Genomic DNA, 56237 nt, shown 5'->3' with positions numbered 1-56237 from the left:
CGTCCTCCGGCGGCGCTGGCGGGACGATCCCATAATGGGAATCGTAGGGCGGGGGCAGCCGCCTCAGGGTCTCGCGGATCATGTGGCTGAGATCGCTACGCTTCATGGGAACCCATACTAAGATGCCGGACTTCCGTTTATATTTTGGTTTTTTGAAAAAAGCCATAACGTGGCGAGATTTCAGGGACCCTTGTTTTGGTTTTCAAGGAATTGACGGTTCCAACTCGGCTCCAATGTTCACGGTATGATCCAGTGAGATAGCTTCCGATAGACCCGGGAGCTGGCGTATGTCGCCCCGAACAGATGGAAAAGCCGGCTGCGGCCGCCGCAATCGGCAGAAGCGTTCCAATATCGCCCGCGGCCGGGCCGAGGTGATCCGATTGCTTCGGAGTAGTGTGGCAGGCGATTTTCGACGATGCTGGCACCTACACTGGGGCCCCCGCCAACCCCGCCCGAGCGCCGCGCCTCTGCGACATCAACCGGCACCTGCTGCGCGTCGGCTGCCATCGACGTGGTCGCACGGTCGACATTCAGAAAGCCCATTCGCGAACGAGGGCCAACAGCCGTCTTCTTCGTGACGGCCGCTCAGCCGAGCGCAGGCATCGTCGAGGAGCCGCTGGCCGACCTCCTGCCAGACCGACTCGGGACCGTACAGTCGTAGCGCTAGCGCCGGCGCCCGCCGGTCCTTCGTCCGAATCCTGGATGTCCCGATGGCGCCATTACATCATCTGCCCCTCTCTCGGGAGGCCCTCAATAGCGAGTTCGGGAAGGCCGGAGATGATGCATATCCTTATCGACCTCAATATTGAACCAAAATGGCGGATCCAATTATCGCCAACAGGATCGCTCTTGATCTCGGACGCGCCCTACCTGCCATTCGACAGATAAGGCTCCGTTTAAAGCGCCTTGAGAAGACGGCGGGAGTTTTGCTGTGGACATGGACGCCGCTGGTCTGATCGAGACCGTCGACCTCCCGACAGCACACGTCCCGGTCGCTCTAGCATCGCCACCGGCAATGGAAAGCTATTCCACAAGAGAGACATCTCATGCGCGCCAAGGTTGGCAATGTTCCCCTAAATTTGACTTACTCTCCCCCCTCGTAGAAGAGCTCCAGCGGCAGACCGACCAGCGACTTTCCGATCCAGTCGCGCGCGATGACATTGGAGGGCCCCATCGCGATCGCTGCACGGGCGTCGCGATAGGCGCGCTCGATCGGACCGCGGTGATAGCCGTAGCCGCCCGTCACCGTCAGCGCCGTCGCCGCGACCTTGTTGGCGACCTCGGCGGCATGCACCTTGAACTCGGTCAGCGGGATCAGGATTTCGCTTTGCGGCTTGCCGGCACGCCAGAGCGCGTCGAGCTTGCCCGCGAGTTCGTTGCGCCACGGCCGCAGCGTCTCGACCAGCACCTTGGCTGCGCCGAGCTCCTGGCGGATTGCCTGATAGTCCGACAGGCTCTTGTTCCTGTCCTTGTGCACGAAGCTCGTGGTGTGGGCGATCGCAGCGTTCAACGCGCCGCGTGCGACGCCTTCCCAGACCGCGCCGAGCCCGATCAGATAGACCGGGGACACGCCGTCATAGATGATCTCCTTGCCCTGCCCTTCGGCACCGAGCCGGTCGCGTTGCGGCACATGCACATTGCTGTAGCGGATCGCCCCGGAATGGTTGGCCCGCACGCCGAGCGCATCCCAGGGCCGGGACTCGATCCCCTCCGCCTTGCCGTCGACGATGAAGAAGATGATGTCGGCCTGATCCTTGGCGCCCGGTGTGCGCGTCTGCACCACGTAATAGTCGGCCTGGCCCGAGCTCGTGGTGAACGACTTCTCCGCGTTGACGCGATAGTCGTCACCGTCGCGCGAGGCTTCGGACAGATTGTACCACCAGTGCCCGCCGGTGGCGCGTTCGCTGGTCGAATAGGTGCCGAGCAGACTGCCATTATTCGCCTTCAGCCAGCGCTCCTTCTGGTCGGCGTTACCGAACAGATTGATGGTCTGCGCCGCACCGACATGCATGACATAGACCAGGCCGGTGGAGGCATCGGCCTGCCCGATCCGGTAGGCGGCTTCCGCGAAGTCCAGATGGCTGAGGCCGAGCCCGCCGAACTGCGGCTCGTTCAGCACACCGGTCCAGCCGGCCTCCGCCAGCGCGCGAAGATTCTCGCGCGGAAAGCGGCTCTCGCGGTCGTTGCGGTCGGCATTCACCTTCACCGTCGCGTCGATGGCGGCATCGAGCCTGGCATAAACGTCGTCGTCGATCTTGCGTGCGAGATTGTCGTTGGCCATGGTCAGTTTCTCCGGGTTGCAATCATGCGACAGCTTCGCGCGGCTGCCTCCGGCCCTGATCGCCCTGCGACGATCCGCCGAGATAATGGGTCTTGATGTCGGCGCGCTGCCGCAGTTCGGCCGCGCGGCCGGCCAGCACGCTGCGCCCGTTCTCGAGCACGACCGCGTGGTCGGCAAAGCGCAGCGCCACGGTCGAATTCTGCTCGGCGACCAGGATCGACAGTCCCTGCTCGCTGTTGAGCTGCTGGAGCGCGCGAAAGATTGCCTCGACGACCAGTGGCGCGAGGCCCATCGACGGTTCGTCGAGCAGCAGAAGCCGCGGGCGCGACATCAGGGCCCGGCCGATCGCCGTCATCTGCTGCTCGCCGCCCGAGGTCAGTCCGGCGAACGTGCGGCGATGCTGCTTCAGGCGCGGAAACAGCCGATAGATGCGATCCAGGTCTGCAACGATCTCCGCCCGGCGCGCATCGCGCCCCATGGCGCCAGTGATGAGGTTTTCCTCCACCGTCAGCGAGGCAAAGCAATGCCGCCCCTCGAGCACGGGCACGAGCCCGGCGCGCACCAGCGTCGCTGCCGAGGTGCCGGCGATTTCACGGCCATCGAACACGATCCGCCCGGCGGTGATCTGGCCGCGGCGGGCAGTGAGCAGCGCCGAGATGGCCTGCAACGTGGTCGACTTGCCGGCGCCGTTGGCGCCGAGCACGGCGACGATCTCGGCGCGCCGTACGGCAAGCGACACGTCGCTGACTGCCGCGATCGCGTGGTTGTAAGTCGCGGCCAGGCCTTCGACCGAGAGCAGCGGTTCACTCATCTGTTGATCCATAGTCTTGAGGGACGCGGGAGCCGGATAGCTCCCGCGCCTGAAGGCGTCAGTTGCTGACCGCCTCGTCGCCGGCGGTCCGCACCTTGATGCCGTGCTCCTTGGCATAAGCGGCGGCCGACTTCTCGATGATCGGACGCAGGAAGGCCCAGTCCGGTGCGATCCAGCCGGAGACCACCTTCCATTTGCCGCCGTCCCACTGCTGGAAGGTGACGCGGCCGTCGCCTTCGTGATTGTCCCAGGTGACGTTGATCGAGTGGAACAAATCCTTGGCGCCGAGCGCTTCGACCCGCGCCGGATCGAGCTGAAGGTGCTCGAAGCCCCAGCGCACTTCGTCACCGGTCAGGGTGCGCTGGCCGAACTTCTTCTGCGCGATCCTGATCGCCTCGACATTGAGGATGCCGTTTACGATTCCCAGATTGTGGTAGACGCTGCCGATCCGCTTCTTGTCGTCGAGATTGCCCTTGCCGGCGCCGTAGACCGTCTTGATCACCTCCTGCAGCACCGGATATTGCTCGCCGGATGCCTGCGTCGTGATCGCGATATAACCCTTGGCGGCGTCGCCGGCCGGAATCACGTCTTCCTCGGAATTGGACCAGACGTTGCCGATGATGTGGTCGGCGGGGAACCCGACCTTCTGCGCGGTCTTCAACGCCACCGGGTTCATCACGCCCCAGCCGCGCAGTACCACGTAATCGGGCTTCGCCCGGCGGATCGACAGCCATTGCGATTGCTGCTCGTTGCCGGGGTGCGGGACCTCGATCTGCTCCAGGCTGAACTGATACTTGTCGGCCAGCAACTTGTAGATCGGGATGGTCTCCTTGCCGTAAGGCGAGCCGTGGTAGAGCACGACTAGCTTCTTGCCCTTCAGCTTGTCCACCCCGCCCTCGCGACTCGCGATGTAGTTCACGATGCCCGAGGTCTCGCTGTAGGGATTGAGCAGCAACGGGAAGACGTAGGGAAACACGCGACCGTCGGTCGAATCGGTGCGGCCGTGATTGATGGTGATGAGCGGCACCTTGTCCTTGGTGATGCGGTCGATCATGGCATAGGCGATGCCGACCGACAGCGGATTCCACGCGGCAACCCCGGGCCGCCCCTTCAGCCGCTCATAGACCTCGACGCCACGCTCGACTTCGTACTGGGTCTCGCCCTCGTCCCAGGTCAGCTTGACGCCGTTGACGCCGCCGTCGCGGATGTTGATCAGGTTAAGATAGTCGATGAACCCGCCGAAGAAGCCGGTGCCGCCGGCCGCATAGGGGCCGACCCGGTAGCTTTGGAGGGGAAAAAACTGCTCGTCGGCCCGCGCGGCAGGTACCCCCGCCAGCACCGAGGCGACCGCCGCGGCGAAGACAAATTTCAGATATCTCGATTTAATCATCTTGAACTCTCCAGTGGTGCGAAATGTCATGTGTTGCTGATGGCGGCCGGCCGCGTGACGGCGCGCCAAAGCCGGTCCCACAGCGCGATCAGGCCGCGCGGTTCGGCAATCAGGAAGGCGATGATGAGCGCGCCGACGACGATGCGCTGGCTCATCTCCAGCACGCCCGAATCGAACACGCCGCCAAGCAAGGCCGCGCCGGCGCGCGACAGGATTAGCGGAAACACCACGATGAAGGCGGCGCCGAGAAACGCGCCGCGCAGCGAGGCCAGCCCGCCGATGATGATGATGAACAGGATCTGGAACGAGCGGTCGAGATTGAAGCCGGCCGGCTCGACGGTGCGCAGATAGGCGAAGGCCCACAGCACGCCGGCGATACCGATCAGGAACGAGGAGACGCCGAAAGCGAGCAGCTTGGTGCGTAACAGCGGCACCCCGATCACCTTGGCCGCGATCTCATGGTCGCGCACCGCGATGAAGTTACGGCCGCTCTGCGAGCGCAACAGCCGCAGCGTCAGGAACGTCGCGACGACGACGACGCTCAGCGAGAACAGGTAGCGCCCCGCCGGGCTGGTGAAGGCGAAGCCGGCCACGCTGAGCACCGGGGCGTCGATCACGCCGGACGGATTGTCGTTGGAGAACCAGCCGAACTTGGTGAGCGCCCATTGCACGAAGAACTGCGCGGCGAGCGTCGAGACCGCAAGGTAGAAGCCGCGCAGCCGCAGGCTCGGCAGCCCGAACACGATACCGATCGCGGCTGCGATCAGGCCAGCGAGCACCAGATCAACAAGCAGCGGCAGCTGCGGCAGCCGAAGGTGAAGGTTGTAGGTCGCATAGGCGCCGACCGCGAGGAACGCGGCGGAGCCCAGCGAGACCTGCCCGGCATAGCCGGTGAGCACGTTGAGCCCGACGGCGGCGAGCGCCAGCGCCAGGAACGGCGTCAGCACGGCATCCAACAGGTAATCCGAGCCGGCGAACGGAATGACGCCAAAGACGATGACCGCTGCGGCGATGATTGCGATGGTCCCAATGCCGGGCGGGAGCCGTCCTGCTGATGATGCGTTGCTCATCGCCTAGACCCTCTCGACCAGCTTCTGCCCGAACAGCCCCGACGGCCGCACCAAGAGCAGCACCAGCGCCACGACATAGGCGGCCCAGGCCTCGATGCCGCCGCCGAACAGCGGCCCGACATAAACTTCGGCGAGCTTCTCGATGGCGCCGATCAGAAGTCCGCCGATGATCGCGCCGGCGATCGAATCGAAGCCGCCGAGCACCAGCACCGGCAGCGCCTTCAGCACCACCAGCGACAGCGAGAACTGCACGCCGAGCCGCGCGCCCCACAGCAGCCCGGCGACCAGCGCGACGATGCCGGAGGCGGTCCACACGCTGGCCCAGACCCGCGGCAGCCGCAGGCCGACGGCCAGCGCCGCGAACGGATCATCGGCGACCGCGCGGAACGACAGCCCGGTGCGGGTGTAGCGGAAGAACAGCGCGAACAGCGCCACCAGGCTGCCCGCGACCGCCGCGGCGAACAGGTCGAACCGGCTGATGAAGACGCCTGCGATGTCGAGCGGCACGTCGCTGATCCCGAGGTCGAGGCCGTGAACCTGGGTGCCCCACAACAGCTGCGCTACGCCTTCGATCACATAGGACAGCCCGAGCGTCGCCATGAACAGCGTGATCGGCGGCTGGTTGACCAGCGGCCGCAGCACCGCGCGCTCGACGCTGACGCCGAGCACGACCATGGTGGCGAGCGTGATCAGGAACGCGAGGGGAAACGGGACGCCGCGCTCGATCAGGCTGACGAAGGTCAACGCCGCGAACAGCAGCATCGCGCCTTGCGCGAAGTTGAGGACGCCCGAGGTCTTGTAGATCAGCACGAAGCCGATCGCGACCAGCGAATACATCACCCCCGACAGCAGGCCGCCGACCAAAACCTCGATCAGGAACTGATAATCGAACATCAGACCGCGAGCTCCGTGACGTCCTGATGCGCGACGCCGAGATAGGCGTCGATCACGGCCTGGTCGGCCCTCACCTCGCCGGGCGAGCCGTCGGCGATCTTGCGACCGTTGTCGAGCACCGCGATCCGATCAGAGAGCCCCATCACGACGCCGATGTCGTGCTCGATCAGCACGATGGTGGCGCCATAGCTGTCGCGCGCATTGCGAACGTGCTCGGACAACTCGAGTTTCTCGCTCAACGTGACGCCGGCGAACGGCTCGTCCAGCAGCAGCAGCGTCGGTCGCGCCACCAGCGCACGCGCCAGCTCGACCCGCTTCTGCAAGCCATAGGGCAAGGTTCCGGCGGCGCGCTCACGGACGTCGCCGAGATGCAGGAAGCCGATGACGTCCTCGGCGGCGGCGCGATTCTCCGCCTCGATCCGGCGCGCCAGCGGCGAGCCGATGATCTGGCGCAGGAAGCCGGCGCGGACACGATGCGCGAGCCCCATCAGTACATTGTCGAACACCGACAGACCCTTGAAGATCGCGAGGTTCTGGAAGGTGCGCGCGACGCCGTGCGCCGCAAGCTCAGCGGTCGACACCTGGGCGAAGCCGCGCTCGCCGAACCAGACCTGACCGCGGTCGGGCCGGTAGAGCCCGCTGATGACGTTGAGCAGCGAGCTCTTGCCGGCGCCATTGGGCCCGATCACGGCACGGATTTCACCCGGCTCCACCGCAAGATCGACGTCGCGCAATGCGGCGACGCCACCGAAGGTCAACGCGATGTCGCTCAGCGCCAGCACCGGCCGCGCCACACGATCCGCGGCCGGCGCCGCCAGCCGATCGTGAGCATTGACGGTCACCGTTTGCCGCGCCTTGCCTTCCGCTGGAGCCGCCTCCAGCGCAAGGACGCCGACATTTGTCCCCATCGCCGTCACGTCGCGCGACCCCCATCACTCGGCTGCTTGGGCGTGCGCAGTGGCCTTCGCCTCCAGCGCACGGACCAGCGGAATGACGCGGCGGCCGAAATATTCGACCTCCTCCTGGAAGTGCAGGAAGCCGAGCAGCACGAGATCGACGCCAACCTCCTTCAGCGCGACGATGCGCTGGGCGATCTGTTCCGGCGTGCCGATCAGATTGGTCTTGAAGCCGTCATTGTACTGGACGAGATCCTCGAAGCTGGATTGCGCCCAATTGCCCTGACCTTCAGGCGAGGCCTTGCCAGCGTTCTTCACCTCATGCCCGAACGCGTTGACCGCCTCCGGATCGGCCTTGACGATGATCTCGTCGAGCACGGCGCGCGCCTCGGCCTCGCTGTCACGCGCGATGGCAAAAGCGTTGACGCCGATCTTGACCGAGTGATTGTTGGCGTGCGCCTTCGCCCTGATGTCGTCGACCTGCTTCTTGATTTCCGCCACCGAATTGCCGTTGGTAAAGTACCAGTCCGACACCCGCGAGGCCATGTCGCGTGCGGCGCGCGAACTGCCGCCTTGGAAGATCTCGGGCAATGGATGCGCCGGCTTCGGCTTCAGCGTGTAGTCCGAGAAGCGGTAGAAATCGCCGCGGAACGTGAAATTGTCCTGGGTCCAGATTCCGCGCAGCGCGCGGATGAATTCTTCGGAGCGGCGGTAGCGCTCGTCGTGGTCGAGCCAGGGCTCGCCGATCGCGGCGAACTCGCCGCGGAACCAGCCGCTGACGATGTTGACGGCGACGCGCCCCTCGGTCAGCTGACTGATGGTCGCGATCTGCTTGGCCGCGACCGCCGGATTCCAGGGGCCGGGCAGCAGCGCCGCGATCACTTTCAGCTTTGTGGTCGCGGCGAGCAAGGCGTGGCTGAAGGCGACCGGCTCATGCTGGAACTCGGCGCCGTATCCGGCGGTGAAACGGATCTGACTCAGTGCATAGTCGAACCCTGCCTGTTCCGCGATCTGCGCAAGACGGCGGTTATAGTCGATGTCCCATCCGGTTCGCTGCTCGATCTTGCTGATCACGAGGCCACCGGAAACATTTGGAACCCAGTAAGCGAATTTGACCTGATCATGACTGGTCGTCATTTGAATTACCTCAAACGTTGGACGTGAAGGGGTGAGGAAGGCAGCACAAAGCGTTCGCGCGGGCGCCCATCCAGCGGGTTACAGCGCGGCTCATGCGAGCTGCCGGCAGATTTGAACTAGGGGAAGGGTGGCCGATCAGTATCCGTGATACGCGCCGGCACACGCTCGCTGCGTTAACAACACACCGTTCGACACGATGTCAGCGGCGCGGCGCGACTTCGAGATCGATCAAATGGGCCATTGCAAGTCATCCGCATTCCCCTCGCAGGCAGCATCGGCGAACGATCAATAGTCTCAGAGAAAGCAGAGACGAGCGAGTCCAAGGCAATCTCTTTTTCAGCCAGTCCGGGAAAGCGGTATTCTTTTGTTGATGCAAAATGCGTCGTTTGATGCTGAGCGGTCGATTTTCTTCGGATTGAACGCGCCGCTAAACACCGAGCGACGCTTATAGCGCGCTGGCAATGCGTCTAGCCCCGAGCCTTGCTGCTCCATTCGGTAAGGCGAACATGCATGCGCGAAGAGATGAGGTGCCGAATATCGCGGACCAATGTGGGTTTTGCGCGCCTCCCGGAAGTGTCGGCAAGTTTTTCCCAGCGACTCATAATTGCCCGACGAAGCCAAAGGCAATTCTCTGTCGAAGCCAATATCAATTACCGCATGGTAGGCCCGAGTGGCCGTCCGGTTAGAGATGCGAGCAATAATCGAGATGGCTTTTTTTGTTTTTGGGTTTCTGCGTGGCAACCGAAGCCACGGTATCAAAAGCGATATGGCAATATGTGTTTTTGTGCCTTAAGCTGGATCGGTAATGCTCAGGAGGTTGCCAGCATGGATGGTGCAGACTCGATGTCTGATTTGGTCGATTTCGCGTTCGAGCTCGCCGGAAGCGCAGGTGCTCACGCCACCGAATTGTTTCGACGGCCGATAGACATCAACACGAAGGATGACGAGAGCCCCGTTACGGAGGCAGATCGGCGTGTCGAGAAAGCCATCAGAAAGGCGATTTCCGCTCGATTTCCAGAGCATTCGATTTTCGGTGAAGAATACGGGATCCAAGGTGATCTCGATTCGCCTACGTGGGTGGTCGATCCCATAGATGGCACGCGCAGCTTCATTTCCGGGTCTCCGCTTTGGGGAACGCTGGTCGCGCTCGCTATCCAAGGGCGTTCACAGATTGGCGTCGTCGAGATGCCCGCATTGCGGGAACGCTGGACGGGCGCAACCGGCCTGGGTAGCTGGTTTGTCAACTCGAGCGGCATTCGCACAAAATGCCAAGTTCGCGACTGCCGGCGCCTCGCCGACGCGAACTTCTACACCACGTCGCCCCTCTATTTTGCAGAATCAGAACGCGATCAAATCCTGGGCATCAGCCAAACTGCCCGGATGTGTCGCTTCGGCGGCGATTGCTATAATTATGGGTTGCTTGCATCGGGACACATCGACCTCGTCATCGAGACGCGGATGGAGCCTTACGATTTCATGGCGCTGGTGCCGGTGATCGAAGAAGCCGGCGGCATTGTCACCGACTGGGAGGGCAAGCCGCTCACGATTACCTCCGGCAAGCGGGTCATCGCTGCAAGCACGGCAGAACTTCACGCCGAAGTTCTGCCGTTGCTCTAGAAACGATAGAAGCGCGGCTGAGTCGGTCAGTTACGTGGACGGATGGGCGCCAGCATCATGTCGGTTGGACGCATCGAGCCTATTGTCGTATCGCGCTATGGCCCGAAGCCGACGATAGAAACTGCTAAGATACTGGGGAGCATCTATGTGGCAAGAGGAACGACGGCGTCACATTCGATCGATGTTGGCAACGTTCGGCACGCTAAGCGTTGATCGGCTGACGGAAGATTTTGGAGTGTCTCTCGAAACGATACGCCGCGATCTCATGGAAATGAAAGAAAGCGGAGAACCCCGCCGGGTCCGCGGCGGAGTCGTTCCGTTTGCCAAGGACAAGGAGGCTCCCTGCCAATTGCGCACTGCCGTACGTAGCCGCGAGAAAAGAGCGATTGCCAGGGCAGCGGCAGCAATGGTCGAGGCCGGTCAGACGATCCTTCTCGACGCGGGAAGCACGACAACCACCCTGGCCCAACGCTCAGCTCAGATGGAAGGGCTCATTGTCGTCACCAATTCTCTGAATGCCGCCAAGTGCTCAACTTCCGCGGGTGATTGCACGCAGCGCGGAAACAGAGGTGTGATCCTGGGTGGGGACGGACGATCCGCCCGCAACGCTCGGGGCGATTACCGTCAATGAGATAGCACTCGCTACCGAGAAGATTTAGCGATGGTCTCTCCGTTCGGTCTCGATGCGACCGCGGGTGCGATGAGCTACATCCCGACGAAATAGAGACAGCGAGAGCGATGTTTGATCATGCGCGGAAGCGCGTTATTCTCGCCGACTATTCCAAAGTGGGTGTCGTTAGCCGGGTTTTATATTGCGCGCTGGTAGACGCAGACTGCGTGATCGTCGACGTCAGGGCCCGTCAGAACGCCATGTTTCCGCAACTGTGCTCAGTCAATCCGAACGTAGTTGTCGCTTAGGGACTGCGGCGCATCGAGAGGCACGTGAGGCATTTCCTCCATCCCCAACATACCTAGATTCCAAATTTGTAAAAACTTAGCGACCGCTTGCGGCTCGCGCCATTGTGCCGCCATCGAATTGCTCAGAAGTGAGCGGAGCGCGTGTCCGATGTAGCGGAGCGCCGTGCTGCCTTCGCGATACAGCCGCGCACCCGGATCGCTCGTGGACACGTGCGTGTGGTTGCTGGCGATTGTCCGCGGAAGTCGCTGCCGCCCTCGTCATCGCCGTCCTTCTTGAAACTCTTCTGCCCGGCTCAGGCCTAGATCAACGTGCCATCCACACTGAAATGTTCGCCCGACAACCAGCCCCGGTCATTGGCGATCTCCACCGCTTTGTTGAACAGCGCGATCACCGCATCGTGTTCGATCAATCGCTCGCAGTTCTTGCAACCTTGGCCGGCGCCGTTTGCCGACCCAGCACGAGGTCCAGATGGCCGTCCTTAAGCCGGCTCAGGGCGCCGTGTCGCTCATGTTCGCTCCGTCGGTCGCATCGGGCGACGGCGTTGCGCCGGATCGGACCGACGGCAGTGCGTGCACGCCATCGCCTCCCGCGCGTTCAAGCCGGCGCACGCTAGCCTCCCCCCGCGGCGTCGCTGCGGTAGCGGCTGGTCGAGGTCTGGTAGTACTGGGCGTGGATGGCCGCCATGGCCTCGATCAACGCTCCCCACGGCGCGGGAAAGCGTTCTTCCGCCATCAGCCGATACAACATGCGCGTATGGCCGGCCAGCTCGTCGTTAAGGAACTCCACGACAGGCATAGCCGGATAGCGCTGCAGCAGCAGGATCGCCGCGTTGCCGGCCTCGCCGGCCAACCTGTCCTTGTCCCGTCCATGCAGATCGTTCTGCAGGCGCCCTATCGCGGAGATGAGCCGCAGGACCTGGCGAAACGCCGGACGCGCGCGCAAGGTCGCCATGTCCAGCCCCCACAGCAACGACAGGCAACAGAACACGTTCGTGTAGGCGATCGAATCGATGCCGTTGTGCAGGTACTCGGCGTAGGACCAACGTTCCGCGTCTGCCGTCTGCGCCTGTCCGGCGCGCAGCGCCGCGCAGTAGCGCCGGGTATCGTCGAGAAGCTGAGCATAGTCGCGACGATCGTAGGCAAGCGCAGCCAGCGAAGCGCGCAGCACAGCGCAGCCCTCGAATCCGGGGAGCGCGCACGGCTCGCCCTGTCCCAGCGCCTGCTCCACCGCGGCGAGTTGTTCCGGCGCGATCAGGCCAAGGTCGTTGCAATCGTCGAGCCAGAACAGCAGCGCCAATTCGCGATAGAACGCCACGATCAGCGTTTCGTCCTGCGGATCGCGGCCGGTTCGGGCGCTGATTTCGCGCAGGCTCGGGTGGATGCGCTGCAGGATGTACTGGCCGCCCCTGACGGCTTCCATGGCATGCTCGTCGGCGAACCCGGTCAGGGAACGCCCCCACTCCAGCACCTGCTGCAGCGCGCCTTCGGGCTGGATCATGGCTCCGCTCCTGCTCCCTCGGCCAGGACCCGCCGCTCCCAACGAAGCGCCAGCCACAACCCGGCGAGTTCGGCCACACGCACGACCCGGGTGGGGCAATACAGTTCCTTGCCGATCCACAGCGGCGTTTGCGGCAATGCATGCGCCGCATGGCGGGCGAGCATCCAGTCCAGCGCACGTGCGACCGCGTGCGCGATGCGCCAGCGCCCTGTCGGCTCTTCGCTCCCGTCCATCACGCGCAACGCGAACAGCGCATAGGCGGTTTCCTCGAATGTGGACGCGCGACCGGCGCCCCAGCCGCCGTCGTCACGCTGCGCCTGTAGCAGCGCCGCAAGCGTGCGCTCGTCGCGCCACTGCGGCTCGCCTTGCGCCAGCGCAGCGAGCGCATGCGCAGTGGGATACAGCCACGAAACGTGCCATTTTTCGTTGTCCCATAGACCTTGCAGGTTGCGATTGGCCTCGACGTAGGCGCTGGTGCCGGCGGCGGGCTTTCCCAACAGCCGCAAGGCATGCAGGGCATGGATGTTGGTCGACACCGAGGCATTGCGCTCGCCGGGGAAGGTGGCGAACAGCTCGCCGATTTCGAAATGGCGCAACGCATCGACCGCCGGGTCACGGCCAGCAAGTCGCAGGACGCACAACGCAACCGCGGTGTCGTCCGCATCGGCCGCGAAGTGCAAGGCCGGGCCCAGACCGCGCCCGCTCAGACGCGCGTCAAGCTGCGCGACGATCACGCGCACCGCCTCGGCGAGCGCGGGATGCGCGAACAGCCCGGCCAGATGCAGGGTGTACAGCGACCAGCATGGCTCGAACACATTGATCGGCCAGACGTTGGGAACGACCCCTTCGATGCCGCTGCGCGTCGCCCGCGATGCCGTCTGCAAATACGCGTCGGCGCGCCCGACCTGCGGCGTGCTCCTCTGTGTCACGGCGTGCGCGCGCCACGCGGCGGTGGCCGCCGGACTGATGCCGATGCTGCCGTCCTCATCCGGGAGTGCGGTGGTCGGCGACGTCCCCCAGGCTTCCCAGGAGTGCAGCAACGGATGGCCGCTCGGCAACGTCGTCACCGCCGCTAGCTTGACCAGGCGCGTTTGCCGCAACGGCAACAGCGCCGGGTGGCGCGGAAACGCCATGCCGCCCAGCAAGGATACGGCCTCGCCGCAACACTGCGGCAGGATCAGCTCCGCGGCGATCGGCGCGTCTTCCGGGACCGCATGCGCGTAGGGATCGGGCTGGCGCTGGAGGAACCGGGTTGCGGCCTGGACTGCGTCGGCAGCGCCGGGAAGAGGATAGGCCCGCTGCAATGCCAGCAATGCCGCCCACGTAGGCGCATGGCGGAACAGCGGGAAGTCCGCGCTTCCCCATCCGCCATCGGCCTGTTGCTGCGCCATGAGCCACGCGTATGCATCCTGCCGACCGGTGACGTTGCCATGGAACCGCAGAGCTCGCGCCGTGTCGTAGACGGACGGACCGACGCTGCCGCCATCGCTCATCTCGCTCAGCAGGCGACGCAATTCGGAGAGGATCTGTTCGGACAGCGCGTTCACGCGGGATGCTCCTTCAGACGGATGGGCAAACGTCGCGCGCATGTCGCCGCAGGGCGTCGCTTAGGCAGTGCCGGACGGCCGCCCTGCTCCGGCGCGGCGACCACCCCAATGCTGGCGCCGGCCCGCCGCATAGGCTTGCGGGCAGCGCGCCCGCGTGCGCCGCGGCCGTGCCGGGCAACCGCTGCGATCGGCGCCGGAGACTTCGCACATAGTGCAGCATGCACCGCTGCCGCCGGCCGATCGCAGCGGCACAGGAGCGTCTCCAAGCGGACGGGCACGCTCATGCGCATGGCGCGTGCTTGAACAGATACGCGTTGGCCCGCTGCAGGATTTGCGCCAACCGTTCTGCACGCGGCCCCAGCGGCGCGATGGCCTCCCCGGCATCGCGCAACAGATCCAGCGCGAACTGGCGCGCTGCCTGCAGTCCCATGATCGACGCGCAGGTCGGCTTCTGCGCCGCCGCGTCCTTGCCGGGGGTCTTGCCCAGCGTCGCGGTATCCGCTGTCACGTCGAGAATGTCGTCGATCACCTGCAACGCCAGGCCGAAACAGGCGCTGTAGCGATCGAGCGCACAGTACAGCGCAGCGTGCGCGGCATCCTCCGCGATGGCGCATAGCGCGCCCATGCGAACGGACGCACGCACTAGCGCTCCGCTCTTCATCCGGTACATCGCCACGATCCTGTCCAGCTCCACGTGCTTTCCGACCAGCGACAGATCGATGGCCTGCCCGCCTGCGGCCCCCTCGGCGGACACCGCCTGCGCCAGTTCGCGCACGAGCGCGATACGGTAGTCGCCCGGCGCATCCAGGCTCGCCAGGGTCAGGAAGGCGTGCGCCTGCAGCGCATCTCCGACCAGGATCGCAGTAGCTTCGCCGAACTTGACGTGCACGGTCGGTAGGCCGCGACGAAGCACGTCGTCGTCCATCGCGGGCAGATCGTCGTGGACCAGGGTACAAGCGTGCATCATCTCGATGGCGGCGCCGACGTCGTCGAGCATGTGCGCCGGCGTGTCGGACAGTGCGCCGGCCGCCAGGCAGAGCAAGGCACGGGTGCGCTTCCCGCCATGCAAGGTGGCGTAGCGCATCGCCGTCATCAGCTCGGTCTCACCGTCACGTTCGGCGCAGAGAAGGCGCGCAAGCACCTGTTCGACCCGCTTTGCGCCTTCCTGCATCCAGATCTCGGGCAGCAGCCCGCCGGATGCGCCGCGCGCCTGTCCGCCCAATCCGCCGAGCGCGGAATCACCAGTCCTGTCGTCCTGTGGCGTGGAACCGGTCTGCATGTTGTTCATGTCCTTGTTCCTGACAGGCGAGCCGCCGAGGTGTCGTCCGCGTCGCACCGTGCGCGCGCGGCGAGTGCAGCAATGCCGCGCGTCGCCGGCACCGCTGCCTCGCCACAGGGGCATGCGGTGCCAGCTCATGAGAATCCGATGCGGATAGTCATGGACGGATGTGCGGTCGGGTAATAGCGCCGGCCTTTTTCGACGCTGCTCAGCAACCGCGGCCGCACCCCCGCCTCGTGCATGGTCAGCGCCAAGGCGATGCAGAACTGCACCAGTTCCAGCCATGCCAGGTGGTAGCCCATGCAGACGTGTGGGCCGGTACCGAATTGCAGCATGTCCACCGGACGGATCGGCTCGGTGCGTTGCAGCCACCGCGCCAGCCGAAACTGATCAGGTGCGTCATGCAGCAGCGCCGAGGTCGAGAAATGCAGCAGCGGGATGCACAGATCGGTGCCCGCGGGAATGCGCCGTTGGCCGAGTCGCAATTCACGCACTGCGCGACGCACTAGGAGGGGCGTCGGCGGATGCACGCGCAGCGTTTCGCGGAACAGCGCCTCGGCGACCGGACACTGCGCCAGGTCCGCGTGCCGGGTCGGCACCGCGCCCACGCGTTGCGCCTCCTCGACCAGGGCGTCCCACAGCCCAGGCTGCCGCGCCAGCTCGATCACCATCCAGGCCATTGTCGAGGCGGTGGTGTCGTGCCCACCAAGCAGCAGCAAGCGGATATTGGCGACCAGGACGTCATCGGTAAGCGCATCGTCGCTGCGATCGAAGTCGCTCACCATGTCGTTGATTAACCCGGTGCGCGAGACATGTTCGCGCGCGGCGCGGACGAACTCGCGCAACCGCGCATCGATCCAATCGCGGGCGGCGCGACCGCGCCGCAAGGGCAGCCCGGGCAGGTCGACCGGGGGCGCGACGATCAAGTGCAACAGTTGCCGGTACTTGCGATGCCATCCCGGCAGGTCCTGCGCGGGGATTCCCATGAGACTGAAGATGAGCTTGAGCATCAGATCGCCGGTTTCACGCAGGATGGTTACGTCGCCGCGGTCGCGCCACCTCTGCACGCGCGCCCGGATGACGGGCGCGAACAGCTCGCCGATGCCGGCCTGGGTCAGCCCCTTGGGCAGGAGCGCCGCCTGGATCGCATCGCGCGCCTGCCGGTGCGCGATGCCGTCCTGGGCGACCAACGTTCCGCCAAACAATTCGGGCGCGATGTCTTCGATCAGCGCCGATGACACGTCCTTGTGCCGGAGCAGTGCGAGAGCATCCGGGTCCAGACTAGTCATCAAGTGTCCGGCAGGGCCGAAATCCAGCCAGAATTGGCTGCCCAGCGTCCGTTCCGCGCGCCGCAGCAGGCGCGGCAGGTCGCAGACGACGGCGGGAAGATGCCCGACCAAGGGGAAAGCACCCGGCACGACCGGGATGTCGTGCCGCAGGCGATGCCGACGGTTCAGCGGGTTGAGCAGCATGTCCATCAGCAGCGCCGCGACGCGTCCGCTTCGGCGGTCTTGCCGGAAGGCCGCGCGGCGCGGCTGTTGCCACCATCGGCGTACGTCGGCACATGCGCCAGCATGCCGCCGTCGATGCACACGACTTGGCCAGTAATGAACGCAGCATCGTCGGAGAGCAGGAACGCCACCAGCGCGGCCACGTCTTCGGGGCGGCCGACGCGCGGCAGAAGCTGGTGCCGGCGCAGATGCCCTTGCATGCACTCGTCCAGCTTGGCAAGGAGACGATCGGTCATGATGAGACCCGGCGCAACCGCGTTGCAGCGGATCTGCGCATGACCGTACTGGGTGGCGAGCGAGGCGGACAGCATGTTCATCGCCGCCTTCGACGCGGCGTAGGACGTCTGCGCGGTGTCACCGCTGAGCCCCTGGCACGACGACATGTTGACGATCGCGCCACCACTGCGGGCGATCATCCGTGGGATGGCCTGCCGGCAGCAGAGCAACGTGCCGCGCAGATTGGTCGCCATTGTCTGATCCCAGACCGCCAGGTCCAGGTCGAGGATCGCGCGGTCGCGCGGAGTCAGGTGCATGGCGCTCGCGTTGTTCACCAGCAGGTCGACCCCACCGAAGTGCCGCTCCGCCGTTTCGAATAGCGCAGCCACCGCCTGCGCATCGGCGATGTCTGTGGCCAAGGCCAGCGCGTGGTCCGCTTCGGATGCAATTTGCGCGGTGCAGGCGATAGCCGCCGAGCCATCAATGTCGGCGACCACCACCCTGCCTCCCTCGCGCGCGATAGCGAGGGCGCATGCCTTGCCGATGCCGGCGCCGGCACCGGTCACCACGGCCACCTTGCCTTCAAACCGTCCCATGGTGTCCTCCTGGATGGCGTTGGTCTCTTGCGGCATGCCGCTCGGCCTCCGGTGGAGAAGGCGGAGGGTCGGCGCTGCCGCGCTCGTCATCGCCAGCGTCGCTTTCGATGACCCGAATGGCGGCGACTGGGCACTGGCTCGCCGCGAGCCTCACGGCGGCGTGCAGCGCCTGCGGGACCGTCGCCACGCACACTTCGGCCACGCCGTCCGATTCGCGCTGGCGAAAGGTGCCCGGCAGCGTCAGCACGCACTGCCCGCTGGTTCCGCACAGATCCTGGTCGACCACGACGCGCATCTCAGCTCCGCTGCGCATGCATCCGCACCGGCAGCGCGCGGAACGTCCGAAGGAATGCGGAGGGCTCCCGGGTCGGCTGCCCGGCCAATGCCAGCGTGGGGAAACGGGCCTGGATCCGCGGCAGGCTCTCGGCCAACTGCACCCGGGCCAGTTGCGCACCGAGGCAGAAGTGAATGCCGTGGCCGAAGCTCAGCATGATCTGCCCGTCGGTCGACATACCTGGACTGGTGCCGTAGAACCGCGCCGGATCGAAGCGATCGGGATCGGCGAAGGCGTCCGGGTCGCGATTGCCGGACGCGATCAGCACGCGCACGTCCGCGTTCTTCGGGATCACCACGCCGCCCAATTCGATGTCGCGCTGGGCGATACGCGGAATGGAGCTGAACATCGCGGGCGCGTCGCAGCGCAGGACTTCTTCGACGAACGCCTTCACCCCCACGGCGTCTCCCTGCAGCCAGTGCCTCTGTTGGGGATACGCCAACATCGCCAGGACCGCATGGTCGATGGTGGCAGCAGTGGTGGCGAAGCCGCCCAGCAGCATGCCCCACAACATGCTGATCAACTCCGCATCCGACAGCGTGCCGGCATCATCGTCGTGTGCGCCGACCAGCATCGACACGATGTCGTAGCTGGGATCGGTGCGCTTGCGCTGTATGAGGCCGCCGAAGTAGGCCTTCACTCTGGCACTGGCCGCGTCCGCCGCGGCGAGCTGGGGATCGCTGGCGTGCGGGCTCAGGCCTTCCAGAATGGCGCCGATGCCGGCGGCGAGTCCGAACATGTCGTCCTGGGGCATGCCAAACAGTTTGGCGAAGACCAGCATCGGCAAGGCCAGCGCGAATTCCCGATGCAGGTCCACGGCCTCCCCGCGCTCCAGTGCGGGCGCCATGCCGTCCAGGCGCGCGGCGACGATGCGCGCGATGCTCGGCCGCAGGTCGTCGATTTGGCGCATGGTGAAATCGCGCGAGATCAGCCGGCGCAGACGCGTGTGCGCCGGTGGGTTCTTCATCGCTAGCGTGGACGCCAGCAGATTGAGCGACAGGCTGGTCGCCGCATGCGGGAAATAGCGCGCCAGTTCGCCTGGCGCCGGTCCCAGAAACGCATCGCCCGTGGCCTTGAGCGCCCAGTAAATGTCGGCGTGACGGCTCAACAGAAAGAGGCCCGACGCCGCGCGATGCACCGGATCGTGCTCGCGCAACCACCGCATGAACGGATACGGGTCGTGGATGCACGCCGGCGACGCCAGTTCGGCGAAGGCGTCCCGGTATGCTGCCCTAGTTTCTTGCACGTCCATCCTGATTACCTGTCGGCGGCTTGATCTGAGCGGCGCGCCCCAGCGCGTCGGCAAATTGCGGAGAAGATCGCGATCCGCGGCGCGGTCCGCGCATCACCAGAGCACCGGGAACTCCTCGAAGCCGCCAGTAATGATCTCCTTGCGCAACTTCAGTTCTTCAGGCGCCACGGCCAGACGCAGCGCGGGAAAGCGCTGGAAGATCGAACCGAACACCGCCTTGAGTTCCAGCCTGGCCAGCGCCCCGCCGATGCAGGAGTGCGGCCCGTAGGAGAACGCCAGGTGCGGCTCTCCCTGGCGTTCGATATCGAAGATTTCCGGGTCATCGAAATGGCGCGGATCGAACGACGTCGCCGGCAGGCCGACGAGCACTTTGCTCTCCGCGGGAATATCCACGCCCGCGATGGTCACGTCGGTCCTCGGATAGCGCATGATGCCGTCCCAGCCCGCGCCCGGCGGGTACATGCGCAGGATTTCCTCCACCGCCTTGTCCACCAGGGATGGATCGCCGACCAGGCGTTCACGCTGTTGCGGATGGCGGAACATCGCCAGCAGGCCGAATTCGATCTGCGCGACGGTGCTCTCGTGCCCCGCCACCAGCATGCCCGCCGCCAGGCCGATCGCCTCTTCCTCGGTCGCCTTGCCCTGGTCGACCGCCGCGAGCAGATCCGTCAGCAGGTTGTCGCCCGGATCCTGGCGCTTATCCCGCATCTTGCCACGCATGTAGGCGCGCAGTTCTTCCCAGGCCCGGCGCGACGCACTGCGCGGGCCGCTTTCATGCTGGTGCGTCATCACCTCGTCGGACAGCCGGGCGAAAAAGGCGCGATCCTCGTAGAGCACGCCCATTAGCGCGCTGATGACCATGGCCGGAAGCGGAAAGGAGAGGTGGCGCCTCAGGTCGGCGGGCTGAGGCTGGGCCGCCAGCGCCTCGAACAACTGCGCGGCGATCGCCTCGACTTCCTGCGCGAGCAGCTTCACCCGGCGGTTGCTGAAGGCCGGCGCCACGATCGTGCGTAACCGGGCATGCTCGCCCCCCTCGTGCGAGACCAGCCAGCCCGGCGAACCGAGAATCACCGAATCCGGGGTGAATGCCGCTGGCGGCATTCCCGCGGGCCGGAACGCCGCGTCGGACAGCACCTCCTTGGCCTCGTCATAGCCTGTCACCCACCAGCCTTCGTGTCCGGACGGGAAGCGCACGCGGTGGATCGGACAGTTGGCGCGTAGCGCCAACATCTCGGGCGAGGGCTCGATGTGATCGACGCGCCACATCGGCAGCGTCGGCAAGGATTGTTCGGACATGGTGGCACTTCACTCTCTAAGCGATGGAAGGGCGGAAGGTGACCCGTAGGCGGCGCAGGCAGCAAATGCGTAAGACGGCAGGTAGACGACATCCTCCGCGGCGATAGTCACCGCCAGATCCCCCATCCGCACGAGCGGCGCGAGGAAGGCGCATCGCAATTCCAGGCGTGCCAGCGCAGCTCTCAGGCAGAAATGCGGCCCCTACCCCAACGAGAGGTGCGGGTTGTGCCGCCGCATGACATCGAACCTGTCGGCATCGCCATAAACCGGCTGACCGTAGGGATCGGTGAAGGAGGTGGAGGTACCCGCCACCGACTTGTCCGCCCAATATAGCCTCCGGACCAGTCGCACACTTCCCGCGGCAGTTTCACTGGCTTCCAAAAGAAGAACTCTAGATCGCATCCAACCCTTCCCTGCATTTTCTCGTCCACAACCGAGCGCCAAGTTATTGCTACAGCAAACCGTCGGAACGGACGAAACGCGAACAGCGACGCGCGCCGTGTCCCGAAGACCATCGCACTGCGATTGGTGATGATGCCGTAAACAGAGCAAATCGCGTGCCGAGGTGAATTCGCAGGCTCAGCAGGCACTTCGTAGCGGCGCGTATGTCAGGTTTCTGGCATTGAGGCTCAATGCCGACAACCGGCGCAGCAAATTCCCGACAAAGGCCTGCTCTCGCGCTGAATGTGCGGGGCGGGCCTAACGTCGTGTACGCCGAGAAGAGATTTTCGAACCTCGCATCACATATAGATTGCCCGACGGAAGCACACCAATCCCCACTTCGGTGGCGACCGGGTGCTATTTGAGTCAAGGATTCGAATGCTACTCGCCTGGACCCTTCATATGTAGATGATAGAACACGGACATTGGAAGACGACGACATTCACCGCTGGATTGCGCTCCGACGGTCTGATCGCGCTGCCGCGGTCACGCGATCCACGAAGTCGAGAAACTCGACCCGGCGACGTCGTTTCGAATGCGTCGCAAGGATCCGTCGCACGGCCTCGCTGGCAATCGGCGCCTCTCCAGATTTCGCCAGGTCGAAGAACTTTCGGCGGCCATGGCTCCAACAGGCCGCTTCAAGGATCGGAGCCGGCTTCCTTTGGGCTTTGTAGAGCTGGTTATATCCATCGAAGGCATCGGCCTGCATGAGGCCCACATAGCCGGCAAGATGGCTTTGCGGATGCTCTCCAGCCCGGTTGCGTGAGTAGTAGAACAGGGCCGCCGGCGGATCCGTGCCGCCAAACGGCCGGTCATCGCGAACATAATGAGATGGACGGTCCCCGCCCTGATAAGCTCGAAAGAGCACCCAGAAGGAGGACAAGCTATGGCTATGATGACAATTGGGCTCGATATCTCGAAGAGCTGGTTTCAAATCCATTGGATTACGGCGGATGGAGAAATCGTCCGCAAGAAGCTCGCCCGCGGGAAGGTTCTCGATTTCTTTTCACGGCTTCCAAGTTGTCTCGTTGGTCTTGAGGCTTGCGGCAGCGCACATCATTGGGCTCGTGAACTGATGAAGCTTGGACACAAAGCACGTCTTATGCGGGCCCGCTACGTACGAGCCTACGTGAAGACAAACAAGCATGATGCTGCTGATGCGGAGGCGTGCTGGGAGGCCGTCCAACGACCTGGCATGCGCTTTGTCCCTGTAAAAACCGTCGAGCAGCAGGGAATTTTAATGCTACATCGCACGCGCGATTTGCTTATTCGACAACGCACAGGCGCGATAAATGCTCTGCGCGGTCATTTGGGCGAGTTAGGGATCGTGACCGGAAAGGGAAAAGCAAACGCGAGAGAGCTCATGGCACTCGTGGACGTTGACGAGCGTATTCCACAGAGCGCGCGTAGCGCCCTTTCAATCCTTGTCGATCAGATCGAAGACCTTGAGCTACACATTGAAAGCTACGAAAAGATGATCCTTGCAACTGCCAAAGACAATGAAGTCTGTCGGCGTCTCATGAAGGTGGCGGGCATCGGCCCAGTTGCCGCCACTGCCCTAGCGGCGTCTGTCGACCATCCACAACAGTTCGCGTCGGCAAGGCATTTCGCTGCCTGGCTTGGACTAGTACCAAAGCAGCATTCGACCGGGGGAAAAGAGCGGTTGGGTGGTATCAGCAAGCGCGGCGACGGCTACATTCGTAAGTTGCTGATACATGGCGCCCGAGCGGCCGTTCATCGCGTCCGTATCCATCAGGTCCCCAATACTTGGATAAGAGAGCTGCTCGACAGGCGTCCCTTCAATGTCGTGACGGTAGCGCTTGCTCACAAAACTGCACGGATCGCTTGGGCCATCATGGCCAATGGTGAAGAGTACCGCCCGCAAGTATAAATCGGGCGTGGTTCCGTTTGCGAGGGCAAAAGCAGAGTGATGGCAACCGGTCGGACCGGGGTCGGCTAAGCCCGTTGGACCTATCGAGCTTCAGAGCTCGCCAACGTAATTGGGCGCCGATCCGCGGATCTCATCAAGGCTCGTGGCATTGCCATAAAGCCGGATAGATAGCTGCAAACGATCGTTAGCCGAAACAAAGCAAATGGCCTTGCAAGGCGGGGACCGTCCATAGATAGGTCCAGATCCGGCCGGTAACCGTCTTAAGCTTGGCCAGTGCCGGCACCGTCGTATCGTCGGCGTGGACGCGCTGCGCGCTCATGACGTGGATGCGGATGGCCTCAATAATGGGATCGAGTGCTACCACGCAGGCGCCGACCCGATCCACCAGGGTCGAGACGTCGATCTCGATCCCTTCGCGGGCATAGGTCTTGCTCTGCCGGTTCAACGGCTGATGCAGCAGGAACTTGTTGACCAGCACCATCGCCAGCAGGCTCGGTCCGGCAAAGCCCCGCGGGATCGGATGGGAGGGCGCCGGCGCCTCGGTGATCGCCTCGCAATCTCGGCAGGAGAACTTTTCGCGGACGTGCTCGATAACGGCACGCACCCACTATTGGTCCAAGCCGTGCTTCTTGAGCAACTCCGGGGTTGTTGCCCAGGCTTTGCCAGGAATTTTGCAGATGAACCCGTGACTACTCTCGAGCCTGAAGGGCCGAGCTTCCACCCTCGCGGGCGTCTTGTTGTGGGGCAGCCATCTCTGGAGCTCGAGTTACTTTGTCGCCTCATGCGAAGGCGCGCCGGTCGTGTAGGACAGTACATTGAGAGACGGCGACGAAGCCCGATCACCAGGGCGTTTGACCGAGGCGACGCGACAGCAATGAGATGATCGAACCTTTTTTCTCCGAGCCATCAATGGCAGCCAATCGACGCCATCGACCAGACCCGTTGCCCAGAGCGCCGTGAGCGTTTGAGCAGGCACATTGAAGGGGGATGCCAGCAACATTGCTCTAATTCCATAACCGAGCGTCCGCTGCGCAACCTTTGCTGCGTCATCAGCCGAGGTATCATCCGAATTAGATAGTAATGCTAGGCCAATCTCTTCGCATCTTTGTTTAAAACTGGCGATTGCGGCGGACGACGATCCAGTAAGCACCGTCTCGAATGCAAATGGTAATGCATCGTCGTCCAAATGCCGAAAGACGACCGAATTAAGGCTCAGATCGTTTGCTATTTTCCGAACAGCCTCGATACCGTCATCCCAACCAGCAGTGAATACGAACGCAACTTCGCATCTCAATAAATGCTCACGAACATCGTCGCCAAAGAGCTCGCGCTGCTCGCCAAGCCGCTTTCGTAACGCCTCAATTCCAAATCCCGCGGCCAGAATGTCAGTTGCTTGGCCACCTGATGCAATGAAGTCGTCGATAAAGATTATCTTCTTGGCAACAAACTTTTTAAGGGCACCGAAGAGTCATCGTTCATTTAACATTGCTAAAATGACAGTCTACGATTTCTTCCAGGAAATTCGTAGGGAGAGGATTTCTTTCCAAGTAACGCCGCGCTCGCGCTTCATCGAGCAGAATGTTTATTCGCCTGAAGGTCGGGTTCTTCAGTTCGACGATGTCCCGATCGCGAGCAGCTAAAACGGCATAGCCCCCTGGGGGCGAGACTTTAGGCTCATTTTCTCCTCTCGAACATGGCCATCGCCAGATCTACAAGGCGCTTGAAGTCCCGCGATCGTTCCGCGGCTGCGCCAACCTTGGCCAGCCACCTTCCCGGTGCTTCGGGCCGACGGCCTGCCGTCAGAATGCTCTCGATCCGCAGCTTCAATTTATTGCCAGCCGAGACCTCTCCAGAGATCACCCTGGAAATGTGCGACTGAGTGACGCCGAGTTGTCGGGCCAGTTCACCCTGGTTTAGCCCCTGCTCGCGCCGAAAGTTTTCCAGCGCTTTTCCCAAAGCTCGACGTTCGGTGCTTGTCATATGCATACTAATACATAAAAATACATAAATTAACATGCGTATGGAAGCGAGGTCGCAAAGATGGCGCATCTCGAGAGTCCGCTACCGGATTCCGAAGTCATGCCGGGCGTTAAATGGGGTAGCCCAGAGTGGGTGCCCAGCGCGGCATATTGGGCGGCGATGAGTAAGCTAGCTGCCGACGAGGACGACTTCGTCTGCACCGAAGCGACGCTGAAGGAGCAGGTCGGCTTCTGTCTCATCGGAGGATTCGGGATAACGGCCGAGATCAATCACGCAGTGTTCGATCGATTGCTCGCAGAGGGAATCTTCCTGCCCGGGCGAATACCCACGGCAATGGAAATCGAGACGATACTGCGCGAGCCGGTGCCCATTGGCCAGCGGCCGAGACGCTATCGTTTCCCTCGCCAGCGATCGGCGAGACTGGCGAACGCTATGCGCATGGTCGAGTTGCACCCGCCGAGCGTCGATGATCCTCGCCGCTTCCGAGATGAAATAATGAAGATTCCCGGCGTCGGGCCAAAGACTGCATCCTGGATCACCCGAAACTGGCTCGGGAGCGACGCCGTCGCTATCTTGGACATCCACATCGTGCGTGCGGGAATTCTAATTGGGCTTTTCGACCGCAAGCATGCGCTTCCTCGGGACTATGATCTCATGGAAGAGCGCTTTCTCGCGTTTGCGAAGGCCATTGGTGTCAGGCCGTCGTTGCTGGACGCGGTCATGTGGCGAGAGATGCGGAAACTCGGGCGCGGAGCAGTTTGACTCCTCGTACGACTCGCCTAAAGATTGTGCTTTTGGGAAGAAGCGCATGTCAGGCACCAGAAAGGCATCGGGCGGCAGAGATCCGGCCGAGCCTGCGAAATCCAAGAGATCTCAAGGGAACGACGAGTGCGACCTGATTTTTGAGGTCGATCTTTCGGCGACAAGACCCACACTTCGCCGGGTCGTTGAGGGTGTAGCGCTGGATGTCGATCTAATCGCCGAAAACAATCTTGAGACAGTAGTTTGTAAGCGGCAGGGCACCGGGGAAGTGGTCGGATCGCTAGCGGCGTTCGAGGGCCTCACAAAGCTTATAGACTGCATGCGACGAAGAAACCGATACTTCGCGAGCGTCATCAGGATCACAGGCTCGAACTGCGCCGTCCGCGTCAGACGAGTATAGTTATGATCATCGCCGGCGGGTCTTACCTAGAAATCTGCTTGCGGCCAGAGTGGCGGCGGTTATTCGGTTCGGGACTACGAGCCGCCTGCGCGGTTGCACCGCTTTCCCCGGGCACTCAGCTCCACACTTACGGGTTTCAAGGCTGGGCGGACGACATCCGCCACTCCGCGGCGGCTTTCGGGGCAGTCGCCCACGTGCAACCCATCGCGGATGCGATATCTTTTTCCTACGATCACCTTCTATCGCCCGCGCGCCAACACCCAGTAGCTACCAATCGAAACGCTTCAATCGTTGTCAAAGGCGCAGCCGTGCTGCGCTTCGGCTTCGTCGAAGGGAATGCCGTCGTGGAAGGGGAACGAGTGGTCTACGACCCGCAGTCAGGCTACAATCAAGTCGACTTTGGCGCGAACGGCTCCCGGGCAGATCGGCTCGCTTTGGTATTAAACGAGACGGAGGCGGGTATCGTCGGCGGCTCGATCGATGTCGAAAGTTTGATGAGGCGGCATCACGCTGATGTCGCCATTATCAAGAGAGGTCCGTGGGGGGCGACTGTTCACGAACCCGGCCAAGGAGCTGTCGAGGTGCCGGCCTACCGATCCAACTCCGTTTTTAAGATCGGTTCTGGCGACGTTTTTAGCGCGGCATTTTCGTTGTTCTGGGCCGAACGTGGATTGGATGCCGCGAAGGCGGCAGATTCGGCATCGAGATGCGTCGCTCACTTCGTCGATGGCCACCTCTTGCCGCTGACCGAACCGAGTAATGATGCCGAGGCTGTTCGCGCATTTCGATCCGGGTCCATCTATCTTGCTGGACCATTCTTCGACCTCGGCCAGCGATGGATGATCGAGGAAGCATATCGGACGCTGATGGATTTCGGACTCGATGTGTTTTCTCCCTTGCATGAAGTAGGCACGAATCTGCCGGCAGACACGATCGCTCGTGCCGACCTTCAAGGACTGCGTCAGTCCTCAAGAGTTCTCGCAGTGCTCGATGGGGCCGATCCAGGAACGCTGTTCGAGGTTGGTTACGCGCGCGCACTCGATATTCCCGTCGTAGCGCTGGCAGAACGCTTTGGCGGAGAAAATCTCACTATGATCACGGGATCCGACTGCGATGTAGCGACGGATTTCGCTACTGCGATCTACCGCGTCCTATGGACCGTCGGTAAATGAAGGTGTTGCTGTTTTCCGGCGGTTTAGACTCGTCAGCGCTCGCCTTTTGGAAGCGCCCGGACATATGCCTGACCGTCGACTACGGCCAACGACCAGCACGCGGTGAGATCGCAGCCGCCAGTGCGATTTGCAGCGAACTCGGATTGAAGCACGAGACGCTCGCGATCGACATGAAGGCCCTGGGGTCCGGCAGCCTTTCGGGCGCTCCGTCCTCTTCACTCGCACGCGCCGAAGAGTGGTGGCCATATCGCAATCAGATGCTGATCACGCTAGCCGGCATGCGCTTTGTTTCCGAAGGCCTAACTGAGATTTTGATCGGTGCGGTAAGTACCGATGTGCACGCCGATGGTAAGGGGCCATTCCTACGCAGCATCAACAGGCTGATGGCTCTTCAGGAGGGCGGCGTTACCGTAACAGCGCCGGCCCGCACCCTCCATCCCTATAAACTCCTGACGATGTCGGGTTTCCCGCATTCCCTGCTCGGACTTACCTTCTCGTGTCACGTCATGGAGTATCCCTGCGGACGTTGTCGCGGATGCTCGAAGCATCTAGCAACGATTAAGCGTGCGAAGCGCGAGGTTGCTACGGAGGCGAACTCATGAGTGGCATGAAGCCGACCAAACCAAGGCGGTTCCCGGGCGGTGGGCGAGCTATCGAAGGTGATGGGTGCGATATCCGCTTTCGCATCGATCTGATGGGAGTGCGAGCCCCGGTGGCCGCAACAGTCAGGACAGGCGACACGCTTGATGTTGCGATCGTACGGGACGGCGAGCTGCGAGCGGTCGTTTGCCGGACGGAACGCGGCGAAAGGGTAGGCTCCATATCGGCCTTCCCCGGTCTCGCCAGGCTGATTGAGTGCATGGAGGCGGGCGTTCGCTACTCGGCGTCGGTTGAGAGATCCAGTGAACGCTCTTGTTCTGTTTTGGTCATGCGGCTGCTCAATGATCGTCGTCGGAGGCACCTATCTTGAGGAATGCGACTGGCCTGCCTGGCTGCAACTTATGGGCTCCGGCGTGCGGGCTGCTTTCGCGCTGAGCCAAGTCTCCCCGGGAGGCGAGCTTTTCACATATGTGGAGGAAGGGTCGCGGGCAGATCTGGTCGAGACGATGTCGCAACGAGGCGTGACAGCATCTGTGCGCGAGCGAAAAAGCCCGATACACTTCTACTACAAGCATCCCCTCGCGTCGCCACCACATTTGGAGCCGGAGAAGCCGCACCGCGAAGCAGAGCCTTGGTGCGTGAGTGGTAAGGTCGTGCTCGCTTTTCCAATGTTCGAGTCTCCGATCACTGTGAACGCCGATCGCGCAATATTCGAGATCTCGTATAGCGGAGACGGGGTTGCGGGTGACAACGATATTGCCCGAGGCGACGTGACATCCCTGGCTTTAATCGCGGCGGATGACGAGATACCTGCTCCCGACGGCGACTTCCGCGACACCGTAGCCAAATTGATGATTGAGTATCCTGCCGACCTGATGATCGTCCGGAGGCGAACCGGCGGAGGAATTCTCTTCGATGGTGAGGTTGAACACGAGATACCCGCCTACGTCTCGCGGGAGTGGTTCAAGATCGGCGCCGGCAATGTTTTTTGCGCAATGTTTGCCCACTATTGGGGCGAGAAACTATTGGATCCTGTTCGAGCGGCGGACTTAGCGTCGCGCGCATCGGCTGTCTATGCGGGTGCGCCAGCTGGCGCATTACCGATAACGGCCGACAGCTTGTCTTCCGAGATGGAACAGTTCGATCCCTCAGCTCCTTGCAAGATATTCGTGGCATCGCCGTGCCGGTCAATGGCCCAACAATGGCTTCTCGACCAAGCCTTGCGCGCGCTATGGGCACTCGGAGTGAACACGGTCTCGCCTTACGAACTTGGTTTGGACGGGCGGCCTCGCAAGGAAGGCGATATCAGCAATCAACTCGATGGCTGCGACGCGATCCTCGTGTTGGCCGAAGGGGCGGATATCGCGTCCGTCTTGGCCGTGGGATTAGCGCGAGTAAGAAGCCTTCCGATAGTAGTGCTTGAGGAGGAAGTGCGAGTGAGCCGGCTCGAGCTCTGGCAGGATACGAAATGCGAGATCGCCCGCGATCTTGCGAGCGCAGTCTATCGCGCGATGGTCGCGGGACGGCGGAGAACCGATAGATGAGGCCGCCTAGAAGACCGCCGAACGGAACTCTCAGAGCGGCGCCGCTTCCCCCGCCCTCGGAACTGCTGAAATCGAAGAGCGATATCAGCGAAAAGATTGTCCGTTCTGAAGAGAAGTGGCGCGAATTCCTGTCTTTCCTGGACCGATATGGACATTCGCGCTTTGTTTTCCGGGGCCAGTCATCGGACACTTGGGAGCTTCGCCCATCGGCCGGTCGGGGACGAAACTACAACCCCCTGTTTGAGGAACGGGTATTTCGAGCCTTCAAGAGAGATGCGCGACTGCATACCCACATCCCAGCCGCCGACGATTGGGAGTGGCTCGCGTTGGGGCAGCATTTCGGACTGCCCACGCGCCTTCTCGACTGGAGCACTAATCCCTTGGTAGCTTGTTTCTTCGCGCTGGTCGACGAGACCTACGCCAAAGAAAATGCCGTCGTCTACGCCTACCCTCTCGATGAAAAGCAAATCGTGGACCCGGCGAGTTGGCCTGCGCCGTTCAAGATAACGGAGGTGGGGTTTCTCTTTCCGTCGAGCCTTGCACCGCGAATATCGAGCCAACGTGGGCTTTTTTCCGTCCATCCTCATCCCGAGCAGGCTTGGCGATATCCGGGCGTGGAAAAGCACCGGTTTGTCATCCCATCGGAGTTTCGCTATGCATTCCAGCGCAAGCTTTTCCGCATGGGCGTGGATGCGGCTCTCATTTGGGCCAATTTGGAAGGGGTTTGTGGATCTCTGAAGTGGCAGTACGATAAGAGGCTCGGGATCAGTGCGGCAGGCTTTTAAGACGATGGCGAAGGCAAGCAAAAAATCTTCTGAGCTCAAGCCAGATCAGTTGAGGGCTCTTGCTGAAGCGGTCAGAGGTACTGACCTTGCCGGCACGGACGCTTGGGACGACCTCGATATCTTATCCTCGAACACGCACGTCGAAGCGATCGAGGTCTTCGAAGATGAAATTCGGTTCGATGGAAGTCGGATCGAGGGCCCGATTAATGTACATGTCACCTTACAGTATTCAGAGGACGTCGTCCTATCCGAATCATTTCCTGGCCGGTTTGAGGCTAGTTGGAAAAACGGGAAGCCGTCGATCGATCGAATTCTGGTAGATACGAGTTCGTTCACGGGCTGAGCGAACGCCAGCCATCAGCGGCGGATCTATTGCCTAAAATCGCCATAAGCCACCGCTCTTAGGTCGCTTTTCGGCAAGACCACGCAATGACTGCCTGTCACGGCTTCAGGTGCCTTTTAACAAAGACCTGTTGCTTCCGGCGCTCGATCAAATCATCGACATGGGTCACCCGCTGGGTCAGTATCGCCACCCCCGTGACGTCCCCGAAGGGCGGACAGTTCGTCCTCCATGCCAAGGCGCTGCACGGCAATCCCTTCGACGGCCACACGCTCGGCCCCGTGGTCGCCGACATGGAGAAACTCACCGGCGTGGAGGCTCGCCGTATCCATGTCGACAAAGGGTACCGCGGCAACGGGGCCCGCGCGAATTGAGGGCGTCAGCCCTCTTCGGAGGCAACATGAAATTCGCGCAAGCCTCCGAATCCCGGCCGGGCTCTAGCAATATCAGCGGCTTTCTTGGAGGTGCTGCCCTTTCGTGAGGTTCGCCGGCCCGCTTGAGCCGTTGACTACGAAGGCCTTCCACGTCGAGGCGCCGACCCGATCTAGATCGTGTACCAAGTGGCTTTTCATCATGAACGGCTCCAGTTGGTCGAAGACAGAGTAGAAGCGAACCCAATCTTTCGATCCTCGGTAGCCTGCCGAATCTTCAATGATCCCGCTGGTGCGATCGAGGGTCTCAGGTGACAAGAATTCGAACACGATTCCCGAAATATCTGTGATGCACGAGCATTGACCTAGATTGCGCGAGGCCTGGCGCACCGAAGGCCAACAACTAACTCGCCGCTCTGATTTTGCGCGCGGCTTGGCTGATAGCAAAGAGAAGCGGAGGGATTTCGGAATGATTTGCGATCTGATGGGTGAAGACACCCTGAGGCCCTAGCAGATCTCCTACATCGTCACGTTTTCCTGCAACGGAAAATCGCACGGTATGATACAAGATACGTTCTTCAGTTATCGCGTGAAAATCCTTGATATCGTGGATCAGGCTCTGCAGGTGCATGTCATTGCCTGACAAGCCGATGTAGAGAAACGTGTGCGTTCGGAGGAACGACTCCAACAACGGACGCCACCGAGACTTCATTACATCCAAGTACTCGTTCGTGCCGAGCACGATATCGTCGCTATCCTTCCGATCGGGCGCCAATGGAAGGAGTCCATGAGGATGATACACTGTAACGTCATCATTGTTCGCCCAATGGGCCAAGCGCCAGACGGATGAAGTCACAAATCCATGGAACTCAAGATAGTTCTCAACGAGATCGTCGTAGTTCAGCGTGATAACCTTGGCAGCGGAGCCTCGTTTGGACGACATAACGAGGGAACCGATGGCCGCGAGGGTATCGTTCTTACGAATTTTCTCGAAATCTAAGGCGGTCCCCTCGTAAAGGTCGGCCTTAACAGCGTCTAGGAACTCCTTCGTTCGCCCCTTGTAGTACTTCGCTCTGAGTGCGCCGACGCGCGTGATCGGATCTTCGGTCCCGTTTAGCGGTGGCTCGCCTGACCTCGCAAGCAGGCGGTTGACCAAAGTAGTCCAATCCGGAAGTCCATAGAACGCTGAAACGCCCGCACCGAGAAAAACGCCAAGACGTCCGCGCACAAGTTGCTGTGCCAAATGGTCGATGAGGCTAGCGCGATTTTGCCAGCTATCGGGGAGGTTCATGTTCATTAGAGTTGATCCGGCCCTTCAGCGACCGGAACCCAACTTTCCGCGCACTTGTTGCGCAGTACGAAGCCAAGCACGAGGAGAAATTCAATCGCGCGCCTTCGATCAATCAAATTGAGCGTCAAAGAACCTTCATTTGTTATTCGCGTGATCTCTCCTTCCTCATTGGGACGCAACCGTGGCAACCCGTCGAACAGACGGCGCCCCAAGCCACAGGAGAAAAAGTTGAACAATGCGTGATGATCCCTGAAGACAACGGAATCAGTAACATCATCGCCGTATAGCGACATCATACGAAGCGTGCGCCCGGGACCAGAAAACCTGCCGTGTAGCGATGTTACCAAGAATTCACTGTCTGAACTCTCGGCCTTCTCGATCAACCGCTGGATGTTGATTGGCGTCCGCCGGAAGTTTGGGAAAATTTGTCGATCGAGGACATGCTGTATCAGATAATCAGCGATCTTGCGGCGTGGCGCCAGTATAACGAATTTGCTGAGTCCCCGGACGATAAAAACCGGATATTGAAATGGTGGCCGTGCCGTTTCCGCTTCTTCGCCGAGAGGAACGGGACTTTCTAGAGTGAACGAGTCCCATCTGCGCACCGAATATGCCGCATCGACGAAGTGAAACGTTGGTCCGCTGGAAACAGTTGATCGAGGAAACTGCAGCAGATCGCGGGGGACCTCGAGCTCGCCGGGGCGTGCCATTAGGTAGCCACTGAATTGGGTTTGGGTCATGCGTCTGCTACCATGTCAAACGCCAGGCAATGAAGCACCCATAGCGACTCGCTCTCACCTGGGTCATCCTTTAGATGTCCCCGGAAGAAAGTTAGAACGGCAAATCATGTGCTCTCATCAAGCGAACTGACCAAGCGGGAAGGAATCTGTCGCCCTATGCCGCCGGTTTGCATAATTGCATCGTCTAGTACTGCACGCAACAATTGTGCATCTTGCGGCGCAAACTTTGTATAGCGACGCCCTACCGAGTTGGCAGCTGCAAGCCTGTTAGTGTCTTTTGTGCCGCCTCGGCGCCGAGCCCCCAAACAAAAAGACCGATAGAGGACGATTGCGACGACACCCGAGAGCACGCCCTGCACACTCGCCTGCACCACCACGTCGAGCGCGTGGCCCGCCGCGGTGACCTCCACCAGCGCTGGCGCGCCCAGTCGACCAGACCGCGATCAGCGCGGCGGCCTCGATCGCAGTCAGGCCGGAGCGCCTGAAGGCAAGGGTGTAGGCCGCCCACATCGCGGCGGCGGCAAGCAGCAAAAGATGGCCGCGCCAGGCGCCGCTGCCCGCGACGACGCTGAAGCTCACGATTGCGGCAATTTCCACAGAACGAGGCCGAGCTTGCGCGCGAGGGTACGGCGAATAACTCGGCCCCGCACAAGTGGTACCGGCGGAGCGAAGCGCGAATTGCCCCGGCGAAGGAAGTTGGCAAAGCCACGCGGCTGGCCCGGGAATAATTCAATCTAGGCGAGCGACATTGCTACTTCGGCGAGACAGACCACGGTCTGCTTCCCTCACCACGTTGACGGAGACGAAGAAGATGGCCGCGATATCCTCCTCGGGACGACCTTGCTCGCGCAACGTCTGAAATGCCCGAAACTGGTCGAGCGGATGAAGAGCAACGCGATGCACATTTTCGGCAAGAGAGTCTTCTTCCGCAGAAATTTCGCCACCGGCCTCGCTGACGATGCACGGGACAGGCGGTCTTCGCCAGGCGCTTCTGCTTCACCAGAAGCTCAAGGGCACGATAGCGCCTGCCGCCTGCCGGCACCTCGAACATGCCGGTCTCCTGGCCGTCGGCGTCGGAGATTGGCCGCACATTGAGACTTTGCAGCAGAGACCGCCGCGCGATGTCCTCGGCGAGATCCTCGATCGAGATACCGGCCTTGGTGCGGCGGACGTTGGATTGAGCCAGAACAAGCTTGTTGAAGGGAATGTCGCGCGATGGCGATAGCTTGATCTTCTGAACGGCTTTTGCCATGGCAGTTTCTCCAGAACGGCCGGCCGAAAGCCTCTCTCTCGGCCTCCAAGCCGCTCAAGGAGCGAAGCGCCGCCCTCTTGCTCCAAGAGGGCAGCGCCACGGAATAGGCGAAACCGAGAAGTGCCGCAGACGCGAGAAATGGGGAACCCCCGATGTTCGTTCAGATCATGCTGGATGAAATGGTGGCATGCCTCTCCCTCTGATGCTGGGAGCAGAATCATCGATGCAACCGAGGCGATTGGCCTTGCCGACATTTGACCTGCCATTGCGTTTATGTCGCGCGTTTCTTGCGGCGAGCGAGCGGGATTGCTTCATTATATCCGATATAGTGCGGGAAACCGGCAAGATATCGGGTGGCCACGATCGGCGCGAGCTGCGTCATCCTACGGATCTCATCGATAGAGAAAGTCGTCGGGCGCAGGCGACCGCAACTTGCGATGCGTTCGCGGCATCTCACCTTCGTAGAGCACTGTCGATCTCATACCGTCCCACCGTCTCAGGTTAGCGCACAAGCTACCCTGGCCGCTTAGCTTCGGCGATCGATTAAAGGCACAGGTCAGTACGCAACGTACAGAACCGTGCCCCGCGTTTGCAGGTGACGGAGGACACTACGCTCGGCCCAGCTCTCGGCCCCGCCTTAGCCACACCGCTAAATAATGATAAATTTCGGCTACCCGATGCCGCGCTGGACGTGGCCAACTTCAAGAATTTATCTTTTCTCAAATGTTTGCCGCGACCCTCCAGCGCTGGCGCCAACGTTAGAGCCAGTCCCGCGGGGGTCCTAGATGAGGACATATCTTAGCTCGTATCTCTCGAAGCTATTCGCAGGGGATCTGGCGGCTTTCGGCGGCCCGGTGACCGATGAAGCGGTCGCAGGGCATATTCGCGCGGAGCAGATCGCCCTCGTGCTTGGCTATTCCCTGGGCATCATGCTGGCCAACGCGTGCAATGCGATGGTGCTTGCAATTGCCCTCTGGCATTCGCCCAACAGAAACTATGCCCTGATTTGGGCAGCTGCCGTGGTTTGCGGCGCGTTATCGATAGGCCTGAAGGCGCGTTTATCACGACGGATTACGAAGCCGCAGTTCGTCTCCCGACAAGCCATGCATCGGCTGGTACGCAATGCGCTCGCTCTCGGAACCGCCTGGGCGGTCGTTCCTGTGGCATTCTTCACCGACGCCTCGAATGGTGGCCAACTCGTGATCACATGTCTTTGCTCCGGCATGCTCGCGGGCGGAGCATTTACCTTCGCTACGATTCCGGTGGCGGCAGTTGCATTCACGGCTCCGATCTTTGTGGGTACGGCAATCTGCCTCGGCAGAAACGGCGATTTCGTCTATCTGCTCGTCGCTATTCTTGTTGTGGCCTATGGCTTCGTGCTTCTGCGCGGCGTATTCGCCCATTCTTTCGAATTCACGAGACGCACCATTGCTCAATTGGAGGCCGAACGTAGGGTCCGGCGGGATCCCCTGACCCAACTGCCCAACCGTTTCGCCTTCAACGAAAGCCTCGAAGTTGCCCTCGGCCGGCTCGGTCGCTCGGGCGAGGAATTCGCTGTTTTTCTCCTTGATCTCGATCGCTTTAAAGAAGTGAACGACAAATTCGGCCACCCCGCAGGAGATGAGTTTCTCATTCAGGCCGCGGAGAGACTGCAGCGATGCGCGCGTGAGACCGATACTATCGCGCGGATCGGTGGGGACGAATTTGCGCTGATCATGACCAATCTGGCCAAATTAGAAGACGCGTTGGAAATCGCCGAGCGCTTCGTCGGCGCTTTCGGCGAGCCATTTCTGATCGAAAGATGCGAGATCGCGGGCGCGACGAGCGTCGGAATCGTGTTGGCCCCTCGCGACGGCACTACGCCTCATGAGCTTCTGAAAAATGCTGACCTTGCGCTCTATCGCGCAAAAAAAGCGGGGCCCGGGACGGTTCGCTTCTTTGAGGTCAGCGACGAAAAATCAGCGCGCAATCGCAGGGCGCTGCAACGGGATCTGGAGGAGGCAATCGGGAGAGACGAGCTTTTTCTCGTCTACCAACCATTCTTTGATATTCGCGAGAACCGCGTAACCGGCTTTGAGGCCTTGCTGCGCTGGAAACACCCTGTCCGGGGCGTCATTTCGCCGGCTGAGTTCATTCCGATTGCTGAGGAAACGGGATTGATCCACCCGATCGGCGAGTGGGTAGTCCGACGCGCCTGCTCTACGCTGTCGAACTGGCCCTCTGATCTCAGGGTCGCTGTGAATTTTTCTGCAGCTCAATTCCATAACGCCAGCATCCTGCAAACAATCGTGCAGGCGCTGGCCCAGGCTAGAGTTGCCCCTTGCCGTCTAGAAATCGAAATAACGGAGTCGATGCTGATTTCAGAGTACGGGCCGGCATCATCGATCCTGAATTCACTCCTGCAACTGGGGGTGACGGTGGCGCTTGACGATTTCGGAACCGGATTTTCGTCGCTGACCTATCTGCTAAAATTGCCTTATACCCGCATCAAAATCGATCAGTCATTTATACGCGACATGCTGACACGGCCGGATAGCACGGCTGTCGTAAAATCGATGATTACACTGGCGCAGGATCTGCACATTGGCGTGGTCGCGGAAGGCGTCGAGAGCACCGAGCAGCTCGGGTACTTGCGCCAAACCAGCTGTGATGAAGTCCAAGGATATCTCATCGGTCGGCCAGTATCAGCCGACCGCATCTTCGCTCTGCTCGATCAAAACAGGCAACGGTCGACGCCTGCCGCTTGAAGTGCCTCAAGCAAACCGGCTGACCACGCCGCGTGCGGCGCTAGCATTGCCAGCGGAATAAATCCCATGGTTTGGAACCAACTTGCGTATCACACTTGAGAGCCTCTGCCCTCGCTCAGCGTCATGATGGCGCGATGACCCTGCGAGCGATCGCAACTCAGTCGCGAGCAAGCGCGTCAGGTCGTCCGGCTTGGGCAGGCCGCCCGTATGCACCACTTTGCTGTCTGCGGCGATCCCCGGCGTGGACGCGATGCCCTAGCCGGCAATCGCCGAACAGTCGGTCACCTTTTCAATAGTAATGGGAACGCCGAGCTTGTCGGGTTAGGTTCGGTCTGAACCATGTCAACCGTTGTGGTGCAGCGCGTGTAGCCTGAGCACAAGAACTTTCACTTCCATCATTGGTAAGCTCCGTTAGCTCATGTGAACAGCGCGTCGAAGTTAATGCCTACCGCCAGAATGCGTGATCATCTCCTGGAGTGATAGTGCAATCGCTGACATCATCAAGGCTAGGACGGTCGCGATCACCGCGCCCTTAGCGATTGGCGCTTGGAACGCCTAACGAACTCCTCCTTGAGATGGACCGACGATTCGCCACTATCAGGTATGGTGGCGCTGCCGATGTGCCGCAGAGAGCGTCGGATACTACTTGGGCCTCACGCTCGAAATGGTGTTATGGGGCCTTTCTCAACTCCACGTCGACAGCGTGCTTGGCTTTTGCGGCGCTCGCCAGATCGTGCTCCGCAAACGACAGCGCTTACGGTAATTTTCTCTTTCTGACCGAAAACGCGAAACGCGAGTGGTTCGTGTCAAATGCGATCGGAATGAACCCTGGCTCCGCAGGGATCGAATCTTGCTGCAAGAGGGCCAACGCCATCCAGCGGCGCGGACCGCAGGCGCAGACTGTTCGATCTGGAGCGAAAGAACGTGCTTGGCATAGTGGGTGGGTACGTGAGAGGCAGCGAAAGTTTGCTGCGTTCCTTGCCGCGGCGTGCGGCACTGGTGGGGGCGGTCAAGCCTCGCGAAAAGCATTTGCGCCCCACACCGCCCACTTGAACTTCGTGACATTCACAATTCAGCCCAACCACCAAAAGGCGCAGCGCGCTTCGTCCGAATCGCGAACTGGAAAACTGCACCAGCTTCGCTGCCTACTCCTGAACTGCGGTAAGACGGATGCGATTCGTCCTGTTTGTACGCCACAGCTACCCAGCAGCCACACCCGCGCTCCAGACTCCTTTCTTGATGGCGAAGGCTACGGTCCTATTCCCTAGACCGATCATCGTTCGAGGCGGAGGCATGAGCAGCGAGGACGAAAAGACTCGGATTGAGGTATCTGCGTCCCCAGGTAATAAGCAAACGGTGCGTGCCACGGATCGCCGTCGTAAGCACCGTGGTATGCCGCCGCCCGCGACATTCGACATCGATACGCTGCCGGGCAGCTCTAATTTGACGGCATTGGAGGCGGCCGCGATCATCCGGCGAACGCCCGGAGCGCTGGAGCAGTGGCGACGCGATCCGAACCACCCTCTGAAATGGCGATACGTTGACAGGCGCCCGCTCTATCGTGTTGACGCCGTGCGGGAGTACCTGGCCAAATGCGAAAAGGCCGCTAGACCGTCCCAGCCGCATAATGCTCGCGGAGACGACCCAGCAGCTCGGCCTTGATCGGGTCGAGCGGATTCGTCCGCTGTAAGCGCACGACCTTACCGACCCGCATCGCACCGACCAGTTCCGCGATGTAGTCGTGAGCTGCTTCGAATGCCATCTTGCGGATGATCCACTGTTCGTCGTGATTGTAGACCTGATCGATTCCGCTTGGCTTTTGCCCGACACATAGCCGCTGAATTTCGTTGTCGTAGCCACAACGTGACATGATGGTACGCAGACTGCGCCTCAAATCATGCATGGTGAACTTGGCGACACCTGCTTCCTCGACTAACCGGTTGACCATCTTGGTAAAGCCCGACATCTGTCCACCAGTTTTCGGTGACGGGAAGACATAGTCGGATGTGGCGCGCCGGAAATGCTTCGCGGCCGCGAGTACCTCGTCAAGGAGGTGAGTGCGCGGTACATCGTGGTGCAAGCCCATCTTGGTCCACGCCGCATCGAAAGTGACGCGATCATCCATGATGTGCTTTTGCCACTCGATCATGGTTGGCTCGCTCCGGCGCGGGCCACCGAGTAGGCACATCCTCGTCAAGTGCCCAAAGGCGCCGAGCTTGCCTGATGCATGCCAGACCTTGATGATCTCTTCATCGTTCAGTGCACGGCCCTTTGTTCGGCGCCCCACCCTCTGGGCACGGGTTTCCTTGGGTTCGCGATAGCCAGCCAGCACATTGTGGCCGACGTAACCTTCCCCAACGCACCATTCGAGGAACGTGTGGGTGTGCTTGCGCAGGTCCTTGGCTGCGCCACGCTTGCCGGTCTTGGCGACCCGGTCGACCGCCGCCATGATTTGCCGCCGCGTCAGGTCCCCAATGCCGCTCTCCGCGTGCTCCTTGAGCCCGCGCCGCAACGCCGACATTGCTGGCTTCCAGTTGACGACCTGACGTCCGGTCAAGGACGTCTGGTAGGGACCATCTTCGACGATGAGGTCCGCCAGTGTGGTGCGCTGCTTTTCGGTTGCCTGCCGCCGCCTCACCTCGCGTTTGGCATCGTTGGGGTCCATGCCCTTGATGACCTCGCCTGCGGCGATGGTCGCGGCCTTGCGCGCGGCCTTCTCATTATACTTGGGCCACGGCCCAGGGTCTTGCGCTGGGTTCCCCTCACCCCCGGTTTGGTGAAGAGGTAAACCCAGGTTCGACCACCGGTGGCGCGCATACGCAGGGCAAGGCCGGGCAGCTTGTCGTCGTGGAGATAATGCTGCGCCTTGCCGGGCGGCAGCGTAGCGTTGCGGATCACCGCATCGGTGAGCGTCAGCTGGTTCGTCGGCGCGGTCACGATTCCTTCCTCCGGTGTGCCCCAGGTGTGCCCCACGAGAGGACGATCAACCCCGCGCAGAACCAGCTCTCAGACCTTCCCGACATTCTGTGCCCCAGGGGAAAATCCGCCGCGGGCACAACAGGGGCACACAAAATGCAGTTGGGCCGCTTATGGGCTACTGAGGCCAAATGACCATAAGCCACTGTACTAAAATGAGTTATCTCGACAAAACTATGGCCGCGCGTGGTCTGCATAGATCTACGGATTGTGGTTCACACGGGAGAGGTCCAAGGTTCGATCCCTTGTGCGTCCACCATTCCCCTTCCTGAACCGCCGGTTGCGGACGATTGTCGACATTCTGCAGCCCTTCGGGACCGCGCCTCATCAAAAATGTCGAAAACAACCCCATGCAAAGTAGCCGATACGATAGCGACGGCTTACTGCCGCCGGCGGTGCGGCGCGGATGACGGCTTGATGTTGCGCCGGCCGAGTTCGCCGAGCAGGTCGCGAACGGCGCCGTCGAGTTCCTCGGGCGGAGTCGTGTGATCGGCCGATGGCGTGCGGGGCACCCAACGCCGGCGGTGCGCGGAAATATCGTCATTGGCGGCAAGCAGCGCGTCGGCGTTGGCGTCATCGCCGTACCGGCCCCGTGAGGCGCGGACGTCGGGTGTGTGAACGCGCGGCGGAGACCGCCGCCGGCGGCGGGAGATCAGCGCGCGTACGCCGTACCCCGATACGAAGCCGATCCCGGTGACCAGCACGACAATCAGCAATTCCAGCATTGTGTCGTCCCACCATCACCCTGCCGCAATGCAATAAGCGCGACAATGCGGCAGCGGCTTGACCGGGACGGTTCCTTTTCACTGTGCCGAGCACAACGCAGACCCTCGGAGTCGTACGGGGTTTTGTTTGCAGGCCTCCTCGGCTACCTTCCCGGAACTCGCGGAGGCCGGGACGTCTCGATGCGCAAGGGCAACGACTACATTCTGAAGCTGCGGCCTTGGTCATTGTCGACGTTCGTCGTCGCCCTGCTGGCCGTGGTGCTCGCCACCGCGACGCAGGAGATGTTCGCAAGCTTCGGCATGCAGTTCTATTTCGCGGCCTTCGTGCCCGCGATCCTGATCGCCGGGCTGATGGGCGGCGCGCCGGCCGGCGCCTTCGCCACCATCATCACGGTGCCGATCGTGTGGTGGGTGTTCATGCCCCCCTATTTCGAGTTCGCCTGGCCGACGGCCGACGACTATGACAGCATCGCGACGTTCCTGCTGTCGAGCGCGCTCTTGCTCGGTTTCTCGCAGCTCTACCGGGAAGCGCTGGGCATTTTGCGGAAATAGCCGGCCGGCGCACGCCGCGACCGCCCGCCCGCGGCGGCAAGCCGGTCGCCTGCACGGATCGTTCGCCCTCAGATCCCGAACATCCAGACCGCGACGATGGTGGCCAGTGTCGCCAGCCCGCTGATGGTCCAGCCCACCGTGTAGAAGGTATCCTCGGGGGCGGTGTCGAGCACCGTATTGGTGGTTTCCGTCATTGACCGCCAGCGCATGGCGTCTCTCCTCGGAACTCCTGCCTAGCGGCATAACGCGGCTCGCGGTTGCCGGTTCCGCCCATCTCGCAGTGGCCGCGCCGTTCACGCACAGCTCACGGACTGCTGATCGGGGTCGCGGAACCTGCGACATTCTGTCCCGTTGAGGGGCGCCGGAAACCAACTTGGGAGAACCATCCGATGCGAACACTAATCCTCGCCGCCACGGCGCTTGCCTTCGTCTCGTCCACCGCGCTTGCGCAGGACAAGGCCGGCAGCGGCCCGGCCCCCGCAGCGCAAAGCGGTGACACGGCGACCAAGGGCGAGGCGACCAAAATGGCGCCGAAGAAGAAAGCCAAGAAGTCCGCAAAGAAATCGAGCGCCAAGGGAGGCACCAAGGCTGGCGCCGCCACGACCGGCGACGATGCGGCCAAGCAATAGACAGAAACAATCGCGGTAGCCGATCACGAATCTGGCGATCACGGAAAAGGCCGCCCGAAGGCGGCCTTTTTGCTTGCTGTCTCGGTGCGGATGCAGCCTCGCCCGTCGCGTCGCGATCAAATGCGCCGGCCGCTCGGGGCAGTGAGTGTTCGGGCAGCGAGAATTGGACCAGAGAATTCAAGTGCGGGAGAGGGAGCGAAAGAGGCGCAGAGCCGATAATCCGCACCGCCATCGGATCGTTATGAAAATTGACCACCAGCTCCAGGAATTGCTCCACCTCCCGCGCCTTCTGTTCTGCCGTGCGCGCCGCGGCATTGCATGATCCAAACGGGCTATCACTGCGATGCATAGAAGGATTCATCGATAGACTTAATGCTGAGCACCATCGTCGCCCCTGCCCGCGAGCCCGCTCTCTCGTATACGCGCCGCAAACCGGCGCGACGTGGCGCTGTCGATGGCGCCGCCGGCATAGACTTCGGAATGGCTCACGCCGTGCTGTCCGACGATCACCAAAACGCCCATTGCATAGGCAAACCAGACATTCGGATCGGTCAGCGCCTGCAGCTTGCGCTGATCGTGCTCGAGCGGCTGGTGGTTGCTGTCCTTGCGCAGCTCGATGGCCAGCAGATTGTTCGGGATGTCGCGCTGATGCACGACGATATCGGGATAGATCGACTTGCCGAGATGGTCATCGGTCGAGCTCCCCGAGCCGCGCGGCAGCCGCAGCGTGCGCTCGCCGAGCCGATCATAGTTGCAGTCGACCTGCCAGCCGGGAAACTGCCGCTCGACATAGACCGCCAGCCGGTGAGTAAGCGTTCGCTCGCCGAGATCGCGCTCCAGCAGGAAGGTCTCCTGCGCATAAAACTCCTGCACGGCGGCGATCACCTTGTTCAGCTCGGTCTGCATTGGCGCCTCCGACTGGACTAAAGCGCGATGAGATCAGGTTGATCCATCATCGCGCTTTAGCTTTTTGTCTGAGCATGATCTTTTCGGAAAACCGCTTCGCACTTTGCGCTAACGCGGCCGTTCCGGTCCGGATCATGCTCGGCCGCCGCCGCGGCCTTTTCAAATCATGCTGTTACATCTGCACTTCGATCAGCCGCGGGCCCGGCTCGGCGACGGCATTCGCCAGCGCCTTGTTGAGCTCATCCGCTGATGTCACCGCCACCGCCGGCACGCCCATGCCCTTCGCGAGCGCGACGAAATCGAGCGTCGGCCGATCAATCTTCAGCATGTCCTGCGCCCGCTCGCCCGGCTCGCCGGCGCCGACGCCGTCGAACTCGCCACGCAGGATCTGGTAGATGCGGTTGGCAAACACGATGGTCACGACGTTGAGCCCTTCACGCGCCTGGGTCCACAGCGACTGGATCGTGTACATCGCGCTGCCGTCGCCGACCATGCAGATCACCTTGCGGTCCGGACAGGCGATCGCGGCGCCGGTCGCAACCGGCGTCGAATAGCCGATCGAGCCGCCGAGGTTCTGAATCCAGTCGTGCGGAGCGGCGCTCGCCGTCAGCGGAAAGAAACCGCGCCCGGTCGTGATGGATTCGTCGACCAGGATGGCGTTGTCAGGAACTGCAGCCGCGATCGCCTGCGCGATCGACGCGTGGTTCAAGGCGCCGGTCGGCTTCGCCAGTTCGACGGTCGCCTGCGGCTTCACATCGGCCGGCTTGGCGCCAACCGCCGAGGCCAGTGCCTGCAGCGCCGCCACCGAATTCTCCCCGCTCGCGGTCATGCGATGCACCTCGCATCCCTCCGGCTTCAGCAGGCTCGGCTTGTTCGGATAGGCGAAGAACGCGACAGGCTCGTTGGCTTCGACGAGAACGATGTGCCGAAAGCCCTTCAGCGCCGCGAGCGCCAGCTCGACCACGTAAGGCACCCGCTCGATCGAAAACCGCCCGCGTCCGCGCGCCATCCGCGGGCTCGCCAGCGGACCCATGACCTTGCAGCCGGTCTTGCCAGCGATCTGCGCCGCCAGCGCCAGGCCCGGCTCTGTCACCGCGCTGCCGGTCATCAGCAGCAATGTCGGTTCACCGCTCCGCAGCACCTTGGCGGCGCTCTCGACGGCCTGTGGCGAATAGTTCCGGCGCTGCGATTCCACAGGCACCTGGGCCACCCCGTCGGCCTCGTTCCACGCGGTGTCGGCAGGCAGAATCAAGGTCGCAACCTGCGGCGGTGCGCCGCTGGCGGCGGCGATCGCGGCGGCGCCATCACGGGCGACCGACTTGGCGTCCGGCGAGGTGCGCACCCAGGCCGACATCGGCCGTGCCAGGCCTTCGATGTCGGACGTCAGCGGTGCGTTGTATTCGATGTGATAGGTGGCGTGCTGGCCGACGATGTTGACGATGCCGGAATGCGCCTTCTTGGCGTTGTGCAGATTGGCGAGGCCGTTGGCAAGGCCGGGCCCGAGATGCAGCAGCGTCGAGGCCGGCGTTCCCTTCATGCGGAAATAACCGTCGGCAGCACCCGTGACCACACCTTCGAACAGGCCGAGCACGCAGCGCATGCCGGGGACCTTGTCCAGTGCTGCGACGAAATGCATCTCCGAGGTGCCCGGATTGGTAAAGCAGACGTCCACGCCGCCCGCGACCAACGTCCGCACCAGACTTTCCGCACCGTTCATGCTCACGCTCCCGTTTCGAGATGTTCTTGAGGTCGCTGAGAGCATGATCCGATCCGATTGAATCGGATCATGCTCTCATCCTTTTGTTTGGTCGCGTTTTCTTGACGCGAACCGGTACCCCACTTCGCTTGAAAACGCTCCAGATCAACCATTCTTCGTCCGCTTCGTCAAAGGTTTGGCGGGGCAATGCTGGTATCGCCTGTGGTCTGTTGCCTTTTTAAACCGTGTTGTCCGAAAGTGCCTGAAGTCACAGCTTCGTCGCTTGCGAAAGGCCGGCGATTGTGGCCTTTTTGGCTGCATATTTGATTGTTCGCGAGGACGATGACGATGCGCCCGATTGCCGTGATTTTTGCCGCGCTCACGATCCTGGCAGGTGCCGGCCAGGCCCAGGCCCAGTTCTTCGACTCCCGTGGCTACCAGTCCGAAGCCCCGAGCTTCTTCGGCGGTGGCGGCGCGAGCCCGATCCCGCGCACCACCGTCGAGTACCCGACCAACTACGCCCCCGGCACCATCGTCGTGAACACCGCCGAGCGCCGGCTCTATCTGGTGCTGGCGAACGGCCAGGCGCTGCGCTACGGCATCGGTGTCGGCCGCGACGGCTTCCGCTGGGGCGGTGTGCACCGCATCTCCGCGAAGAAGGAATGGCCGTCGTGGACGCCGCCCTCTGACATGCTGCGCCGCCGCCCCGATCTGCCGCGCCACATGGCCGGCGGCATCGAGAACCCGCTCGGCGCGCGCGCGATGTATCTCGGCTCGACGCTGTACCGCATTCACGGCTCGAACGAGCCCGAGACGATCGGCCAGGCGGTCTCGTCGGGCTGCTTCCGCATGACCAATGAGGACGTCAAGGACCTCTATGATCGCGTCTCGGTCGGCGCCACCGTCGTGGTGAAGAACTGATCGCGTCGATTTCGACGGAACCAGGCGCTTCCATCCGGCAAGATCGTTGATCGCGCCTTGCGCTGCCGCGCGCATTGCGGCAGCGTGGTTCGAATGCGCCAACATTGCTCACCGATCCTGCTGCTGCTCGCCGCGGCGCTCGCCACTTCGCTCACCGACGCCATCGTACCGGCGACGGGCGCAGAGATTCCGGCCATCACCTCGCGCCAGCGCAACGAGAAGAAGGTCTTCACCGACGCCGAGATCGTCGAGGGCTTTCTTAAAACCGCGTTCGGCGCCGAATATCATCTCGCCGGTCGGGTCGACCGCATCCGCAAATACGACAGACCGGTGCGCGTGTTCGCCGACGGCAACCGTGCCGACCGCAAGGCCCAGCTCGCCAAGGTCATCGCCGACATCCGAGCCAAGGTGCAGCATCTCGACATCGCGATGACCGATGACAACGACGCGGCCAATGTCGTGGTCAAGCTGGTGCGCGACCGCGAACTCTACCGCACGATCGCGACCTTCTACGGCCAGGAGCGCGCCAAGGAGATCCGCGCCTCGCTCGACCCGCAATGCCTGTCGGGCTTCCGCAAGAACGAGAATTACGAGATCGAGCATTCCGACGTCATCCTCACCGTCGACAATGGCGATTTCGTTTTCCTCGACTGCGCCTATGAGGAGCTGTTGCAGTCGCTCGGCCCGATCAACGACACCGCGACCGTACCGTGGACGATGTTCAACGACAGCGTCTCGATGGGCTTTTTCGACGTCTACGACCAATACCTGCTCAACCTTCTCTACGACCCCCGCATCAAGCCCGGCATGAACGTGCAGGAGGTCAAGGCCGCGCTGCCCGCAGTCCTCACCGACGTCCGCGCCTGGGTGGCGAAGGTGAATCATCTGGAGTGAGGGCATCTGCGAGTTAGGGAACGCAGCGTCCCGTCACACACTCCACTGTCGTCCCTGCCTAGTGCGCAATTGCGCACGGGAGCAGGGACCCATACTCCGCAGCAGATGTTGTGGATAGGACTCGTCGTTCCAGCGTCGCACAACAATGAACTTCGGTGGTTATGGGTCCCTGCTTTCGCAGGGACGACGATGAGTGTGTTGCGCGAGTGAGGGAGCCACCGGCGGACGGGTTGCCACTCCCCACTTGACCTTGCCCCTGCGGCCGCCTCCATAGAAGCGCGGTCAGACGACGCGAGGTGATTCGATGAATGCTCCTGCTGCCCGTTTCCTCAGTCCGTCCGAAGCTGCAAGGCAGCTCGGGATCTCGGCGAAAGCGCTGCGCCTCTATGAGGAGCGCGGCCTGATCGCACCCGGCCGCACGCCGGCGGGATGGCGCGCCTATGGTGCGGCCGAGATGGCGCGCGGCGCCGAAATCGTCGCGCTGCGCGCGCTCGGCCTCAGCATCAATGAAGTGGCGCGGATCCTGAGCGGCGACGCCGTCATCCTCGATCGCGTGCTGGCCGCGCACGAGGCCACGCTCGAAGCGAGCATCCGCCAAAGCGGCGACAGCATCGCCAGGGTGCGCCGGCTGCGCGCCGACCTCGGCCGCGGCAAGATGCCCGCGACGTGCGATCTCATCGGTGCGGTCAGGACACGACCTGCGATCGGCGTCGCATTCGATCTGCCGTGGCCGTGGGGCGGCGAGCGCTTCGAACTGCGTGACATCAAGCTGCTGAACTACATCGTCGGCCCGCTCGGCAGCGGCAAGACGCGCCTCGCACAGCGGCTCGCCGAAGTGCTGCCCGACGCCAGCTTCGTGGGGCTGGACCGCACCGCCGACGGCGGCGCGGCCGTTCGTGCGCAGCTCGATGCCGACCCGGCGCACAAGGCAAGGGTCGAGGCGAACCTTGCCGCCCTGCTCGCCGACGGCGCGGTGGACTCAGCCGCACTGACCACCCTGCTCGCCGCTCTCGAGGCCGACGGCAACGCGATCCTGGTGATCGACATGCTCGAGCAAGGGCTCGATGCGGCCAGCCAGGAAGCCGTGATCGCGCATCTGCGCCGCCGCGGGCCCGAGGCGCGGCCGCTGTTCTTCCTCACGCGCTCCAGCGCGATCCTGGACCTCGACGCGGTCGGCGACGATGAAGCGATCATCCTGTGCCCCGCCAATCACAGCCGGCCGATCTGCGTCACGCCCGTGCCCGGTGCGCCCGGCTATGAAGCGGTCGCGACCTGCCTTGCCTCGCCGGAGGTGCGCGCGCGGACCGAAGGCATGGTTGCGTGGCGGCCATCCTGATTTCTCGCATTGGTTGTATTATAACCACGCGACAAGGTCGGATGCACGGCAAAAAAACTGTGCTATAAGCTCACACAATGACCGAGCTTCCCCGTACCCAGGCCTTGCGTTGCTTCATCACGGTTGCCCGTGAGGGCACTGTATCGCGCGCTGCAGCGATGCTGAAACTGACCCAGCCGGCGGTCAGCCTGCAACTCAAGGCGCTGGAGGAAAGCACCGGGCTGCAGCTGTTCAACCGCACACCCAGCGGCTTCACGCTGACCGAGGCCGGCGCCGCGCTGCTGCCGCTGGCGCACCGGGCGGTGGCCGCGGCATCCGACTTCAAGGCGATGGCGGACTCGCTGAACGAGGCGCAGCGCGGCACGCTGCGCGTCGGCACCATCCTCGACCCCGAATTCACCCGGCTCGGGCCGTTCGTGCGCAGCCTTGCGATGTCCTCGCAGCGCACCGAAGTGTTTCTGCGCCATGGCGTCAGCGACGACGTGCTGGCGCAGGTCGGCCGGGGCGAGCTCGACGTCGGCTACTACGTCGACGCCACGCCGCCGGAGCAGCTGGTCCATCACAGCTTCACCGAGCGGACCATCGCCGACGGCCGCTACCAGCTGGCGCCGCTGCTCAGCTACCACTACCGCGTGATCGCGCCGATCGGCTGGCGGGACCGGGTGATCGGCAAGGACTGGGCGGAGCTTGCCGAGCTGCCCTGGCTTGCAACTCCGCCGCATTCCGGCCACCGCCGGCTGCTCGACGACATCTTCCGTCCGCTCGGCGCCTTGCCAAAACGCGTCGGCTACACCGATCAGGAAGAGGCGATGATCGACTTCGTCGAATCCGGGCTCTGCCTCAGCCTCGCGCGCGACAGCGTGCTGGCGCCACGGATGGCGCGCCCGCATCAGTTCGTGGTCTCCGACAGGGTGAAGCTCACCTGCGACCTCTCTTTCGCCTGCCTTGCCGCCCGCCGCCAGGAGCCGGTGATCGCCCACGCCTTCGCGGCCGTGCGCGCGGTGTGGAATATCAAGCCGGCGATCGCCGGCGCCGGACCGACCCGGACGCGGAAGGTCGCGAAGAACGTGTAAGCCGCTCAGGGGCAGTTGGCTTTTCAGCGTCCGCGCGGAGCTGACCCCACGGTCCGCGAGGCCCGACGCTGGCTTACGGACGGCGACCGGGCCGCCCTAAGCATTGGGATCGTTGGCATTGGGGTAGAAGAGCTGCTGGCCGTCGATTTTGTAACCGGCGATTGCGTTCTGCCCCTCTGACGAAATCAGCCAATCGATGAAGCGCTGGGCGGCTTCCTTCTTGACCGTTGGGTGTCGTGCCGGATTGACCAGCATCACCCCATATTGGTTGAAGAGGCGCCTGTCGCCCTCGACGAGTATCGCGAGATCGCCGCGATTCTTGAATGCCAGCCACGTGCCGCGGTCTGAGAGGACATAGGCCCCGGTCGCCGAAGCCATGTTGAGTGCGGCGCCCATCCCCTGTCCTATTTCCTTGTACCAAGTGCCGCGGCCCTTCGTGAGATCGATGCCTGCATCCTTCCAGAGCGCGAGTTCGGCGATATGTGTGCCAGACCGGTCCCCGCGAGAAATGAACGGCGCCGCCTTCGCGTCAATCTTTCGGAGCGCGGCCGCGACATCGAGGCCCTTGATACCTGCGGGATCGTCCTTTGGCCCAACGACGATGAAATCATTGTACATCACCGGATAGCGCTTCACGCCGAACCCTTCCGCAAGGAATTTTTCCTCGGCCGACCTGGCGTGAACGAGAACGACGTCGGCATCGCCGCGGCGTGCCGTGTCGAGTGCCTGCCCCGTCCCCTGCGCGAGCACCTTCACCTCAACACCAGTCCTTTCCTTGACGATCGGCAACAGGTAGCCGAACAGTCCCGAATCCTGGGTCGAGGTCGTGGAGGCAACAATGATCGTCTGGTCCTGTGCCGAGGCGGCAGCGCACAGAATGGCCAACAAGGCAGCGGCAAAGATGGAAAGCGCGGCGAATCGGCGGTGCATGCAGTGGCTCCCTTGAGATCGTCCCACGTCTTAGCGACCTATCAATACGCGCCCGAAGAGGAAACTCGACGCGCTCACCGCCATCGAAAGGGCTATGAGAATTATGCCGAGCGCCAGTGCGAAGCTCAAATCGCCCTTGCTCGTCTCCAGCGCGATAGCGGTAGTCATGGTTCGGGTGTAGCCTCCAATATTGCCGCCGACGATGATGATCGCTCCGACCTCCGCTATCGCCCGGCCAAACGCGGCAAGAAACGCCGTAATCAATCCTTCGCGTCCGATATTCATCAGCGAGACCGCGGCCCGCATACGTGAAGCACCATCAACCAACAATGCGTCGCCATAGGTGGACCAGAGGTCCACCATCATACGGTGCACCAGCGCGACAACGATCGGGATGCCGAGAATGGTCTGCGCGATCACCATCGCCGCCGGCGTAAACAAGATCCCAAGGGCGCCCAACGGTCCGGATCTTGACAGGAGAAGGTAGACGCAAAGCCCGACGACGACCGGGGGCAGGCCAAGGAGGGCGTTGGCAGTGACGATAATCGCTCCTTTGCCGGGAACGCGAAAGATGGCTAGCAACGTGCCGAAGGGGGCGCCGATTGCAAATGCAATGGCAGCCGCTGAAAGGCTTACGCCGAGCGACAAGACAACAACGTCGCGTAACTCGGCATCGAAATGGCCAACAAGACTGGCGGCCGTATCGAGGGCTTGGACAAAATCATTCATTGCCCCACACTAATGCCACATGGGGGCAAATGAGCACAATCACGGGCGACGACAACTGGGGCCGCAGGCAAACGTCACGCACGCCGCAGCAGCGTCCGCCAGCGACTTGGCTTGCCCAGAACCCGTCGGAGATATTGGCCGTTACGGCCCGTCACACTATGGTGCGACACGAGGGCCGCCCAATGGCGTGGACGGCAGCGGAGCGAGAAACTGTTTCGTGAGAACATATCGAAGCTCGCACATCATCGCGTTCTGTGTCGCATTTGCGATGCTGGCGCTGGATCAGCTGACAAAGCTTTTGGCCCTTCGTTCGCTGGAAACCGGCGCCACCGTCAAGCTGCCCGGCCCCATCGATCTCACCCTCGTGTTCAATCGCAGCAACGCATTTGGTCTCATTCCCGACTACGGTGCGGTGTCGCGGTGGGCGCTCGCGTCCGTCGGCTTTGCCGCAGCGGCGGCCCTGCTCGGATCCATCCTGCGACGATCGACATCGACCATCAACGCCTTTGGATTCGCCTTGATCGGCGCCGGAGCCGCCGGAAATGCCCTCGACCGTCTTCGATTGGGTGCCGTCGTCGACCTGTTCGATGCCTCGAAACTTCGGTTTGTCTGGATTTTCAACGTCGCTGACGTTTCGATCGATCTGGGGATCGCGCTCGTCTTGCTTGCTGCGCTCCTGCCGTCGTTGGATATGCCCAAGACAGACCACGGCAACAACTAGATCGACAGCCTAGGCTGCGACGACCAGCGGCTGCGTCATCTCCGCGATTGTCGGCACCAGCGACGGCGCCTCACAATCCTGCAGAGCGAGTTCGTTGACGAGGTCGCGCAGCCTTGGCGGCAGATTGGTGTAATCGTCGCGCAGCACGTAGCGCAGTCTCTCGCCAACCTCTTCGCAGATGGCGCGCGCGTGCTCCGGCGCGATCGGATGATGCTCAATCATGGACGTGCACCGCTTGCGACGGCCGCGCGCCGTCCACCTGCACGCCTGCAACGACGGATCCCGCATACCGAGATGCGATCAAGACGAGGATCCGAACAATGCTGAACATGGTTCGTACTCCCTTTTCCTCTCCTTCAATAACAGCAGGAAATTGCCGCCCGATTAGGGAAACTGGTTCCCGCGGCGTTTAAGGGATTGGTAAACGTGAGGTTCACGGCTGCGCCGCAGGCGGATCGAAATCTGCGGGGACGCGGTCGGCTTCCCTGAAGGCGCGCGCCCTTCCCGGGGGCCGCCCGGATGTCCCCAATCAGGGGGACAGACCCATCCCGTGGAATCAATAAGATGCCGAACCGGACGCCGGTCGGCTATCATCGGCGGCGCATTCTAGAAAAAACTTGCTGGGAGGATTTGCAATGAAGCTGGCCATGGCCGGACTCTGGGTACTCGCAGGCGCGCTGCTGGTTGCGCCGGACGCGCGTGCCGACATCAAGGTCGGCGTCGTGGTGTCGGCATCCGGGCCCGGCTCGGCGCTCGGCCAGCCGCAGATGCGCACCATCGCCGCGCTGCCGAAGGAGATCGGCGGCGAGAAGGTGGTCTATATCGCGCTCGACGACGAGTCCGATCCGACCAAGGGCACGCAGAATGCCCGCCGCCTCGTGATCCAGGACGGCGTCGACATCCTGATCGGCTCCTCGCTGACCCCCGTGACCATGCCGATGCTCGACGTCGCCTTCGAATCCAAGACGCCGATCATCTCGCTCGCCGCGGCGACCGCGATCGTGCGGCCGATGGACGACCGCCGCCGCTGGGCGTTCAAGGTGGTCCCCAATGACGATCTGATGGCGGCGGCGATCCTGAAATACATCGCGAAATCCGGCATCAAGACGCTCGGCTATATCGGCGTGTCCGACGGCTATGGCGAAGGTTACTACAATGAGGTGTCACGGCTGGCGCCCACGCTCGGCCTCACCGTCACGACGCATGAGGTCTATGCGCGCGCCGACACCAGCGCGATGGGCCAGGCGCTGAAGGTGATCGCGACCAACCCGGAGGCGGTGTTCATCGCGTCCGCGGGCACGCCGGCGGTGCTGCCGCAGGAGGCGCTGCGCAGCCGCGGCTATGCCGGCAAGATCTTCCAGACCCACGGCGTTGCGTCGGAGGAATTCATCAAGCTCGGCGGCGCCAATGTCGAGGGCGCTGTGTTCACCGGCGAGGCCTTCACGATCGCCGACGATCTGCCGGCCAACGATCCGTTCCGCCAGGCGCGCGACGAGTTCGTGTCGTCCTACGAGAAGGTCAACGGGCAAAAGCCGAACATCTTCGGCGCGCATCTGTGGGACGCCGTCACGCTGTTCAAGCGGGCGGCGGCCAGCGCGCTGAAGACGGCAAAGCCCGGCACGCCGGAATTCCGCGCCGCGCTGCGCGACGAGCTCGAGCGCGGCAAGGACGTCTATCTGAACAACGGCCTCTCGACGATGAGCCCGACCGACCACAATGGCTATGACGAACGGTCGGCGTTCCTGATCAAGGTCGAGGGCGGCAAGTTCAGGCTGGTGAAGTAGGCGCGCGACTGGCCGTCGGCCAGCAAGGTTGTAGCCCGGATGAGCGAAGCGATATCCGGGGTGCGGCTGCCCCGCATATCGCTGCGCTCATGCGGGCTACTTGCTTCGCACTTTTCCGAAGATGCCTAATCGCCGCCCCAGCGCCAGCGCGGCGGCTCGCCCTTCCACCAGCACACGCCGATGAGCAGGACGCACAGCGCGGCGACATAGGCAATGAAGCCGGGGTGGGAGTGCGGCAGGATCGTCGCGGCGCCGACCGCGATCAGGGCGGCAAACCCGGCGACAACCGACCAGCCTTGCCAGTTGTTCGGCGGTCCCCAGCCCCAGCCGTAGCGCTTGGCGGGAAACCAGTATCTGTCGTCACGTGGCATGGGACTGCTCCAGTCGAAATCCCCTGCTTCACACCTTGCCCTTGCCCGATCCGCAGATGCCCTTCAGCGCCTGCCATTCGGCCGGCGACAGCAGCGGCTGGCCGTTGGCCGGGCTGGCGGCATCGGCCTTGTCCATGCGCGCGAGGCGATCCTCGGTCAGCGGATGGCTGGCGACGAGCGAGAGCCCCTTGCCGCCTTCCTTGCCGGTGACGCGGAACATCAGTTCACCCATCGGCTTCGCCGGACGGCCGAGCTTGTGCATGGTCTCGATCGCAAAGGCGTCGGCATTGGTCTCGGCGTCGCGCGAATAGGATGACGTCACCAGCGAGCGCGAGGCGAAGACCAGCGCGCCGGACCCGGTGATGTCGCCGAACAGCAGCCCGATCAGGAACGAGGTGCCGCCATTGTGGATCAGCTCGCGCATGCTGTCGCGATGGCGGAGATGGCCGAGCTCATGCGCCAGGACGCCGGCGATCTCGTCGGGGTTTTCCGCCTTCTCCAGCAGCCCCTCGAACAGATAGACCTTGCCGCCCGGCAGCGCGAAGGCGTTCGGCACCGAGGTCGCCAGCACGCCCGACTGCACCGAATTGTCGAGGCCCGCGGATTCCCGCAGCTTGCCGACCAGCTTCTCGAATGCCGCTTGTCCTGCCGCGTTGCTGCACGGCTTGCCGCCGAACACCACCTTGACCTGCGCTTCCGCGACGTCGCCGAGACGCCGCTCGAAGGAATCCGGCACCAGCGGCGTCAGCCGCTCGGCGGCGAGCGGCACGCCGAACAGCACCACCAGCACGATCGACACCGCGGCCGCGAGCGACCAGCCGACGATGCCGGCGACGCCCTTGCGGTTCGGCAGATCCTGCTCGAGCCTGTCGCAGCGCGCGACAAGCGCCGCCATCAGCTGTGCGTCGCGGATTTCGAGCCGCGCCAGAGCCGGCGCGGTCAGACAGCTCAGCCGCAGCAGGCCGGACGGGCTGTCGGCGCGGCGGATGTCGGCAAACGCCCAGCGCGCGCGCAGTTCGCCGTCTTCCCTGATCTCCAGCGCATCGGACAGTTTGAGCGCGACGAGGCGCCTGCGGTTCGATGCACCGTCGAAGAAGACGGCGCCCGGTGCAGGCGTCGCCGCGGAGCTGGTCTCGCTGGTACCGGAGTCCATGTCGCTAAAGCGCGGCGAGATTGGGTTGAATCGTCATCGCGCTTTAGCTCCTTGTTTGAGCATGATCTTCTCGGAAAACCGCTTCGCACTTTTCCGGATCATGCTTTAGAAACCACCGACGTCGAGGCCGTCGGCAAAACCTTCGCCGAGCGCATTGGCGAGATCGCCGCGCGCGGTGACGTCGGCGGCCGCGCCGATGTTGTGCACGATGGTCGAGGACAGCACCCGGACCCAGAGATCGCGCATCAGATAGACCCGCATCACCACGTTCATCGCCAGCGCAAAGGCGAGATAGCCGATGCCGAGCAGCACGATCAGGGGAATGCTCTTGGCGAACGCCTCGGTCTTGAAGAAGCTCTCGATCGAGGAGCCGTCCATGCTGGCGACCAGGAAGGTGCAGAGCACGAGATAGGCCGCGAACACCATGCCGAGCAGCATGACCCAGCCGATCACCTTCCAGTACAGGCCGATCAGCGCGCTGCGGCGCAAGGTGGATTCCAGCCGGACCTCGCCGAAGCGGATGCCCGACAGCCACCAGCGCCACTCGATCGCCTTGAACGCGGCATAGGCGAACGGGGCGAAGATCGTGCTGTAGAGCGCGAACGGCATCAGCAGCCAGAGCCACCAGCCGCGCTTGAAGAACTCCCAGCCACGGCCCTCGAACGAGCCCTGCAGGTCGCCGTAATAGGAATGCCGCATCTTGTAGCGTTCGAGCGCCGCCTCGCGCCATGGCAACGCGAGGCCGAGCGTGATCACGACCAGCACGCCCCACAGCGAGGCCTTCAGCGCGTAGATCCAGCCCGAGCCGCTCATCCAGAAGCGGACCCCGCGCCACACCGTGCGGGTCAGGCGGTAGCGCCGCGCGCGATAGATCGCGAACTGGCCGAACAGATAGAAGAAGGCGACCAGCGGCAGCGAGGCGAACGCCTTGAGATGCTCGGCCTCGATGCCGATCAGGAAATATCCGAGATAGATCGGCACCAGGATCGCGAGCGCGACCAGAAAGCCGATCAGGAGCTCCTTGCCGCGGCCGGTATATTCCGGCGCGTCGCCGTCGATCTGGGTGTTCGACCAGAGGTGACGGCGGATGTCGGTGGTGAGCCAGAACCGGTAGAAGCCGAGCGTGACGAGCTCGAGCCCGGCGCCGCGCGCGACCAGCCGGAAAAACTCCTTCCGGTTCCCTGAAAACGCCACCGGCATAGGCGGCGGAACCGGTTGCGGGGGCGGCTGCGGCGGCCCCAGCGGGGTCCAGCTCATGTCGTTCACGGGATAGCTCCAGGACGGGACAATCTCTGCGTATCAAAAGCACAGGTTTGTCGCTGCGAGTGTGATCCAGGTTTCACACAAGGTCGAGATCGCCGGCCGATTTTTGGTGGGGTGCGGTTGGCCATGCCTTAACGGCATCGCCGGAAACAGCGCAGTCCTCGATGCCGGTGTCGCCCCGGTCGGAGCAAAGCGGCCGCCATCCCACCCTCGTCGAGCGCGAGCTTCGAACCCCATGGCGGGAATGAGATACTTACGGATCAGGTGACAAGGGAACACGCCGGACAAGCGAGGAAGGGTAGCGATGAGCAAGTGGATAATGTCGGCGTGCTTCCTGGCGCTGACGGCAGCTCCCGCCGCTGCCGTCGACATACGGCTGGATTCCTATCGCAATCCAAAGAATGAGAACTTTCGCATCTTCAATCATATGTACCTGGACGGCGTCAGGGGCGGCCTGATGGCTTCCAATGCCTGGTTGAAACGGCATGGCGGACAATTGCTGTTCTGCATGCCCAACGACCTCGCGCTGACCAGCGAGCAGACCGAAGAGATCATGCTCAAGTCGGCCGACAAGCGGTCCGCGAAAGGCGAGATGGTGATCGCTCTCCTGCTGCTGTGGGGCATGCAGGACACCTACCCCTGCGAAAAGCCCGGCACCGAATAGACAGTCCCCGCACCGTTCGCACCCGCCGCCTAACCAAATCAAACGCCGTTTCAAA

General features: G+C 62.5%; 50 protein-coding genes and 8 pseudogenes (1 of these 58 only partly in view). 23 read left to right on the top strand and 35 right to left on the bottom strand.

The window, feature by feature from the left end:
• The 8 genes from ACVIGB_RS39940 to sfnG form a co-directional block, all read right to left on the bottom strand.
• Positions 1-82: the 5' portion of a Fic family protein gene (locus ACVIGB_RS39940; protein ID WP_456718545.1), read on the bottom strand. It extends 1136 nt beyond the left edge of the window; the window shows 82 of its 1218 coding nt (coding positions 1-82); its start codon is at positions 80-82; its stop codon lies off the left edge, out of view.
• Between the two features lie 1002 nt (positions 83-1084).
• The gene (locus ACVIGB_RS39935; protein WP_456718546.1) at positions 1085-2281 is read right to left on the bottom strand and encodes an acyl-CoA dehydrogenase family protein; all 1197 of its coding nucleotides are present in this window, start codon (positions 2279-2281) and stop codon (positions 1085-1087) included.
• 22 nt (positions 2282-2303) lie between these two features.
• Positions 2304-3092: an ABC transporter ATP-binding protein gene (locus ACVIGB_RS39930; RefSeq protein ID WP_456718547.1), complete on the bottom strand. Its 789-nt coding sequence runs from the start codon at positions 3090-3092 to the stop codon at positions 2304-2306.
• Positions 3093-3150: 58 nt separating this feature from the next.
• Positions 3151-4482, bottom strand: coding sequence for an ABC transporter substrate-binding protein (locus ACVIGB_RS39925; RefSeq protein WP_456718548.1), 1332 nt, complete (start codon positions 4480-4482; stop codon positions 3151-3153).
• A gap of 26 nt (positions 4483-4508) precedes the next feature.
• Complete coding sequence (locus ACVIGB_RS39920) at positions 4509-5552, bottom strand: branched-chain amino acid ABC transporter permease (protein ID WP_456718549.1); 1044 nt, start codon at positions 5550-5552, stop codon at positions 4509-4511.
• A gap of 3 nt (positions 5553-5555) precedes the next feature.
• On the bottom strand, positions 5556-6446 hold the full coding sequence (locus ACVIGB_RS39915; RefSeq protein WP_456718550.1) for a branched-chain amino acid ABC transporter permease: 891 nt from the start codon (positions 6444-6446) through the stop codon (positions 5556-5558).
• A complete protein-coding gene (locus ACVIGB_RS39910; RefSeq protein ID WP_456718551.1) occupies positions 6446-7354 on the bottom strand; it encodes an ABC transporter ATP-binding protein in 909 nt (302 codons plus the stop codon). The genes ACVIGB_RS39915 and ACVIGB_RS39910 overlap by 1 nt, the downstream gene beginning before the upstream one ends.
• A 24-nt stretch (positions 7355-7378) precedes the next feature.
• Entirely contained in the window at positions 7379-8479 is a 1101-nt protein-coding gene (sfnG, locus tag ACVIGB_RS39905; protein ID WP_456718552.1) for a dimethylsulfone monooxygenase SfnG, read from the bottom strand.
• 825 nt (positions 8480-9304) lie between these two features.
• On the opposite strand from sfnG, the gene hisN reads away from it, so the two are divergent.
• The 3 genes and pseudogenes from hisN to ACVIGB_RS39890 form a co-directional block, all read left to right on the top strand.
• A complete protein-coding gene (gene hisN, locus ACVIGB_RS39900; protein ID WP_456718553.1) occupies positions 9305-10096 on the top strand; it encodes a histidinol-phosphatase in 792 nt (263 codons plus the stop codon).
• Positions 10097-10241: 145 nt separating this feature from the next.
• Positions 10242-10727 carry a DeoR family transcriptional regulator gene (locus tag ACVIGB_RS39895; RefSeq protein WP_456718554.1) on the top strand — a complete coding sequence of 162 codons (486 nt, stop codon included), beginning with the start codon at positions 10242-10244 and terminating at the stop codon, positions 10725-10727.
• A 71-nt stretch (positions 10728-10798) separates the two neighbouring features.
• A pseudogene (locus tag ACVIGB_RS39890) lies at positions 10799-11014 on the top strand (hypothetical protein); the annotation flags it as partial.
• Positions 11015-11149: 135 nt separating this feature from the next.
• On the opposite strand, the pseudogene ACVIGB_RS39885 reads toward ACVIGB_RS39890, so the two are convergent.
• The 10 genes and pseudogenes from ACVIGB_RS39885 to ACVIGB_RS39840 form a co-directional block, all read right to left on the bottom strand.
• Positions 11150-11439: pseudogene (locus ACVIGB_RS39885) on the bottom strand (IS5/IS1182 family transposase); the annotation flags it as partial.
• Between the two features lie 185 nt (positions 11440-11624).
• Entirely contained in the window at positions 11625-12512 is an 888-nt protein-coding gene (locus ACVIGB_RS39880) for a terpene synthase family protein (RefSeq protein WP_456718555.1), read from the bottom strand.
• Positions 12509-14059, bottom strand: coding sequence for a hypothetical protein (locus ACVIGB_RS39875; RefSeq protein WP_456718556.1), 1551 nt, complete (start codon positions 14057-14059; stop codon positions 12509-12511). Before ACVIGB_RS39875 ends, ACVIGB_RS39880 begins: the two co-directional genes overlap by 4 nt.
• A gap of 280 nt (positions 14060-14339) precedes the next feature.
• On the bottom strand, positions 14340-15338 hold the full coding sequence (locus ACVIGB_RS39870; RefSeq protein ID WP_456724966.1) for a polyprenyl synthetase family protein: 999 nt from the start codon (positions 15336-15338) through the stop codon (positions 14340-14342).
• Positions 15339-15472: 134 nt separating this feature from the next.
• Positions 15473-16816: a cytochrome P450 gene (locus tag ACVIGB_RS39865; RefSeq protein WP_456718557.1), complete on the bottom strand. Its 1344-nt coding sequence runs from the start codon at positions 16814-16816 to the stop codon at positions 15473-15475.
• On the bottom strand, positions 16816-17661 hold the full coding sequence (locus ACVIGB_RS39860) for an SDR family oxidoreductase (protein ID WP_456724967.1): 846 nt from the start codon (positions 17659-17661) through the stop codon (positions 16816-16818). The genes ACVIGB_RS39865 and ACVIGB_RS39860 overlap by 1 nt, the downstream gene beginning before the upstream one ends.
• Positions 17648-17956, bottom strand: coding sequence for a ferredoxin (locus ACVIGB_RS39855; protein ID WP_456718558.1), 309 nt, complete (start codon positions 17954-17956; stop codon positions 17648-17650). Before ACVIGB_RS39855 ends, ACVIGB_RS39860 begins: the two co-directional genes overlap by 14 nt.
• Position 17957: 1 nt before the next feature.
• Positions 17958-19247, bottom strand: a complete 1290-nt coding sequence (locus tag ACVIGB_RS39850) for a cytochrome P450 (protein WP_456718559.1) — start codon at positions 19245-19247, stop codon at positions 17958-17960.
• Between the two features lie 93 nt (positions 19248-19340).
• Positions 19341-20543 carry a cytochrome P450 gene (locus ACVIGB_RS39845; protein WP_456718560.1) on the bottom strand — a complete coding sequence of 401 codons (1203 nt, stop codon included), beginning with the start codon at positions 20541-20543 and terminating at the stop codon, positions 19341-19343.
• 988 nt (positions 20544-21531) lie between these two features.
• Positions 21532-21810 (bottom strand): annotated as a pseudogene (locus tag ACVIGB_RS39840) (IS66 family transposase); the annotation flags it as partial.
• 60 nt (positions 21811-21870) lie between these two features.
• Between ACVIGB_RS39840 and ACVIGB_RS39835 the strand changes: the two are divergent.
• On the top strand, positions 21871-22875 hold the full coding sequence (locus ACVIGB_RS39835) for an IS110 family RNA-guided transposase (RefSeq protein WP_456718561.1): 1005 nt from the start codon (positions 21871-21873) through the stop codon (positions 22873-22875).
• Positions 22876-23104: 229 nt separating this feature from the next.
• Here the strand turns inward: ACVIGB_RS39835 and ACVIGB_RS39830 are convergent.
• The 3 genes and pseudogenes from ACVIGB_RS39830 to ACVIGB_RS39820 all read right to left on the bottom strand — a co-directional run.
• Positions 23105-23470: pseudogene (locus ACVIGB_RS39830) on the bottom strand (IS66 family transposase); the annotation flags it as partial.
• Between the two features lie 171 nt (positions 23471-23641).
• The gene (locus tag ACVIGB_RS39825) at positions 23642-24304 is read right to left on the bottom strand and encodes a phosphoribosyltransferase-like protein (RefSeq protein WP_456749396.1); all 663 of its coding nucleotides are present in this window, start codon (positions 24302-24304) and stop codon (positions 23642-23644) included.
• Between the two features lie 245 nt (positions 24305-24549).
• Complete coding sequence (locus ACVIGB_RS39820; RefSeq protein WP_456718562.1) at positions 24550-24924, bottom strand: helix-turn-helix domain-containing protein; 375 nt, start codon at positions 24922-24924, stop codon at positions 24550-24552.
• Here ACVIGB_RS39820 and ACVIGB_RS39815 point away from each other — a divergent pair.
• From ACVIGB_RS39815 to ACVIGB_RS39780, 8 genes and pseudogenes are all read left to right on the top strand, one after another.
• Complete coding sequence (locus tag ACVIGB_RS39815) at positions 24916-25617, top strand: 8-oxoguanine DNA glycosylase (RefSeq protein ID WP_456718563.1); 702 nt, start codon at positions 24916-24918, stop codon at positions 25615-25617. The two genes, ACVIGB_RS39820 and ACVIGB_RS39815, sit on opposite strands and share 9 nt — an antisense overlap.
• Positions 25618-25663: 46 nt before the next feature.
• Positions 25664-26017 carry a hypothetical protein gene (locus ACVIGB_RS39810; RefSeq protein WP_456718564.1) on the top strand — a complete coding sequence of 118 codons (354 nt, stop codon included), beginning with the start codon at positions 25664-25666 and terminating at the stop codon, positions 26015-26017.
• 194 nt (positions 26018-26211) lie between these two features.
• Entirely contained in the window at positions 26212-27189 is a 978-nt protein-coding gene (locus ACVIGB_RS39805; protein ID WP_456749290.1) for a PfkB family carbohydrate kinase, read from the top strand.
• Entirely contained in the window at positions 27186-27791 is a 606-nt protein-coding gene (locus tag ACVIGB_RS39800) for a 7-cyano-7-deazaguanine synthase (protein ID WP_456718566.1), read from the top strand. The genes ACVIGB_RS39805 and ACVIGB_RS39800 overlap by 4 nt, the downstream gene beginning before the upstream one ends.
• Before the next feature lie 339 nt (positions 27792-28130).
• Positions 28131-29333 (top strand): nucleoside 2-deoxyribosyltransferase, encoded by a 1203-nt coding sequence (locus tag ACVIGB_RS39795; protein ID WP_456718567.1) that lies wholly within the window; start codon positions 28131-28133, stop codon positions 29331-29333.
• Positions 29330-30118: an FRG domain-containing protein gene (locus tag ACVIGB_RS39790; RefSeq protein ID WP_456718568.1), complete on the top strand. Its 789-nt coding sequence runs from the start codon at positions 29330-29332 to the stop codon at positions 30116-30118. The genes ACVIGB_RS39795 and ACVIGB_RS39790 overlap by 4 nt, the downstream gene beginning before the upstream one ends.
• A 4-nt stretch (positions 30119-30122) precedes the next feature.
• Positions 30123-30461: a pPIWI-associating nuclease domain-containing protein gene (locus ACVIGB_RS39785; protein ID WP_456718569.1), complete on the top strand. Its 339-nt coding sequence runs from the start codon at positions 30123-30125 to the stop codon at positions 30459-30461.
• 176 nt (positions 30462-30637) lie between these two features.
• Positions 30638-30814, top strand: a pseudogene (locus tag ACVIGB_RS39780) (IS5/IS1182 family transposase); the annotation flags it as partial.
• Positions 30815-31232: 418 nt separating this feature from the next.
• Here ACVIGB_RS39780 and ACVIGB_RS39775 read toward each other — a convergent pair.
• The 3 genes and pseudogenes from ACVIGB_RS39775 to ACVIGB_RS39765 all read right to left on the bottom strand — a co-directional run.
• The gene (locus ACVIGB_RS39775; protein WP_456718570.1) at positions 31233-32126 is read right to left on the bottom strand and encodes an SIR2 family protein; all 894 of its coding nucleotides are present in this window, start codon (positions 32124-32126) and stop codon (positions 31233-31235) included.
• The gene (locus tag ACVIGB_RS39770) at positions 32126-32860 is read right to left on the bottom strand and encodes a hypothetical protein (protein WP_456718571.1); all 735 of its coding nucleotides are present in this window, start codon (positions 32858-32860) and stop codon (positions 32126-32128) included. The genes ACVIGB_RS39775 and ACVIGB_RS39770 overlap by 1 nt, the downstream gene beginning before the upstream one ends.
• 780 nt (positions 32861-33640) lie before the next feature.
• Positions 33641-34112: pseudogene (locus tag ACVIGB_RS39765) on the bottom strand (ParB/RepB/Spo0J family partition protein); the annotation flags it as partial.
• Between the two features lie 785 nt (positions 34113-34897).
• On the opposite strand from ACVIGB_RS39765, the gene ACVIGB_RS39760 reads away from it, so the two are divergent.
• A complete protein-coding gene (locus tag ACVIGB_RS39760) occupies positions 34898-36859 on the top strand; it encodes a putative bifunctional diguanylate cyclase/phosphodiesterase (RefSeq protein WP_456718572.1) in 1962 nt (653 codons plus the stop codon).
• A gap of 566 nt (positions 36860-37425) precedes the next feature.
• Positions 37426-37622, top strand: a pseudogene (gene fixK / locus ACVIGB_RS39755) (nitrogen fixation protein FixK); the annotation flags it as partial.
• 843 nt (positions 37623-38465) lie between these two features.
• Here fixK and ACVIGB_RS39750 read toward each other — a convergent pair.
• Together ACVIGB_RS39750 and ACVIGB_RS39745 are read right to left on the bottom strand one after the other, a co-directional pair.
• A pseudogene (locus ACVIGB_RS39750) lies at positions 38466-39796 on the bottom strand (tyrosine-type recombinase/integrase).
• Between the two features lie 419 nt (positions 39797-40215).
• Positions 40216-40560, bottom strand: a complete 345-nt coding sequence (locus tag ACVIGB_RS39745; protein WP_456718573.1) for a hypothetical protein — start codon at positions 40558-40560, stop codon at positions 40216-40218.
• Positions 40561-40740: 180 nt separating this feature from the next.
• Between ACVIGB_RS39745 and ACVIGB_RS39740 the strand changes: the two genes are divergently transcribed.
• The gene (locus ACVIGB_RS39740) at positions 40741-41112 is read left to right on the top strand and encodes a DUF4118 domain-containing protein (protein WP_456718574.1); all 372 of its coding nucleotides are present in this window, start codon (positions 40741-40743) and stop codon (positions 41110-41112) included.
• A gap of 68 nt (positions 41113-41180) precedes the next feature.
• On the opposite strand, the gene ACVIGB_RS39735 is transcribed toward ACVIGB_RS39740, so the two are convergent.
• A complete protein-coding gene (locus ACVIGB_RS39735; RefSeq protein WP_171947715.1) occupies positions 41181-41321 on the bottom strand; it encodes a hypothetical protein in 141 nt (46 codons plus the stop codon).
• 180 nt (positions 41322-41501) lie between these two features.
• On the opposite strand from ACVIGB_RS39735, the gene ACVIGB_RS39730 reads away from it, so the two are divergent.
• Positions 41502-41741, top strand: coding sequence for a hypothetical protein (locus ACVIGB_RS39730; protein ID WP_456718575.1), 240 nt, complete (start codon positions 41502-41504; stop codon positions 41739-41741).
• Positions 41742-42110: 369 nt separating this feature from the next.
• Here the strand turns inward: ACVIGB_RS39730 and ACVIGB_RS39725 are convergent, their stop codons facing one another.
• Positions 42111-42647: a hypothetical protein gene (locus tag ACVIGB_RS39725; protein ID WP_456718576.1), complete on the bottom strand. Its 537-nt coding sequence runs from the start codon at positions 42645-42647 to the stop codon at positions 42111-42113.
• A 172-nt stretch (positions 42648-42819) separates the two neighbouring features.
• Complete coding sequence (locus ACVIGB_RS39720) at positions 42820-44364, bottom strand: acetolactate synthase large subunit (RefSeq protein WP_456718577.1); 1545 nt, start codon at positions 44362-44364, stop codon at positions 42820-42822.
• Between the two features lie 327 nt (positions 44365-44691).
• Between ACVIGB_RS39720 and ACVIGB_RS39715 the strand changes: the two genes are divergently transcribed.
• The 4 genes from ACVIGB_RS39715 to ACVIGB_RS39700 all read left to right on the top strand — a co-directional run bounded on the left by ACVIGB_RS39715 (position 44692) and on the right by ACVIGB_RS39700 (position 48567).
• On the top strand, positions 44692-45264 hold the full coding sequence (locus tag ACVIGB_RS39715) for a L,D-transpeptidase (RefSeq protein WP_456718578.1): 573 nt from the start codon (positions 44692-44694) through the stop codon (positions 45262-45264).
• A 93-nt stretch (positions 45265-45357) separates the two neighbouring features.
• The gene (locus tag ACVIGB_RS39710; protein ID WP_456718579.1) at positions 45358-46158 is read left to right on the top strand and encodes a DUF2927 domain-containing protein; all 801 of its coding nucleotides are present in this window, start codon (positions 45358-45360) and stop codon (positions 46156-46158) included.
• A gap of 304 nt (positions 46159-46462) precedes the next feature.
• Positions 46463-47494, top strand: a complete 1032-nt coding sequence (locus ACVIGB_RS39705; protein WP_456718580.1) for a MerR family transcriptional regulator — start codon at positions 46463-46465, stop codon at positions 47492-47494.
• Positions 47495-47571: 77 nt separating this feature from the next.
• Positions 47572-48567: a LysR family transcriptional regulator gene (locus ACVIGB_RS39700; protein WP_456718581.1), complete on the top strand. Its 996-nt coding sequence runs from the start codon at positions 47572-47574 to the stop codon at positions 48565-48567.
• Positions 48568-48663: 96 nt separating this feature from the next.
• On the opposite strand, the gene ACVIGB_RS39695 is transcribed toward ACVIGB_RS39700, so the two are convergent.
• Both ACVIGB_RS39695 and ACVIGB_RS39690 read right to left on the bottom strand, forming a co-directional pair.
• The gene (locus tag ACVIGB_RS39695; protein ID WP_456718582.1) at positions 48664-49497 is read right to left on the bottom strand and encodes a substrate-binding domain-containing protein; all 834 of its coding nucleotides are present in this window, start codon (positions 49495-49497) and stop codon (positions 48664-48666) included.
• A 30-nt stretch (positions 49498-49527) separates the two neighbouring features.
• The gene (locus ACVIGB_RS39690; protein ID WP_456718583.1) at positions 49528-50226 is read right to left on the bottom strand and encodes an ABC transporter permease; all 699 of its coding nucleotides are present in this window, start codon (positions 50224-50226) and stop codon (positions 49528-49530) included.
• Positions 50227-50245: 19 nt separating this feature from the next.
• On the opposite strand from ACVIGB_RS39690, the gene lspA reads away from it, so the two are divergent.
• Positions 50246-50947, top strand: coding sequence for a signal peptidase II (gene lspA / locus ACVIGB_RS39685; RefSeq protein ID WP_456718584.1), 702 nt, complete (start codon positions 50246-50248; stop codon positions 50945-50947).
• Positions 50948-50956: 9 nt separating this feature from the next.
• On the opposite strand, the gene ACVIGB_RS39680 is transcribed toward lspA, so the two are convergent.
• A complete protein-coding gene (locus ACVIGB_RS39680) occupies positions 50957-51169 on the bottom strand; it encodes a hypothetical protein (protein WP_456718585.1) in 213 nt (70 codons plus the stop codon).
• A 413-nt stretch (positions 51170-51582) separates the two neighbouring features.
• Between ACVIGB_RS39680 and ACVIGB_RS39675 the strand changes: the two genes are divergently transcribed.
• Complete coding sequence (locus tag ACVIGB_RS39675) at positions 51583-52731, top strand: ABC transporter substrate-binding protein (RefSeq protein WP_456718586.1); 1149 nt, start codon at positions 51583-51585, stop codon at positions 52729-52731.
• 125 nt (positions 52732-52856) lie between these two features.
• On the opposite strand, the gene ACVIGB_RS39670 is transcribed toward ACVIGB_RS39675, so the two are convergent.
• The 3 genes from ACVIGB_RS39670 to ACVIGB_RS39660 form a co-directional block, all read right to left on the bottom strand.
• Positions 52857-53102 carry a hypothetical protein gene (locus ACVIGB_RS39670; protein WP_456718587.1) on the bottom strand — a complete coding sequence of 82 codons (246 nt, stop codon included), beginning with the start codon at positions 53100-53102 and terminating at the stop codon, positions 52857-52859.
• A 28-nt stretch (positions 53103-53130) separates the two neighbouring features.
• Positions 53131-54255: a M48 family metallopeptidase gene (locus ACVIGB_RS39665; protein ID WP_456718588.1), complete on the bottom strand. Its 1125-nt coding sequence runs from the start codon at positions 54253-54255 to the stop codon at positions 53131-53133.
• Between the two features lie 105 nt (positions 54256-54360).
• The gene (locus tag ACVIGB_RS39660; RefSeq protein WP_092116471.1) at positions 54361-55512 is read right to left on the bottom strand and encodes a DUF898 family protein; all 1152 of its coding nucleotides are present in this window, start codon (positions 55510-55512) and stop codon (positions 54361-54363) included.
• Between the two features lie 310 nt (positions 55513-55822).
• On the opposite strand from ACVIGB_RS39660, the gene ACVIGB_RS39655 reads away from it, so the two are divergent.
• Positions 55823-56182, top strand: a complete 360-nt coding sequence (locus ACVIGB_RS39655) for a hypothetical protein (RefSeq protein ID WP_092116473.1) — start codon at positions 55823-55825, stop codon at positions 56180-56182.
• The last annotated feature ends 55 nt before the right edge of the window (positions 56183-56237 follow it).

The sequence above is a fragment of the Bradyrhizobium sp. USDA 4341 genome (assembly GCF_054063755.1).
The sequence above is the reverse complement of the archived record's forward strand: the minus strand, read 5'-3'. Positions and strand labels throughout refer to the sequence as shown.

What these genes read in the sequence shown, in the direction of transcription:
- ACVIGB_RS39880 (WP_456718555.1), bottom strand. Translation starts at nt 12,512, where the DNA reads ATGATCCAGCCCGAAGGCGCGCTGCAGCAGGTGCTGGAGTGGGGGCGT.
- ACVIGB_RS39845 (WP_456718560.1), bottom strand. Translation starts at nt 20,543, where the DNA reads ATGTCCGAACAATCCTTGCCGACGCTGCCGATGTGGCGCGTCGATCAC.
- ACVIGB_RS39815 (WP_456718563.1), top strand. Translation starts at nt 24,916, where the DNA reads ATGGCGCATCTCGAGAGTCCGCTACCGGATTCCGAAGTCATGCCGGGC.
- ACVIGB_RS39710 (WP_456718579.1), top strand. Translation starts at nt 45,358, where the DNA reads ATGCGCCAACATTGCTCACCGATCCTGCTGCTGCTCGCCGCGGCGCTC.
- ACVIGB_RS39910 (WP_456718551.1), bottom strand. Translation starts at nt 7,354, where the DNA reads ATGGGGACAAATGTCGGCGTCCTTGCGCTGGAGGCGGCTCCAGCGGAA.
- ACVIGB_RS39810 (WP_456718564.1), top strand. Translation starts at nt 25,664, where the DNA reads ATGTCAGGCACCAGAAAGGCATCGGGCGGCAGAGATCCGGCCGAGCCT.
- ACVIGB_RS39860 (WP_456724967.1), bottom strand. Translation starts at nt 17,661, where the DNA reads ATGGGACGGTTTGAAGGCAAGGTGGCCGTGGTGACCGGTGCCGGCGCC.
- ACVIGB_RS39835 (WP_456718561.1), top strand. Translation starts at nt 21,871, where the DNA reads ATGGCTATGATGACAATTGGGCTCGATATCTCGAAGAGCTGGTTTCAA.
- ACVIGB_RS39775 (WP_456718570.1), bottom strand. Translation starts at nt 32,126, where the DNA reads ATGAACATGAACCTCCCCGATAGCTGGCAAAATCGCGCTAGCCTCATC.
- ACVIGB_RS39675 (WP_456718586.1), top strand. Translation starts at nt 51,583, where the DNA reads ATGAAGCTGGCCATGGCCGGACTCTGGGTACTCGCAGGCGCGCTGCTG.
- ACVIGB_RS39695 (WP_456718582.1), bottom strand. Translation starts at nt 49,497, where the DNA reads ATGCACCGCCGATTCGCCGCGCTTTCCATCTTTGCCGCTGCCTTGTTG.
- ACVIGB_RS39790 (WP_456718568.1), top strand. Translation starts at nt 29,330, where the DNA reads ATGAGGCCGCCTAGAAGACCGCCGAACGGAACTCTCAGAGCGGCGCCG.
- lspA (WP_456718584.1), top strand. Translation starts at nt 50,246, where the DNA reads ATGGGGGCAAATGAGCACAATCACGGGCGACGACAACTGGGGCCGCAG.
- ACVIGB_RS39655 (WP_092116473.1), top strand. Translation starts at nt 55,823, where the DNA reads ATGAGCAAGTGGATAATGTCGGCGTGCTTCCTGGCGCTGACGGCAGCT.
- ACVIGB_RS39740 (WP_456718574.1), top strand. Translation starts at nt 40,741, where the DNA reads ATGCGCAAGGGCAACGACTACATTCTGAAGCTGCGGCCTTGGTCATTG.
- ACVIGB_RS39930 (WP_456718547.1), bottom strand. Translation starts at nt 3,092, where the DNA reads ATGAGTGAACCGCTGCTCTCGGTCGAAGGCCTGGCCGCGACTTACAAC.
- ACVIGB_RS39745 (WP_456718573.1), bottom strand. Translation starts at nt 40,560, where the DNA reads ATGCTGGAATTGCTGATTGTCGTGCTGGTCACCGGGATCGGCTTCGTA.
- ACVIGB_RS39820 (WP_456718562.1), bottom strand. Translation starts at nt 24,924, where the DNA reads ATGCGCCATCTTTGCGACCTCGCTTCCATACGCATGTTAATTTATGTA.
- ACVIGB_RS39870 (WP_456724966.1), bottom strand. Translation starts at nt 15,338, where the DNA reads ATGCAGACCGGTTCCACGCCACAGGACGACAGGACTGGTGATTCCGCG.
- ACVIGB_RS39865 (WP_456718557.1), bottom strand. Translation starts at nt 16,816, where the DNA reads ATGGACATGCTGCTCAACCCGCTGAACCGTCGGCATCGCCTGCGGCAC.
- ACVIGB_RS39665 (WP_456718588.1), bottom strand. Translation starts at nt 54,255, where the DNA reads ATGGACTCCGGTACCAGCGAGACCAGCTCCGCGGCGACGCCTGCACCG.
- ACVIGB_RS39725 (WP_456718576.1), bottom strand. Translation starts at nt 42,647, where the DNA reads ATGCAGACCGAGCTGAACAAGGTGATCGCCGCCGTGCAGGAGTTTTAT.
- sfnG (WP_456718552.1), bottom strand. Translation starts at nt 8,479, where the DNA reads ATGACGACCAGTCATGATCAGGTCAAATTCGCTTACTGGGTTCCAAAT.
- ACVIGB_RS39925 (WP_456718548.1), bottom strand. Translation starts at nt 4,482, where the DNA reads ATGATTAAATCGAGATATCTGAAATTTGTCTTCGCCGCGGCGGTCGCC.
- ACVIGB_RS39770 (WP_456718571.1), bottom strand. Translation starts at nt 32,860, where the DNA reads ATGACCCAAACCCAATTCAGTGGCTACCTAATGGCACGCCCCGGCGAG.
- ACVIGB_RS39920 (WP_456718549.1), bottom strand. Translation starts at nt 5,552, where the DNA reads ATGAGCAACGCATCATCAGCAGGACGGCTCCCGCCCGGCATTGGGACC.
- ACVIGB_RS39915 (WP_456718550.1), bottom strand. Translation starts at nt 6,446, where the DNA reads ATGTTCGATTATCAGTTCCTGATCGAGGTTTTGGTCGGCGGCCTGCTG.
- ACVIGB_RS39795 (WP_456718567.1), top strand. Translation starts at nt 28,131, where the DNA reads ATGATCGTCGTCGGAGGCACCTATCTTGAGGAATGCGACTGGCCTGCC.
- ACVIGB_RS39700 (WP_456718581.1), top strand. Translation starts at nt 47,572, where the DNA reads ATGACCGAGCTTCCCCGTACCCAGGCCTTGCGTTGCTTCATCACGGTT.
- ACVIGB_RS39785 (WP_456718569.1), top strand. Translation starts at nt 30,123, where the DNA reads ATGGCGAAGGCAAGCAAAAAATCTTCTGAGCTCAAGCCAGATCAGTTG.
- hisN (WP_456718553.1), top strand. Translation starts at nt 9,305, where the DNA reads ATGGATGGTGCAGACTCGATGTCTGATTTGGTCGATTTCGCGTTCGAG.
- ACVIGB_RS39895 (WP_456718554.1), top strand. Translation starts at nt 10,242, where the DNA reads ATGTGGCAAGAGGAACGACGGCGTCACATTCGATCGATGTTGGCAACG.
- ACVIGB_RS39680 (WP_456718585.1), bottom strand. Translation starts at nt 51,169, where the DNA reads ATGATTGAGCATCATCCGATCGCGCCGGAGCACGCGCGCGCCATCTGC.
- ACVIGB_RS39705 (WP_456718580.1), top strand. Translation starts at nt 46,463, where the DNA reads ATGAATGCTCCTGCTGCCCGTTTCCTCAGTCCGTCCGAAGCTGCAAGG.
- ACVIGB_RS39730 (WP_456718575.1), top strand. Translation starts at nt 41,502, where the DNA reads ATGCGAACACTAATCCTCGCCGCCACGGCGCTTGCCTTCGTCTCGTCC.
- ACVIGB_RS39800 (WP_456718566.1), top strand. Translation starts at nt 27,186, where the DNA reads ATGAAGGTGTTGCTGTTTTCCGGCGGTTTAGACTCGTCAGCGCTCGCC.
- ACVIGB_RS39660 (WP_092116471.1), bottom strand. Translation starts at nt 55,512, where the DNA reads ATGAGCTGGACCCCGCTGGGGCCGCCGCAGCCGCCCCCGCAACCGGTT.
- ACVIGB_RS39760 (WP_456718572.1), top strand. Translation starts at nt 34,898, where the DNA reads ATGAGGACATATCTTAGCTCGTATCTCTCGAAGCTATTCGCAGGGGAT.
- ACVIGB_RS39715 (WP_456718578.1), top strand. Translation starts at nt 44,692, where the DNA reads ATGCGCCCGATTGCCGTGATTTTTGCCGCGCTCACGATCCTGGCAGGT.
- ACVIGB_RS39690 (WP_456718583.1), bottom strand. Translation starts at nt 50,226, where the DNA reads ATGAATGATTTTGTCCAAGCCCTCGATACGGCCGCCAGTCTTGTTGGC.
- ACVIGB_RS39735 (WP_171947715.1), bottom strand. Translation starts at nt 41,321, where the DNA reads ATGCGCTGGCGGTCAATGACGGAAACCACCAATACGGTGCTCGACACC.
- ACVIGB_RS39855 (WP_456718558.1), bottom strand. Translation starts at nt 17,956, where the DNA reads ATGCGCGTCGTGGTCGACCAGGATCTGTGCGGAACCAGCGGGCAGTGC.
- ACVIGB_RS39670 (WP_456718587.1), bottom strand. Translation starts at nt 53,102, where the DNA reads ATGCCACGTGACGACAGATACTGGTTTCCCGCCAAGCGCTACGGCTGG.
- ACVIGB_RS39935 (WP_456718546.1), bottom strand. Translation starts at nt 2,281, where the DNA reads ATGGCCAACGACAATCTCGCACGCAAGATCGACGACGACGTTTATGCC.
- ACVIGB_RS39720 (WP_456718577.1), bottom strand. Translation starts at nt 44,364, where the DNA reads ATGAACGGTGCGGAAAGTCTGGTGCGGACGTTGGTCGCGGGCGGCGTG.
- ACVIGB_RS39850 (WP_456718559.1), bottom strand. Translation starts at nt 19,247, where the DNA reads ATGGACGTGCAAGAAACTAGGGCAGCATACCGGGACGCCTTCGCCGAA.